At 66.0% G+C, this 57,671-nt stretch carries 55 protein-coding genes, 1 tRNA gene and 1 riboswitch (2 of these 57 cut by a window edge); of the genes, 40 read left to right on the plus strand and 16 right to left on the minus strand.

The features are described 5' to 3' along the window. The 9 genes from galE to EV641_RS08340 all read left to right on the plus strand — a co-directional run. A protein-coding gene (gene galE / locus EV641_RS08300) for a UDP-glucose 4-epimerase GalE (RefSeq protein ID WP_132471453.1) crosses the window boundary here: on the plus strand, positions 1-793 show its 3' portion. It extends 215 nt beyond the left edge of the window; only the last 793 of its 1,008 coding nucleotides appear in the window; its start codon lies beyond the left edge, outside the window; it ends in the stop codon at positions 791-793. A gap of 105 nt (positions 794-898) precedes the next feature. Further along, positions 899-1,660, plus strand: coding sequence for a lytic murein transglycosylase (locus EV641_RS08305; protein WP_241996965.1), 762 nt, complete (start codon positions 899-901; stop codon positions 1,658-1,660). A gap of 160 nt (positions 1,661-1,820) precedes the next feature. Further along, on the plus strand, positions 1,821-3,107 hold the full coding sequence (gene eno / locus EV641_RS08310) for a phosphopyruvate hydratase (protein ID WP_132471454.1): 1,287 nt from the start codon (positions 1,821-1,823) through the stop codon (positions 3,105-3,107). A gap of 8 nt (positions 3,108-3,115) precedes the next feature. Then, positions 3,116-3,817 carry a septum formation initiator family protein gene (locus tag EV641_RS08315; RefSeq protein WP_132471455.1) on the plus strand — a complete coding sequence of 234 codons (702 nt, stop codon included), beginning with the start codon at positions 3,116-3,118 and terminating at the stop codon, positions 3,815-3,817. Next, entirely contained in the window at positions 3,814-4,341 is a 528-nt protein-coding gene (locus EV641_RS08320; protein WP_132471456.1) for a DUF501 domain-containing protein, read from the plus strand. The genes EV641_RS08315 and EV641_RS08320 overlap by 4 nt, the downstream gene beginning before the upstream one ends. Further along, positions 4,338-5,291, plus strand: a complete 954-nt coding sequence (locus EV641_RS08325) for a Ppx/GppA phosphatase family protein (protein ID WP_132471457.1) — start codon at positions 4,338-4,340, stop codon at positions 5,289-5,291. Before EV641_RS08320 ends, EV641_RS08325 begins: the two co-directional genes overlap by 4 nt. A gap of 111 nt (positions 5,292-5,402) precedes the next feature. Next, positions 5,403-6,593 carry a lipase family protein gene (locus tag EV641_RS08330; protein WP_132471458.1) on the plus strand — a complete coding sequence of 397 codons (1,191 nt, stop codon included), beginning with the start codon at positions 5,403-5,405 and terminating at the stop codon, positions 6,591-6,593. A gap of 98 nt (positions 6,594-6,691) precedes the next feature. Beyond that, positions 6,692-6,768: transfer RNA gene (locus tag EV641_RS08335), tRNA-Leu, on the plus strand. A gap of 205 nt (positions 6,769-6,973) precedes the next feature. Further along, a complete protein-coding gene (locus EV641_RS08340) occupies positions 6,974-7,486 on the plus strand; it encodes a nitroreductase/quinone reductase family protein (RefSeq protein WP_054714202.1) in 513 nt (170 codons plus the stop codon). Positions 7,487-7,555: 69 nt separating this feature from the next. Here the strand turns inward: EV641_RS08340 and EV641_RS08345 are convergent, their stop codons facing one another. Continuing rightward, on the minus strand, positions 7,556-8,230 hold the full coding sequence (locus EV641_RS08345) for a TetR/AcrR family transcriptional regulator (RefSeq protein ID WP_132471459.1): 675 nt from the start codon (positions 8,228-8,230) through the stop codon (positions 7,556-7,558). A 212-nt stretch (positions 8,231-8,442) separates the two neighbouring features. On the opposite strand from EV641_RS08345, the gene EV641_RS08350 reads away from it, so the two are divergent. The 3 genes from EV641_RS08350 to EV641_RS08360 are packed head-to-tail and all read left to right on the plus strand — an operon-like array spanning position 8,443 to position 11,975. Then, positions 8,443-9,246, plus strand: a complete 804-nt coding sequence (locus EV641_RS08350) for an SDR family oxidoreductase (protein WP_054714211.1) — start codon at positions 8,443-8,445, stop codon at positions 9,244-9,246. Between the two features lie 10 nt (positions 9,247-9,256). Beyond that, positions 9,257-10,405 (plus strand): DUF5938 domain-containing protein, encoded by a 1,149-nt coding sequence (locus EV641_RS08355; RefSeq protein ID WP_241996966.1) that lies wholly within the window; start codon positions 9,257-9,259, stop codon positions 10,403-10,405. Between the two features lie 28 nt (positions 10,406-10,433). Next, positions 10,434-11,975: a long-chain fatty acid--CoA ligase gene (locus EV641_RS08360; protein WP_132471460.1), complete on the plus strand. Its 1,542-nt coding sequence runs from the start codon at positions 10,434-10,436 to the stop codon at positions 11,973-11,975. Positions 11,976-12,062: 87 nt separating this feature from the next. Here the strand turns inward: EV641_RS08360 and EV641_RS08365 are convergent, their stop codons facing one another. Next, positions 12,063-13,274: a lipase family protein gene (locus EV641_RS08365; RefSeq protein WP_241996967.1), complete on the minus strand. Its 1,212-nt coding sequence runs from the start codon at positions 13,272-13,274 to the stop codon at positions 12,063-12,065. Between the two features lie 234 nt (positions 13,275-13,508). Here EV641_RS08365 and EV641_RS08370 point away from each other — a divergent pair, with 234 nt between their 5' ends. Both EV641_RS08370 and EV641_RS08375 read left to right on the plus strand, forming a co-directional pair. Beyond that, positions 13,509-14,870 (plus strand): cytochrome P450, encoded by a 1,362-nt coding sequence (locus EV641_RS08370; protein WP_132471636.1) that lies wholly within the window; start codon positions 13,509-13,511, stop codon positions 14,868-14,870. Positions 14,871-15,057: 187 nt separating this feature from the next. Continuing rightward, on the plus strand, positions 15,058-15,531 hold the full coding sequence (locus tag EV641_RS08375) for a hypothetical protein (RefSeq protein WP_054714192.1): 474 nt from the start codon (positions 15,058-15,060) through the stop codon (positions 15,529-15,531). Between the two features lies 1 nt (position 15,532). Here EV641_RS08375 and EV641_RS08380 read toward each other — a convergent pair whose 3' ends face one another. Together EV641_RS08380 and EV641_RS08385 are read right to left on the minus strand one after the other, a co-directional pair. After that, complete coding sequence (locus tag EV641_RS08380) at positions 15,533-16,339, minus strand: replication protein (protein ID WP_132471462.1); 807 nt, start codon at positions 16,337-16,339, stop codon at positions 15,533-15,535. Positions 16,340-16,541: 202 nt separating this feature from the next. After that, positions 16,542-16,832 carry an antibiotic biosynthesis monooxygenase gene (locus EV641_RS08385; RefSeq protein ID WP_054714561.1) on the minus strand — a complete coding sequence of 97 codons (291 nt, stop codon included), beginning with the start codon at positions 16,830-16,832 and terminating at the stop codon, positions 16,542-16,544. Between the two features lie 222 nt (positions 16,833-17,054). Between EV641_RS08385 and EV641_RS08390 the strand changes: the two genes are divergently transcribed. Further along, entirely contained in the window at positions 17,055-18,758 is a 1,704-nt protein-coding gene (locus tag EV641_RS08390; RefSeq protein WP_241996968.1) for a hypothetical protein, read from the plus strand. Positions 18,759-18,763: 5 nt separating this feature from the next. Here EV641_RS08390 and EV641_RS29175 read toward each other — a convergent pair whose 3' ends face one another. Further along, the gene (locus EV641_RS29175) at positions 18,764-18,910 is read right to left on the minus strand and encodes a hypothetical protein (RefSeq protein WP_158289137.1); all 147 of its coding nucleotides are present in this window, start codon (positions 18,908-18,910) and stop codon (positions 18,764-18,766) included. A 214-nt stretch (positions 18,911-19,124) separates the two neighbouring features. On the opposite strand from EV641_RS29175, the gene EV641_RS08395 reads away from it, so the two are divergent. Together EV641_RS08395 and EV641_RS08400 are read left to right on the plus strand one after the other, a co-directional pair. Next, the gene (locus EV641_RS08395; RefSeq protein ID WP_054714557.1) at positions 19,125-20,585 is read left to right on the plus strand and encodes a SulP family inorganic anion transporter; all 1,461 of its coding nucleotides are present in this window, start codon (positions 19,125-19,127) and stop codon (positions 20,583-20,585) included. 50 nt (positions 20,586-20,635) lie between these two features. Further along, entirely contained in the window at positions 20,636-20,830 is a 195-nt protein-coding gene (locus EV641_RS08400) for a hypothetical protein (RefSeq protein WP_054714568.1), read from the plus strand. A 65-nt stretch (positions 20,831-20,895) separates the two neighbouring features. On the opposite strand, the gene EV641_RS08405 is transcribed toward EV641_RS08400, so the two are convergent. Next, a complete protein-coding gene (locus EV641_RS08405) occupies positions 20,896-21,093 on the minus strand; it encodes a CsbD family protein (RefSeq protein WP_054714554.1) in 198 nt (65 codons plus the stop codon). 131 nt (positions 21,094-21,224) lie between these two features. Between EV641_RS08405 and EV641_RS29420 the strand changes: the two genes are divergently transcribed. Continuing rightward, complete coding sequence (locus tag EV641_RS29420; RefSeq protein ID WP_199233185.1) at positions 21,225-21,386, plus strand: hypothetical protein; 162 nt, start codon at positions 21,225-21,227, stop codon at positions 21,384-21,386. A 14-nt stretch (positions 21,387-21,400) separates the two neighbouring features. Here the strand turns inward: EV641_RS29420 and EV641_RS08410 are convergent, their stop codons facing one another. Next, the gene (locus tag EV641_RS08410) at positions 21,401-22,411 is read right to left on the minus strand and encodes a magnesium transporter CorA family protein (protein WP_054714551.1); all 1,011 of its coding nucleotides are present in this window, start codon (positions 22,409-22,411) and stop codon (positions 21,401-21,403) included. Positions 22,412-22,429: 18 nt separating this feature from the next. Next, positions 22,430-25,927 carry a serine/threonine-protein kinase gene (locus EV641_RS08415; RefSeq protein ID WP_132471463.1) on the minus strand — a complete coding sequence of 1,166 codons (3,498 nt, stop codon included), beginning with the start codon at positions 25,925-25,927 and terminating at the stop codon, positions 22,430-22,432. A 160-nt stretch (positions 25,928-26,087) separates the two neighbouring features. Between EV641_RS08415 and EV641_RS08420 the strand changes: the two genes are divergently transcribed. The 12 genes from EV641_RS08420 to EV641_RS08475 all read left to right on the plus strand — a co-directional run bounded on the left by EV641_RS08420 (position 26,088) and on the right by EV641_RS08475 (position 40,037). Beyond that, positions 26,088-26,450, plus strand: a complete 363-nt coding sequence (locus EV641_RS08420; RefSeq protein WP_054714566.1) for a hypothetical protein — start codon at positions 26,088-26,090, stop codon at positions 26,448-26,450. Further along, positions 26,441-27,571 carry a methyltransferase gene (locus tag EV641_RS08425; RefSeq protein ID WP_132471464.1) on the plus strand — a complete coding sequence of 377 codons (1,131 nt, stop codon included), beginning with the start codon at positions 26,441-26,443 and terminating at the stop codon, positions 27,569-27,571. The genes EV641_RS08420 and EV641_RS08425 overlap by 10 nt, the downstream gene beginning before the upstream one ends. Positions 27,572-27,707: 136 nt before the next feature. Beyond that, complete coding sequence (locus EV641_RS08430; protein WP_054719427.1) at positions 27,708-28,559, plus strand: Bax inhibitor-1/YccA family protein; 852 nt, start codon at positions 27,708-27,710, stop codon at positions 28,557-28,559. Between the two features lie 130 nt (positions 28,560-28,689). Continuing rightward, positions 28,690-30,075 carry a cystathionine beta-synthase gene (locus tag EV641_RS08435; protein ID WP_132471465.1) on the plus strand — a complete coding sequence of 462 codons (1,386 nt, stop codon included), beginning with the start codon at positions 28,690-28,692 and terminating at the stop codon, positions 30,073-30,075. Between the two features lie 15 nt (positions 30,076-30,090). Continuing rightward, positions 30,091-31,242 carry a cystathionine gamma-synthase gene (locus EV641_RS08440; RefSeq protein ID WP_132471466.1) on the plus strand — a complete coding sequence of 384 codons (1,152 nt, stop codon included), beginning with the start codon at positions 30,091-30,093 and terminating at the stop codon, positions 31,240-31,242. A gap of 113 nt (positions 31,243-31,355) precedes the next feature. Further along, positions 31,356-31,479: riboswitch (cobalamin riboswitch) on the plus strand. 27 nt (positions 31,480-31,506) lie between these two features. Then, complete coding sequence (locus tag EV641_RS08445; protein ID WP_199233186.1) at positions 31,507-32,535, plus strand: ABC transporter substrate-binding protein; 1,029 nt, start codon at positions 31,507-31,509, stop codon at positions 32,533-32,535. Then, a complete protein-coding gene (locus tag EV641_RS08450) occupies positions 32,532-33,569 on the plus strand; it encodes an iron ABC transporter permease (protein ID WP_132471467.1) in 1,038 nt (345 codons plus the stop codon). The genes EV641_RS08445 and EV641_RS08450 overlap by 4 nt, the downstream gene beginning before the upstream one ends. A 7-nt stretch (positions 33,570-33,576) precedes the next feature. Beyond that, entirely contained in the window at positions 33,577-34,332 is a 756-nt protein-coding gene (locus tag EV641_RS08455; protein WP_132471468.1) for an ABC transporter ATP-binding protein, read from the plus strand. Between the two features lie 13 nt (positions 34,333-34,345). After that, the gene (locus EV641_RS08460) at positions 34,346-35,281 is read left to right on the plus strand and encodes an LLM class flavin-dependent oxidoreductase (RefSeq protein WP_132471469.1); all 936 of its coding nucleotides are present in this window, start codon (positions 34,346-34,348) and stop codon (positions 35,279-35,281) included. Positions 35,282-35,331: 50 nt separating this feature from the next. Continuing rightward, positions 35,332-36,555 carry a threonine ammonia-lyase gene (gene ilvA / locus EV641_RS08465; protein WP_132471470.1) on the plus strand — a complete coding sequence of 408 codons (1,224 nt, stop codon included), beginning with the start codon at positions 35,332-35,334 and terminating at the stop codon, positions 36,553-36,555. A gap of 69 nt (positions 36,556-36,624) precedes the next feature. Beyond that, positions 36,625-38,544: an SEC-C domain-containing protein gene (locus EV641_RS08470; protein ID WP_132471471.1), complete on the plus strand. Its 1,920-nt coding sequence runs from the start codon at positions 36,625-36,627 to the stop codon at positions 38,542-38,544. A gap of 149 nt (positions 38,545-38,693) precedes the next feature. After that, the gene (locus EV641_RS08475) at positions 38,694-40,037 is read left to right on the plus strand and encodes an NlpC/P60 family protein (RefSeq protein ID WP_132471638.1); all 1,344 of its coding nucleotides are present in this window, start codon (positions 38,694-38,696) and stop codon (positions 40,035-40,037) included. A gap of 66 nt (positions 40,038-40,103) precedes the next feature. Here EV641_RS08475 and greA read toward each other — a convergent pair whose 3' ends face one another. Together greA and EV641_RS08485 are read right to left on the minus strand one after the other, a co-directional pair. Further along, the gene (gene greA, locus EV641_RS08480) at positions 40,104-40,598 is read right to left on the minus strand and encodes a transcription elongation factor GreA (protein WP_132471639.1); all 495 of its coding nucleotides are present in this window, start codon (positions 40,596-40,598) and stop codon (positions 40,104-40,106) included. Between the two features lie 227 nt (positions 40,599-40,825). Next, the gene (locus EV641_RS08485; protein ID WP_054718681.1) at positions 40,826-41,254 is read right to left on the minus strand and encodes a DUF4307 domain-containing protein; all 429 of its coding nucleotides are present in this window, start codon (positions 41,252-41,254) and stop codon (positions 40,826-40,828) included. A gap of 160 nt (positions 41,255-41,414) precedes the next feature. On the opposite strand from EV641_RS08485, the gene mca reads away from it, so the two are divergent. From mca to EV641_RS08500, 3 genes are read left to right on the plus strand one after another with little or no spacing between them, the layout of a single operon-like run. Then, on the plus strand, positions 41,415-42,293 hold the full coding sequence (gene mca / locus EV641_RS08490) for a mycothiol conjugate amidase Mca (protein ID WP_132471472.1): 879 nt from the start codon (positions 41,415-41,417) through the stop codon (positions 42,291-42,293). Continuing rightward, entirely contained in the window at positions 42,290-42,607 is a 318-nt protein-coding gene (locus EV641_RS08495) for a hypothetical protein (RefSeq protein ID WP_241996969.1), read from the plus strand. Before mca ends, EV641_RS08495 begins: the two co-directional genes overlap by 4 nt. A gap of 19 nt (positions 42,608-42,626) precedes the next feature. Then, entirely contained in the window at positions 42,627-44,621 is a 1,995-nt protein-coding gene (locus EV641_RS08500) for a thioredoxin domain-containing protein (protein ID WP_132471473.1), read from the plus strand. 4 nt (positions 44,622-44,625) lie between these two features. Here the strand turns inward: EV641_RS08500 and EV641_RS08505 are convergent, their stop codons facing one another. Further along, a complete protein-coding gene (locus EV641_RS08505) occupies positions 44,626-45,288 on the minus strand; it encodes a TetR/AcrR family transcriptional regulator (protein ID WP_132471474.1) in 663 nt (220 codons plus the stop codon). A 142-nt stretch (positions 45,289-45,430) separates the two neighbouring features. Between EV641_RS08505 and EV641_RS08510 the strand changes: the two genes are divergently transcribed. Then, the gene (locus tag EV641_RS08510) at positions 45,431-47,539 is read left to right on the plus strand and encodes an ABC transporter permease (RefSeq protein WP_132471475.1); all 2,109 of its coding nucleotides are present in this window, start codon (positions 45,431-45,433) and stop codon (positions 47,537-47,539) included. Here EV641_RS08510 and EV641_RS08515 read toward each other — a convergent pair. Together EV641_RS08515 and EV641_RS08520 are read right to left on the minus strand one after the other, a co-directional pair. Continuing rightward, a complete protein-coding gene (locus EV641_RS08515) occupies positions 47,536-48,471 on the minus strand; it encodes a mechanosensitive ion channel domain-containing protein (protein WP_132471476.1) in 936 nt (311 codons plus the stop codon). The two genes, EV641_RS08510 and EV641_RS08515, sit on opposite strands and share 4 nt — an antisense overlap. A gap of 46 nt (positions 48,472-48,517) precedes the next feature. Beyond that, entirely contained in the window at positions 48,518-49,183 is a 666-nt protein-coding gene (locus EV641_RS08520) for a hemolysin III family protein (RefSeq protein ID WP_132471477.1), read from the minus strand. A 156-nt stretch (positions 49,184-49,339) separates the two neighbouring features. Here EV641_RS08520 and EV641_RS08525 point away from each other — a divergent pair, with 156 nt between their 5' ends. Then, the gene (locus EV641_RS08525) at positions 49,340-50,107 is read left to right on the plus strand and encodes an isoprenyl transferase (RefSeq protein WP_054713424.1); all 768 of its coding nucleotides are present in this window, start codon (positions 49,340-49,342) and stop codon (positions 50,105-50,107) included. 9 nt (positions 50,108-50,116) lie between these two features. Here EV641_RS08525 and coaA read toward each other — a convergent pair whose 3' ends face one another. Next, positions 50,117-51,049, minus strand: coding sequence for a type I pantothenate kinase (gene coaA / locus EV641_RS08530; RefSeq protein ID WP_132471478.1), 933 nt, complete (start codon positions 51,047-51,049; stop codon positions 50,117-50,119). A gap of 175 nt (positions 51,050-51,224) precedes the next feature. Here coaA and EV641_RS08535 point away from each other — a divergent pair, with 175 nt between their 5' ends. The 4 genes from EV641_RS08535 to EV641_RS08550 all read left to right on the plus strand — a co-directional run bounded on the left by EV641_RS08535 (position 51,225) and on the right by EV641_RS08550 (position 56,296). Further along, entirely contained in the window at positions 51,225-52,427 is a 1,203-nt protein-coding gene (locus EV641_RS08535) for a hypothetical protein (RefSeq protein WP_054713425.1), read from the plus strand. Positions 52,428-52,521: 94 nt separating this feature from the next. Beyond that, positions 52,522-53,817, plus strand: coding sequence for a serine hydroxymethyltransferase (glyA, locus tag EV641_RS08540; protein ID WP_132471479.1), 1,296 nt, complete (start codon positions 52,522-52,524; stop codon positions 53,815-53,817). A gap of 225 nt (positions 53,818-54,042) precedes the next feature. Continuing rightward, the gene (locus EV641_RS08545) at positions 54,043-54,726 is read left to right on the plus strand and encodes an isochorismatase family protein (RefSeq protein ID WP_054713426.1); all 684 of its coding nucleotides are present in this window, start codon (positions 54,043-54,045) and stop codon (positions 54,724-54,726) included. 250 nt (positions 54,727-54,976) lie between these two features. Beyond that, positions 54,977-56,296, plus strand: coding sequence for a PhoH family protein (locus EV641_RS08550; protein ID WP_132471480.1), 1,320 nt, complete (start codon positions 54,977-54,979; stop codon positions 56,294-56,296). Positions 56,297-56,368: 72 nt separating this feature from the next. Here the strand turns inward: EV641_RS08550 and EV641_RS08555 are convergent, their stop codons facing one another. Together EV641_RS08555 and EV641_RS08560 are read right to left on the minus strand one after the other, a co-directional pair. Continuing rightward, complete coding sequence (locus EV641_RS08555) at positions 56,369-56,779, minus strand: carboxymuconolactone decarboxylase family protein (RefSeq protein WP_132471481.1); 411 nt, start codon at positions 56,777-56,779, stop codon at positions 56,369-56,371. Between the two features lie 52 nt (positions 56,780-56,831). Beyond that, the gene (locus tag EV641_RS08560) at positions 56,832-57,266 is read right to left on the minus strand and encodes a limonene-1,2-epoxide hydrolase family protein (protein ID WP_241996970.1); all 435 of its coding nucleotides are present in this window, start codon (positions 57,264-57,266) and stop codon (positions 56,832-56,834) included. Positions 57,267-57,512: 246 nt separating this feature from the next. Here EV641_RS08560 and EV641_RS08565 point away from each other — a divergent pair, with 246 nt between their 5' ends. After that, on the plus strand, positions 57,513-57,671 hold the 5' end (the start) of the coding sequence (locus tag EV641_RS08565) for an esterase (RefSeq protein WP_054713428.1). It continues 441 nt past the right edge of the window; 159 of the gene's 600 nt are visible here — the first part of the coding sequence; the start codon lies at positions 57,513-57,515; its stop codon lies beyond the right edge, outside the window.

The raw sequence follows: 57,671 nt of genomic DNA on the forward strand, positions 1-57,671 counted from the left end.
GGCCGGCCGGAAAGCCGTCGACGAGTCGATCACTCGTCCCTCTTACTACTACCGGCAGAACGTTCACGGCATGCAGAGCGTCCTCGCCGCGATGGTGCGGTTGCAGGTACGCAGGATCGTGTTCTCGTCGAGTGCCGCGGTGTACGGCGCCGTGGGCGCCGGCACGGTCACGGAAGAGGCTCCGACGATTCCTCAATCACCCTACGGCAGAAGCAAACTCATGTGCGAATGGTTGCTTCGCGATATCGCCGCCGCAGAAGGGCTGAGCTGGTCTGCGCTCCGCTACTTCAACGTGGCCGGTGCCGGCGACAAGGACCTCGCGGACCGGGGGGTCCACAACCTCGTACCGCGCGTGTTCCAGGCCATCGACCGTGGCGAGCCGCCCTCGGTGTTCGGCGACACCTACGACACCCCCGACGGCACCTGCATCCGCGACTACATTCACGTCACCGACCTCGCCGACGCGCACGCCACTGTCGTCGACACCATGGACACTGCTCCTATGGCAGCCGTCTACAACGTCGGGTGCGGGAGCGGCGCCAGCGTGCTCGACGTGATGCGAGCGGCGCGCCAGGCGAGTGGCGTGCCGTTCGACTGGCGGATCGAAGACCCCCGGCCCGGCGACCCTGCCAGCGTGGTCGCCGATGCCGACAGGATCCGCACCCAACTCGGGTGGCACGCCCGCCACGACCTCGACGACATCGTCGGCAGCGCGTGGGAAGCGTGGTCGGTGTCGAGGGCAACCATGAAGACTGCGTCCGGACACGACGCTGCGCTCGCGGTGGGAGCCTGATAACCCCTCGGGGTTTCCACCGTCCGAGTCTGCGCGGGTGATCTTCGTGATCGCCCGCGCAGGCGCATTCACCTGCGGTTGTGCGCGTGTGTGGAAGATGGAGATGTGTATCCCGCTCCACGACGTCGTCGCTCCGCTTGGCCGCTGCTCCTCTTCAGCGCGCTGATAGTGGTGGTGATCATCGCGGTGGGTTCCAATCTTCGCTTGCCGCAGCTACCGCGAATCGAGATTCCCGACGGTGTTCCGCCGGGCCCTGGCGTGCCCGTGCCGCCGATCGATTTCGAGGGTCCGGGCCGCACCTCTGCCCTCCTGCGCGACTGGGCCGAACCTCAGGCCGACACCCTCGGCATCCCGGTCGTCGCGCTCGAGGGATACGGGTACGCCGCGGCCGTCCTCGCCGCCACGAATCCTGGCTGCGGATTGGCGTGGACCACCCTCGCGGGTATCGGAAGCGTCGAGAGCAATCACGGGCGGCACGGGGGAGCGAGCATCGACCAGGACGGGACCGCGAGACCCGAGATTCGTGGAGTCCCGCTCGACGGCGGGCCCGGGCTCGCGGAGATCCGCGACACCGACGGGGGAGAACTCGACGGCGACCCGATGCTGGACCGGGCGATGGGGCCCATGCAGTTCATTCCCGAGACCTGGAAACGCTGGGGTGTCGATGCGAACGGCGACGGTGTCGCAGATCCCGACAACATCGACGACGCGGCCCTCACCGCGGGGCGCTACCTGTGCGATCGCGGCGGCGACCTCACTACTCCGGAAGGCTGGACGAGGGCCCTGATGGCCTACAACCTCTCGGGTGAGTATCTCGCCCTGGTGCGCGACCGCGCCGCCGCATACGGCGTGGGTGTGCGGCCGTGACGCCGACCTTCCGGCCGAGTCGACGCTCCCGCACTGCTCCGGGCGGCGCGCCGTACTGTCCTGGGCGGCGCGCCCGTGCTTCACTGCCTGGTCGTGGCGGTTAGGCTGTCCCCAGCGTGCAGACCCCGCAGCGTGAAGTCCATCGAAGGAGAATCAGCCAGTGGCCATCATTGAGCAGGTAGGAGCCCGCGAGATCCTCGACTCCCGTGGCAACCCCACAGTCGAGGTCGAGGTGCTGCTCGAGGACGGAAGTTTCGCTCGCGCTGCCGTGCCGTCCGGTGCCTCCACCGGCGAGCACGAGGCCGTCGAGCTGCGTGACGGCGGCGACCGCTACAACGGCAAGGGCGTCGAGAAGGCCGTCGAGGCCGTCCTCGACGAGATCGCCCCGGCCATCATCGGCATCGACGCCACCGAACAGCGCACCGTCGACCAGGCACTGCTCGACGCCGACGGCACCCCCGACAAGGGCCGCCTCGGCGCGAACGCCCTCCTCGGTGCGTCCCTCGCGGTCGCGAAGGCCGGTGCAGAGACCTCCGGTCTGGAGCTGTACCGCTACCTGGGCGGCCCGAACGCCCACATCCTGCCCGTGCCGATGATGAACATCCTCAACGGTGGTGCTCACGCCGACACCGGCGTCGACGTCCAGGAGTTCATGGTTGCCCCGATCGGTGCCGCCACCTTCAAGGAGTCCCTGCGCTGGGGCACCGAGGTGTACCACGCACTCAAGTCGGTGCTCAAGAGCAAGGGCCTGGCCACCGGCCTCGGCGACGAGGGCGGATTCGCGCCGGATGTTGCGGGCACCAAGGAAGCACTCGACCTGATCAGCGAGGCCGTTGCGAAGACCGGTCTGAAGCTCGGTAGCGATGTCGCGCTCGCACTGGACGTTGCCGCCACCGAGTTCTTCACCGAGGGCACCGGCTACGCGTTCGAGGGCAAGAACCGCACCGCCGACGAGCTCGCGGACTTCTACGACGAGTTGCTCTCGGCGTACCCGCTGGTCTCGATCGAGGATCCGCTGTCGGAGGACGACTGGGATGGCTGGGTTGCGCTGACCGAAAAGATCGGCAACAAGATCCAGCTCGTCGGCGACGACCTGTTCGTCACCAACCCGGAGCGCCTCGAGGACGGCATCGTCAAGGGCGCGGCGAATGCGTTGCTGGTGAAGGTCAACCAGATCGGCACTCTGACGGAGACCCTCGACGCCGTCGACCTCGCGCACCGCAACGGTTACAAGACGATGATGAGCCACCGGTCGGGTGAGACCGAGGACACCACCATCGCCGACCTCGCCGTGGCCGTGGGCAGCGGGCAGATCAAGACCGGTGCCCCGGCGCGCAGCGAGCGTGTGGCGAAGTACAACCAGCTTCTGCGCATCGAGGAGTCACTCGGCGACGCTGCCCGCTACGCCGGCGAGCTCGCGTTCCCGCGCTTCAACATCGAGGGCTGAAGTCAGGTATGAGCCAGCGCGGTAGATCCCGACCCGGCGCCCGCCGCAGCCGCACCGAGGGTGCGGTGGGGGCCCGTCGTCCCAGTCGGACCCGCCCGTCGGGGTCTACCGCACCGGCCGATCTCGGTCCCGAGACCGCGGGCGCACGTCCCGCAGGTCGAGAGGACCCCGCTCACTCGTCCCGTCGTGGACGTGGCAGCGCGGGCCGTGCGCGGCCCACCCGCGTCGGAGCTCCCCGCGACGGACGCAACCCCCGCGCCGAACGCACCATCCTCGGACTGTCCACCGGACGTGCCGTGATCCTCGCGCTCGTCGTGTGCGGACTCGCATTGACGCTGGCGGTGCCGCTGCGCACCTACGTCAGTCAACGCTCGGAAGCCGATCAGATCGCGCAGGAACGTGAGCAGCTCGAACGCGAGATCGCTGCGCTCGAAGAGCAGAAGACGCACATGGAAGATCCCGCCTGGATTCGTGCGGAAGCACGCGAGCGACTGCGTTTCGTGATGCCCGGCGACATCCCCTACCAGGTCCAGCTGCCCGGCGACGTGACTCTCGTCGACGAGGAGAAAGAACCCGAAACACCGTCCACCGGCGCCTGGTACAGCGACCTGTGGCTTTCGGTGGTCGAACCGCCACCCGAACCCGACACCGACCCGGTGCCGCAGCGCATGCCCGTGGCACCCCCAGAACCAGGAGATATCCCCGGGTGACCGCTCCCGTTCCGCAGGAAGACCTCGACGCCGTCGCCGCCCAGCTCGGGCGTGAACCACGAGGTGTCCTCGCCATCGCCTACCGCAGCCCCGACGGTGCACCCGGGGTGGTCAAGACCGCACCGAAATTGCCCGACGGCACCCCGTTCCCCACGCTCTACTACCTGACCGACCCCCGGCTCACCGCCGAGGCGAGTCGTCAGGAATCGGCCGGGGTGATGCGGGAGATGACGGAGCGGCTCGGCACCGACACCGACCTGGCCGCCGCGTATCGGCGGGCCCACGAGTCGTACCTCGACGAACGCAACGCCATCGAATCCCTCGGCACAGATTTCACCGGCGGCGGCATGCCCGACCGCGTCAAGTGCCTGCACGTGCTCATCGCGCATTCGCTTGCGAAGGGACCGGGTCTCAATCCGCTCGGCGACGAATCGGTGGCGCTCGCCGCCGACGCCGGGCTGCGCGGTACCGCGATACCCGCCGACTGGCCGACCTACGCCGAGCTGCGCGGAGAGTCCCAGTGAGCACTGTTCGTGTCGCCGGTGTCGACTGCGGCACCAACTCGATCCGCCTGCTGATCGCCGACATCGCCGACGACGGGACCCTCACCGACGTCACCCGGCTCATGAAGGTCGTGCGACTCGGGCAGGGTGTCGACGCGACGGGTCGACTCGCACCCGAAGCGATCGAACGCACCCGCGTCGCACTCGTCGAATACGCCGACCTCATCCGCGAGACCGGTGCCACCGCCGTGCGGATGGTCGCGACGTCCGCGACCCGGGACGCCCAGAATCGTGAAGACTTCTTCTCGATGACCCGCCAGGTACTCGGCGCGGTCATCCCCGGTGCCGAAGCCGAAGTCATCACGGGCGACGAAGAAGCACGCCTGTCGTTCACCGGCGCGGTGGGTGAACTCGACCCGGCCAGGGGTCCGTTCGTCGTCGTCGACCTCGGTGGCGGCTCCACAGAAGTGGTGCTGGGCGACGAGAACGGTGTTCATGCGGCATATTCCACCGACATCGGCTGCGTGCGCCTGACCGAGCGGTGCCTCCACGACGACCCACCCACCGCCGACCAGGTTGCGGCTGCGCGCGTGGTCGCGGGGGAGAGGATCGCCGAAGCGCTCGAACACGTTCCCGTCGAGGAAGCACATACCTGGGTGGGTGTCGCGGGGACGATGACCACATTGGCCGCGCTCGCTCACGACCTCGACGTGTACGACCCCGCGAAGATTCACCTGTCGTCGGTCCCGTTCGACCGGTTGAAGGAAGTGTGCGACGGGCTCGTCGCCGCGACCCGCGCCGAGCGTGCGGCACTCGGGCCCATGCATGAAGGCCGCGTCGACGTTATCGGTGGTGGTTCGATCGTGACCACGGTGCTCGCCGAGGAACTCGGTCGACGTGCCGGGATCGCCGAACTAGTTGTGAGCGAGCACGACATCCTCGACGGAATTGCACTTTCCCTCGTGCGGTAGACGAAATTCCGTCGCGATACCGAGAGGACTGAGACCATTCGGTAACGATCGGCCGGGGCGTGAGTATAGAGCGGTTGGCCGCTGATCCTGCGGTAATCGAGAGGGATACTCATGCGACAAAGGTTCGGCGTGGTTATGGCAGCGGTCCTCGGGGCCATTCTCGTGGGGATGAGTGTGCCGCCTGTCGCGGCGGCCGATCCGATGTACCCGGACCCTGATCCTGATCCGTTCTATCTCGCGCCTGCCGACCTCGACACCAAGGCGCCCGGTGATGTCGTCCGCACGCGCCGTATCGATACCTGGATGTACCCGAACTCGGACGGCTGGCAGGTTGCGTTCCGCTCGACCAACTCGTTGGGCAACCCGATCCTCGGGGTCACCACGGTGTTGCTGCCCCGTGGTGTCGAGAACCCGCCGTTGGTGTCGTATCAGGCGATCATCAACTCGCTGGGCACCAAGTGTGCGCCCTCGCGCTCGCTGTTCAATATGGAGCTGCAGGAATCACCCGGAATGATGTTGGGCCTCGAACGTGGCTGGGCCGTGTCCGTACCCGACCATCTCGGCCCCACCGGTGCCTACGGCGCAGCGAAGCTGGGCGGCATGATCACTCTGGACAGCGTGCGCGCGGTACAACATGTCGCCGAGCTGGGCCTGGAGGAGAGCCCGGTCGCGTTGGCCGGATATTCGGGAGGTGGCATGGCAAGCGCGTGGGCTGCGGCGCTTGCACCGACGTACGCGCCGGAGCTGGACTTGGCCGCGGTGGTGGCGGGTGGCATTCCCGCCGACCTCGAGCAGATGGCCGACGGCCTCGGCCTCGAACCGCATCCCGGTTTCGGCTTGGCCTTCGCAGCTGCGATCGGACTCGAGCGTGAGTACCAGGAACGTCTGCCGATCTCGAATCAGCTCAACGAGACGGGCATGTGGTTGCGTGACTGGACGGGCAACGAGTGCCGACGTTTCCTGCTCTTCCACGGAGCCTTCCGCAGTGCCGCTGAGGTAGCAGTGAGCACCAGTCTGTTGGGCAGCCCGGAAGTGCGTCAGATCTTGCGGGAGAACAGCCTGCGTCATTTCGACGGTGTGCCCACCGCGCCTGTCTACCTGTGGCAGGGAACGCTGGACGGCCTCACACCTTTCGACTCGGTCGAAGAGGTAGCAGGACGTTACTGCGCGGAGGGCGCACCACTGACCTTCGTGCCGTACGAAATCGCCGAGCACATGACGACGGCCGTCGTCGGCTTCCCGGACGCCTACGAGTACATCGATGCCCGGTTCCGTGGGGAGCCGGCGCCGATCAGCTGCTGACTGCATTCGATACCGACATATGTCTGCTCGGAGCGAGGCCGTGAACCCACGGCCTCGCTCCGAGCGGACGTCTGCCACCCGCTAGGGTGATCCAGTCGGCCCCCATAGCCCAATTGGCAGAGGCAGCGGACTTAAAATCCGCACAGTGTCGGTTCGAGTCCGACTGGGGGCACCATCGCACCGCCGAACGTCCACGGGCTGCGGGATCAAGGTATGCCATCCGTGCAGAGCAATGACGTTGTCCGCCAATGCCTTCAAGAAGATACGAGATTTGAATTGCGCCGCTGCGTCATCGGGGAGCAAGCGCGTGTCGACACCACAGCGAACACCGTCTCGTTTTAGGACGATAGTTGTCCTATATTCGCGACACACTCAGAATCATGAACGAAACACACTCGACTGCAGGACAGCCGGATCAGACCGACATCACCGACTACGACGATCCGAACGCGCCGTGGAACCAGGCTTGGGACCAGGAAAGCAGCATCGCCAACTGGAACGATGACGTGATCAAGGAGTTCCGGGAGAACTCGGGCAAGGTGGGCGGTGCTTACGCGGGCGGGGACCTCATCCTGCTCACTACCACGGGAGCCAAGAGCGGCAAGCGGCACACGACTCCGCTGGGGCCTCTGTATCGGGGCGACACCATGTACGTGAGCTCGTTCATCGAGGACAAGTACCCGGCTTGGTGGTACAACATCAAGGTGAATCCGCAGGTCACTATCGAGCTCCGCGACAAGACCTACCAGGCGACCGGCAAGGTGCTCGAAGGTGCGGACTACGACGAGTTCGCGACCTGGGTGCTGGCCGAAAATCCCCTGCTGGCGGACTTCCAGTCCAAGATCGATCGGCCCATGCCGCTTGTCGTGCTGACTCTCGACAGCGACGTCTGAGCGCTCCCCGAGACCTCCGGTCACACCCCGCGCCCTGGCAGGCACTCGCCAAACCGGCGACCCGGCCTGTCAGGGCGCGGCGACGAGGTCCGGCAGAAGTGTGAACGCTTTGTCTCGCAACCGGTCCGAGGCCCCCGTCGCGGACGCATCATCGGTTTCACCGGCTTCCGTTCGAGCGTCGCGCTCGATGAGGTGCTCGAGCAGGGCAGCGAGGAATATGCCGTCGAGCATCGAGTACGCGACGTTGCGGTCGTACCGTGGTGCCGCGTCCGACAGTTCGGCGTAGCGAGTGAGGACGCGGTCGATCATGTCGCACAGTCCGTTGTCGATCGCGGATACGTCTTCGCGCAGCTCGGGGTCGAACATGGCCTGGTTGCGCAGGTCGTACCAGAGGCGGTGCATCGGAGCTTCGGTGCGCAAGGTCTCGAGGAGCTTGTCTGCGAATCCGCGGCGCAGTTCGTCTGCGGTCGAGGCGCTGTCGACGATCTCGTCGTATCTCGTCATGCATCGGGACTTGTAGTAGCGGACGCAGTGCAGGATCAGCTCGGTCTTGTTCTTGAAGTAGTAGTGCACCACTCCGTGTGAGAACGGGGAGTTCTGCGCGATCTCGCGCAGGGATGTGCGGGCATAGCCCAGCTCGCCGAGGGTCGCCAGAGCGGACTCGGCCAGTTGCACACGACGTTCGTCGTACTTGTCCTGCCGGTTGCGAAACGACCGCTCGGCGGGCGCTGCCAGGGGGTTCATCGCTGCCAGTGTAGGTGACCGGACGAGTTCGTGACACTTGGCAAGAAAGATCAGTCCACTTGACCAGAAAAGCCTTGACAGTCGTCAAGACTTGAGCAACCCTGTGACTCACACCACTTTCTCGCTCGCATTCGATGAGGCGACCCGGCCGCATCGCGGCCTGGCATTCCCTGAACGGCCCGTCGGAACTACAGACACCGGAGGAGACATCGATGACCGTGTTCGATCTGACCTGGCGCAGTGCCCTGGTCACCGGCGGGGCCCAGGGCCTCGGTGAAGGAATGGCCCGCGCGCTCGCGTCGGCAGGTGCAAGTGTCGTGATTGCCGACATTCAGGAAAGCGGAGAGCACACCGCAGCCGATCTCCCCTCGGAGGGGCAGCAGAAGCACGCGTTCACCCGTCTCGACGTCACCGAGGAAACGGACTGGGAAAGGGCGATCACGGCGACGATCGACACCGTCGGCGGTCTGGATATCCTGGTGAACAACGCGGGCATCGAGATCTCGAGCTTGCTCACCGAGGTCGCCGCCGGCGACATCCGTCGCATGCTCGAAGTCAACGTCCTCGGTACCACACTCGGGCTCAAACACGGTTTGCGTGCAATGCGACCGGGTGGGCCCGCCGGAAACGGCGGCGTGATCGTCAACGTTGCCTCTGTGGCAGCGACGATCGCGTTCCCTGGGATCTCGGTGTACTCGGCAACCAAATCCGCCGTCGACCGGCTGACGCGTGTGGCGGCGATGGAGAGCGGCAAGCTCGGCTACCGCGTCCGAGTCAACTGTGTCTATCCCGGTCTTGTGCCGACCGCGATGGGTGCAGGACTCGCGAACGATATGGCGACACTCGGGTTGTTCGGCTCGGCGGAGGAAGCGGTGGGCGCCGTGGTCGATCTGACTCCGTCCGGGCGTCTGGGAACTGTCGAGGACATGGCGGACGCCGTCGTGTTCCTCGCGTCCGACGCAGCGCGATTCGTCAACGGCGCCGGCCTTCCGGTCGACGGCGGAATGGGAATGTGAGGAGAGATCTGTGAGTGCACCGACACCGAAACCACTGCGCCGCGTCGTCGTCTACGGCGCCTCCGGGTACACCGGCCGACTCGTCTGTGAATTCCTGCGCGAGTTCCGCATTCCGTTCGTGGCAGCCGGTCGCGACAAGGGCAAGATCGACGCGTCGATGAGGACGAACGTCCCCGGGATCGAGACAGCAGACTTCGAGGTTGCGCAGGTCGAGCACACCGTGGAGGCGTTGACCGACCTGTTTCGCGATGCCGACGTCGTCCTCAACACCGTCGGACCGTTTTCCGATCTCGGCCCCGAGGTGGTGCAGGCATGCCTGGCCGCAGGCGCGCACTATACCGATACGACCGGTGAGCAGGACTGGCTCATCACCTGTGAGAAACAGTACGGAGCGGACTTCGCGGCGGCCGGACTGCTGCTCGCCCCGGGGATCGCGCAGATGTACACCATCGGGGAGATTGCGGCCCAGTTGTGTCTCGAGACACCGGGACTCGACACCCTCGACATCGCGGTGTTCTGGGGTGGCAGCCCGACCATCGCGTCGACCCGCACGATCCTGGTCAACGCCGCGACATCGGCCGCGCACTACCTCGAGCAGAACGAATACGTGCCGTTCGATCCGGGACAGGGTCTTGTGCCGCTCGTCGTTCCCGGTCAGCACGAACTCGCCCAGTCCTTGCCGTGGGGCGGGACGTCGCACCCGGTGTGGTTCCGTCGTGACCCGCGTGTCGCGAACGTCAAGGCGCAGGGTGGAGTCTTCAATGCCGCACTGATGCACGGGGTTCCGCAGATCGTCGCGCAGGCCCTCGAGGCAACCAAAGACATGTCACCGGAGGACCGCGACGCAGCCCTGACGGCAACTGCACGCCAGGTCATGGATGTCATGCCGCCCCGCGAGAACCCTCGCGTCAACAAATCCCTCGACTCGGTGCACGCGTCGGGCCCGCTCGGGCGGGCCCACTGCGTGATCCACGGCAACAGCAACTACAAGCAGACCGGACTCCTGCAGGCGTTCGCCGCGAACTGGCTGGTGCAACAGCCGCCGAAGCGGGTGGGATTCGCCAGCGGCTGTCAGGCGTTCGACCACCACGAACTGCTCGGAGTGCTGCGCAGCTTCGGTCTGGTCGCGAAACCTGTTCTCACCGTGCAGGACTACTGAACACCGATCCGATCAGACGGAGAACTCGATGCGGATAGTCGACTACCTCGACAAGGGTGCCTCGCTCGGGCCGGATCGGGCGTGCTTCACGACCGACGGCGACACCTGGACGTACGCCACCGTCCAGGGTCTCGCCGACGATGTTGCCAGCGCGTTGGTTGCCCGCGGCGTGCAGCCCGGAAGCAAGGTCGCCGTGCTGTCCGGCAACGATCCGCTCGCGTTCGCCTGTGTCTTCGGGATCAGCAGAGCCGGGGGAGTGTGGTGCCCGATCAATCCGCGCAACGAGGCGGCCGAGAACCGGGAGATTCTCGACCGCTTCGACTGCGAGGTGTTGTTGTACGCATCGGCCTATCGCGAGCTCGTCGACAAGATCCGAGCGGATCTTCCCGGGATCCACACGTGGGTGCAGCTCGATGGCGAATCCGACGGGAACACACTGGGTTGGGACGATTTCAGTGCTTCGTGTGGCGGCTCCCACGACGCTCCCGATAGGTTTGCGCCCGACGACCTCGCGATGATCGTCGGTACGGGCGGTACGACCGGAAAACCGAAAGGGGTGCTGCTGACCGGCGCAAATCTCGAGACGATGACGGCGCTTACGCTCATGAGCTATCCGTTCCCGACTCACGGTGCCCGTCCGGTCTACCTCGCGCTCGCCCCGCTCACCCACGCGGCCGGGGTGTTGTGCTTCCCCGTCCTGGCCGGCGGCGGTGAGATCGTCATCATGCGCAGCCCCGACGTCGGTCGGTTCCTCGAACTCGTGCCGGCGCACAGGGTCACCCATACGTTCCTCCCCCCGACCCTGATCTATATGGTCCTCGCCCACCCTGATCTGGATACGACGGACCTGTCGAGCCTGCAGTGCTTCTGGTACGGAGCGGCGCCGATGAGCCCGACTCGGCTCGCCGAGGCGCTCGGACGGATAGGTCCGATGGCGCAACTCTTCGGGCAGACCGAGGCGCCGATGATGATCTCGGTGTTGCCGCCGGACGAACACCGCCGGTCCGACGGATCGATCGCCACCGAGGTTCTGTCGTCGGCCGGTCGTCCGTCCCCACTCGTGACCGTCGCGGTGATGGCCAAGGACGGAACGTTGCTTCCGTCCGGTGAGCGTGGAGAAATCGTGGTGCGCTCCTCGCTCGTGATGGCCGGCTACTACAAGAATCCCGAGGCGACAGAGGAAGCAAGTAGGTTCGGTTGGCACCACACCGGCGACATCGGCTATCTGGACGAGTCCGGTCTGCTGTTCATCGTCGATCGCGCCAAGGACATGATCATCACCGGTGGCTTCAACGTGTATTCCACGGAGGTGGAGCAGGCGATCCTCGCGCATCACGCGATCCAGGACTGCGCGGTGATCGGCCTGCCCGACGAGAAGTGGGGTGAACGCGTCGTCGCGGTCGTGCAACCGCACTCCGGCGAGCACGTCGATCCCGCAGAGCTCACTGCGTTCGTCAAGGAACGCATCGGATCGGTCAAGGCGCCCAAGCAGATCGAGGTGTGGCCGGATCTTCCTCGCTCGAAGGTCGGCAAGGTGCTGAAGACCGACATCAAGGCGAGTTTCACCTGAACCTTCGCTCAGCGAGCAAGAACGTCACGACCCCCGGACGGCGGACGCGTACGGCGAGCTGTGAAAGGCGGACGACGTCGTCGCCCTTCAACAGTTCGACGTGGGCTCGACGCCCGCGAATCGTCCGTCGAAGAAGTCGAGGGCGCCGGGAAGTCCGATCACGGCAGCGGTGATGTGGTCGGGGCTCGGCACGTGTTCGGAGCGAACCGGCACCCCGGCGTCGCAGTACCTGCGCAGAGTGGTGGTGATCGAGTCCAAGGGAATCAGGACATCCGTGGGTGAATGCCACTCGTATACCGGAGCGTTCGGCACTGCCTGGACCTGCTCGACGCTGTTCTCGATCAGCACTTCTCGTACGGACGGACTTTCCAGCAGTGACATGCCGACTGCAGGGTCGGCGACGTCGGCGATACTCAGGCCTGCGCCGGAGGCCAGGATCTCATTGGTGCACGCGTTGGCGATCCGGTCGCGCAGCACTTGCCCGGGCTCGTTGAGTTGCGCGGTGATCGGCATCCGGTCCGGATACTCGCGTTCGAGTCCGAGCGCGGCTGCCATCGCAAGACCGAAAGCCGGGTGGGCGGATTCGCCGAGTCCCTTCGCCATCTCGCCGATGTCCAAGGGTGCCCCGCCGAAGGCGCTGCCGACGAGGTCGAGCTCCGGTGCGTACGTCGGGGCCAGCACCGCTGCCATCGCGGTGGTCATGCCACCACCGGAGTAACCTGCGAGCCCGACGGGACTGTCGGCGAGCCGGAGTGGAGAGTGCTGTTGGACGGCGCGGATTCCGTCGAGGGTGATCTGCGCGCCGACCTTCGCTGCGCCGTACGCGCTGTTCGGTCCGAGGTGGTCGGGTATGGCGAGTGACCATCCGCGCTGAATCGCAAGGAACAGTCCGGGAGCCTCACGGATCCCCCGCAACGGATTCGCGGCATACAGCGCGGTGGACGGAGCGCACTCGAGGCCGAGGGCATTGATGATGGCCTGATAGGAGAGGAGCGGACGGCCCGGTGCAGCGCCGTGCGGCGACAGCACCGTCGTCACCGCAGAGATCGGCTCACCGTGGGAATTCGTCGAGCGGAATTTGAGCTGCACCGCATCGGTGCCGGGGAACCCGAGCGGCGGCGGTACGGCGCGCACGGCGAGTACGTCGCCGGGCTGCCGATCGGCGATGTCGGCCGGGGTGCTGAAGAATGCGTCGTCGAGCGTGGCGGGGTAGACGATGGTGTCGGCCCCCGCGGGGGTTGCGGCAGTGAGTGCTGCGGTCGCAGCGATGATGATGGCGGTGCCGATTCGTCGAGTCATGGATCCTGCGGTCAGGCGCATGTCTGGGCTTCCTCGTGGGCGGGTGGTTGTCCGTTTTGGCACGGTTCCTCGCTGGATGGTCGCCTCTGGTGTGTCACGCGTTACACGGGTAGCACGGTTCACCTCCGCAACTACGGGGCTTGCGGAAGCTTTCGCGCGGTCGGGCACACTGTCCGGGTGACTTCATTGGACGGACGATCGGGTAGGGCCGCATCGGCCGGTGCGACGCGCACGATTCCACGCCCGGCATGGAGACTGCCGGTACTCGGTGACGTGCTGCGCCTCGACCCGAAGCGGCCGGTGCAGCGCGAAGCCCGGTTCGTACGCGAGCTCGGCGACGTCTTCGAGATCGACATCGTCGGCAAGAAGCTGGTCGTCGTCGGAGGCGGCGACGCGGCGGCGGAGGTGTTCGACGAGGCGCGGTTCGCGAAAGCGGTCGTCCCACCGGTCAGCAATCTGAGGGACCTCGCCGGCGACGGGTTGTTCACGGCGTACAACAGTGAACCTGCATGGGCACAGGCCCACAACGTCCTGATGCCGGCTTTCAGCCAGTCTTCGATGCGCAACTACCACGACATCATGGCCGACTGCGTCGACGGCCTCTGCAGGTACTGGGAGGAGCGGGCATCCAGCGGCCCGGTGGACATCACGTCGGACACGAACCGGCTGACGTTGGAAGTCATCGGACGTACGGGGTTCGGTTACAGTTTCGATTCTTTTGCAGCCGAGCGGCATCCGTTCGTGGAGTCGATGACGCGAGCGTTGTCGTTCGCATCGCAGGCGGCGAACGATCTGCCGGTCGTCCGGGAGATCCTCGGATGGAGAGCGATACGCCAAAATCCGAAGGACATCGAGTTGATGACGCGCACGGTGGACGAGGTCATCGCTGCGCGTCGCAGCGGCGTGTCACCCAGGCGAGACGATCTCCTGCAGAAGATGCTGGAGAACCCTGATCCCGAATCCGGTGAACTGTTGTCCGACGAGAGTATCCGCAATCAGGTCCTGACATTCCTGGTGGCCGGTCACGAGACGACGGCCGGACTGCTCTCGTTCGCGCTCCACTACCTGTCGCGCAATCCCGAGATGGTCGAACGCGCGCGGGAAGAGATCGGCCGGGTGTGTGGCGAAGAGCCGATCCGGTTCGAACAGGTTCCCAAACTCCGGTACGTGCGGCGCATCGTCGACGAGACGTTGCGGTTGTGGCCGTCCGGTCCGGCCTTCTTCCGCAAGGCGCGCACCGACACGACGCTGGACGGGTACCGGATTTCCAAGGGGCAGCCGATTCTCGTGGTCCTACTCGCTCTGCACCGCGACCCGGCGCTGTGGGGTGAGGACACCGAAACGTTCGATCCGGATCGATTCCTGCCTGCAGCTGTGCGCGCGCGTCCGGCGCACGCCTACAAGCCGTTCGGTGTGGGTGCCAGGGCCTGTATCGGGCGACAGTTCGCGCTCCACGAGGCGGTATTGGCGCTCGCGGGCATCCTCACCCGGTTCGACATTGTGCCGATTCCCGGTTACGAGTTGTCTGTGGCAGAACTTCTGACGATCAGACCGGAGAATCTGGAGCTGGAGCTCCGGCCGCGGAACCGACGCTGAAACAGGGTCGAGACCTGCGAACAACATGTCGTGACAACCACAACGCCAGTGGACAAAAACATCCTTCCCGAACTGTTGTTTCTGTCCGCGTACCGCGTTTTATCGCTGCGTCCGCGGTTGAAACCACCAAAAGTGTTCGTATTCATGGTGAACTGGCCGGACTGTCTCCGATAAGAAAGGTGCAAGTATGTCTTCACGAGCCCTTCGCCGCGCCGGCGCCGCCACGATCGCTGCCGCCGGGATGCTCACAGGACTCGCGGTAGGAACCGGTACGGCCGCGGCCGACACGGTCGAGGTACCGATGGATCGGTGCTGGGGGGTGAGCCCGTACATCCTCGACCAGCCCTACGCGCCGGCGCGCCTGTTCAGCTGGCAGACCGAGCCTGGCCGAACACAACTCCAGATGCCCGATGTGGCGAGCCTGTGGTTCTTCACCGGCGGTTATCAGACCGACGTGAAGCTCGACTGGCACAACGTCGACACCGGCGAGCGTGGCACGCTCTACGACACCGCGACCGTGTCGAATCCTGGCAATGACGTGGTGACATTCGACCTGAATTCGGGTCCCGGCGCCGTCGAGTTCACGGTGAGTGCCGTCAACAGCCTTCCGCTGTGGAGCATCCCGACGACGTCGTGCGGTGGTGTCGTCGACGTGGCGTGAGTCAGGCGGCCACCGGCACGCGACAACCGCACCGCACGGCGCGTCCGTGTTCGTCGTCGTCGAGCCAGCCGTATTCGTCGCACTGCCCGCACCTGGGAGGCAGAGGCATCCGGGGTGCGGGCAGTGCGCGCCACAGGCGCAGCCAACCGTGCACGTGCATCGTCGGGTTCGCCGGCCGGTGCGAGAGTTTCGCGGCCGACGCGAGGGCGTCGACGCCGTGTAGCGCGGCCAGCGCGAGGATCTCGCACTTCTGAGCTGGCTTGATGCGTCGGAACGACGCCACCAGACCTGCGGCCGTGGTTGCGGCTTCGAGAGAACCCAGGACGCGGTCGTCGTCTGTTCCAGGACGAGTCGACGACGCCACGACGTCGTTGTTCGTTTCAGTTCTTGGTTTCCGAGTACTTGTAAGAGGGACGGGCTTTCCGATGTCGGCGGCTCCGGCGGGTGGTTTCCCAGGCCTCGGCGGAACAGGGGTTTCACCACGCGGTTCTTCGTAGATGGTCTGAATCGTGATCCACCGTCCGCGTTCGTCCTGGAACTTCTCGACCACCAGATAACCGACTTCGGCGAGTTCGCGCATCGCGGCGCGGATGGCGTCGCGGCCTTCCTTGGGGGAGTGGCGTGCTATCCATTCGGAGCGGATGTGCCAATCGTCGGGCTTGCTGAGCAACATGATGAGCAGGCCTTTGGCGCGAAAACTCAGCCGGTCGTCGTTGATGACGGCGTTGGAGATGACGGTGAAGTTGTCGGCCAGGCGTGGGCCGCGTCTGATTCCGCCCTGTAATCGGGCATGGGTATGCTGTGCCACGTTCGACTCCTCGATAGTCGGACGACGCCCGTCGCGAGGGTCCAAGCTCGCGGCGGGCACCTTTTTCTTTTGTGGCGATGATCTTGGCACAGCGTTGTACGCGATGTCTACGGAAGTCGCAGAGTGCGTGGATTCGTTCACGTTCGACGACGATCTGGGTGGGTCTGACGTGCGTATGGCGAGGTCAGAATCACCAAAATCGCTACTTGATCCGCTCGTAGTGTTCGACGGTCGGGAAGGGGTCGTAGAAGTGATGCAGCAGCCGGCGCCACTCCTGGTATTCGGGTGAGCCGCGAAACCCCTCGGTGTGGTCTTCGAGGGTGTCCCACTCGACGAGAAGTAGGTAGGCGTCGGGCCGTTCGATGCAGCGGGACAGGCTGATTGTCCGGAAGCCAGGCATGCGCGAGATGATCTGCTCGGCCTTCGCGAACGCGCTTTCGAATTCGGAAGCGCGACCGGGTTCCACCTGCAGCGGCGCATGTTCGAGGATCACCGCGATAGCCTAGACCGACCTCGACGACTGTGCCGCACAACCACAACACCGGCGGACAGAAGCGGCCTCCCCGAGCTGTTGTTTCTGTCCGCGGAGCGTGTTTTTCATCGCCGAGTTTCCCCGAACTGTTGTTTCCGTCCGCAGACCGTGTTTCATCGCTGTGTCTCCGCTACTGTTGCTGAATCCTGACGTGGGGGTCGGGCAGAAGCACTGGGGGATCGGATGGGGAGCACTGCGATACGGGTCGCGTTGGCGACAGCAACGGCATTCGCTGTCGGCGTCGTCGCCGCTCCACAAGCCTCCGCTCAGGACGACAGAACCGAGACGACGTACACCTCCACAGCACCGCTCGCCGATGAAGTGATCGGATCCGTGGTCTCGATCGCTGTCCCGCTGCCGGAGAACGTCGGTCCGCGACCCGAACAATGCGACCGGCTGTCCTACCTGCGGTGGCGTTCAGCGGAGGGGCCCGCCGAGTCGGCGGCTGCCGACCGCATCTTCGTCGCACAGCCCGGAATCTTCGAGGGTGCAGGCGCATTCGAAAGCGTCGCCCGCAATACCGTCGTCGCCGCGGATAAGCGGGGCGCGCACGTCGAGTTCTGGGCTCTGGACCGCCGCTCGAACTGCCTCGAAGACCACGCCGGTGTTCAGGCGGCACTCGCGACCGGCGACCTCGACACTGCCACCGACTACTACTTCCACGACGCCGAGATCGACGGAGCACGCTTCGCCGGTTACGCGACGGGCATCGACGTCGCGTGGCTCGCGCACGTCGGACTCGAACAGACCCTGCGCGACCAGTACGACCTCCTGCGACACGAACTTCCCGACCCACAACTCCGCAGGGAGAAGGTGCTGTGCGGTGGGCATTCGCTGGGCGGGTTCATCACCGGGTTCTTCGCCGAATGGGACTTCGACGGTAACCCGCACACCCTCGACGACGCCGGATTCAACCAGTGCTCGGGGTATTTCGCACTCGACACCGCGATCGTCGCGAAGTCTCCCGCACCGGTGGGTGGAGCGTTCCCGCAGATTCCCGACATCGTGAAAGCTCCGGTCGACGCAGCGACGGGAGCGATCACCGGGGCCATGCCGGTACTGGCACTTCCGGCGGTGATCAACCCGGAGACGACGAACCTGCTCGCTCTCGCAGGTCTCGCAGCACGTCTCGACCCGGAGGGCGCCAACGATCTCGTCGAGCGGTTGCCGCACAACCCCAACGTCGACTGGACGTTGCGGGCTCTGCTCGCGAAGGACGCTGCGATGTTCGCGACCGGGAATCCGGATGTACGCACACTGAATGCCACCAACGAGGCGGTGCTCGGAGCGATCCTCGACGACAACTCGCAGCCGTTCGGTTTCTTGCAGGCCAGCGTCGGTTTCATCACGGGATCCCCTGTGCAGGACAAGCTGTTTCCGGTCCCGAGCACACCCGAGATAGTGGGGACGGGATTGTTCGGCGACGCACCGAAAGCGTCACCGTCGGTGTACGGCAGGCAGGAGACGCTCTACCGGTGGCTCGACTACGACGAGGTGGGATCCGAAGAGTCACTTCCGGACGAGGCGCGCTACACGACTCCGGCGAGTGAGGTCACGTCGATCGCTGAACTGGCGCGCAATCTGTCGGAGCCCCCACTCGATTTCACCGAGTGGTACTTCCCGAGTCGGCTGCCGTCGGATCTGGCGCTGGGATCGGCCGGGTCGTTCGCGACGCATCACATCCACAGGGGCGGGGTCGCGCGGCATCCGATCCTCACGCTGCAGGGCACCGGAGGTATCGCACTGCCGGAATCAGAACATCCGGACGACGTGCCGGTCGTGTTGCCGGGCTACAACCACATCGACGTGCTCACTGCAGCCGGCGAGCGGAACGACGGGCGCCTCGAACCGGTTTCGGAGGCACTCGCCGAGTTCGCGAGGAGATAGATGGTTCAGGCTCCGCGCGACGAGAAGATCGACGTGTAGTCGAACGGCTCGGGTGAGCTCTGGTGCTCGGCTTCCACCACTTCGGGCTCGGGCTGGTTCGGGTTGACCGGCTGAAGGAACAGCGGGCCGGTGTCTTCGGTGTACTGGCTCATAAGAGTCCTTTCGGGTACTGCGATCACTTCATGTGTTGACGAGGAACACGCGGGTGCGGGGTACGCAAAACCAGGAGCGTGCAGCTCGGGGGATGATCATCGAGGTCCGTATCGGGGAAGATGTCCGGATGTAGCGAACCGGTCGATGGTCCAACTCTACACCCGGCACCGCGGTGACGCGCGACGCCACGGCGGGCGTGCCTAGACTTCAGCGGTGAATACCGTCCTTTCGACTCTCCGCTCGCCTCGGAGATTGACCACCGAAATCCTCGCGGGGCTGGTCACTTCTCTGGCCCTGATTCCCGAGGTCGTCTCGTTCGCGGTGATCGCGGGCGTCGACCCGAAGGTGGCGCTGTACACGTCGTGCGTCATGGCCATCACGATCGCGTTCGTGGGTGGACGCCCGGCGATGGTGTCGGCGGCTGCGGGCGCGACCGCCCTGGTCATCGCGCCACTGGTGGCGTCGCACGGGCTCGACTACCTGATCGCTGCGGTCTGGCTGGCAGGGGCGTTGCAGATCGTGCTGGCACTGGTCGGTGTTGCGCGACTGATGCGTTTCATTCCGCGTTCGGTGATGATCGGATTCGTCAACGCGCTGGCGATCCTCATCTTCAGTGCCCAGCTCGGGCACCTTTTCGACGTGCCGTGGCTCGTCTACCCGCTGGTCGCGTTCGGCATCGCGATGGTGGTGTTCATCCCGAAACTCACCACCGCCGTCCCGGCCGCACTGATCGCGATCATCGTGCTGACCGGCATCGTCGTGCTGTTCGGCGTGGATGTTCCGGACGTCGCCGACCAGGGCGAGCTGCCCGGCGGCTTCCCCGCGTGGATGATCCCGGATGTGCCGTTCACAGTCGAGACCCTCGGGATCATCGCGCCTTACGCAGTCGGCCTGGCGCTGGTGGGATTGATGGAGTCGCTGATGACGGCGAAGCTTGTCGACGACATCACCGACACCCATTCCGACAAGACCCGTGAGGCGTGGGGCCAGGGCGTCGCGAACGGTGCCGCAGCCCTGTTCGGCGGTATGGGTGGCTGCGCGATGATCGGCCAGACCATGATCAACGTCAAGGAAGGACGCGCCCGCACCCGCATCTCGACGTTCTGTGCGGGCCTGTTCCTGCTTCTGCTGTGCGTCACGGTGGGCGATGTGGTCGGTGCGATCCCGATGGCAGCGCTCGTTGCGGTGATGATCGTGATCGCCGTGTCCACGTTCGATTGGCACAGCATCACCCCGCGCACCCTGAAGCTGATGCCGATCAGCGAAACACTGGTCATGCTCGTGACGGTGATCGGAACCCTGGCCACCGACAACCTCGCCGTCGGTGTCGTCGCGGGCGTGCTCACCGCGATGGTGGCGTTTGCGCGCCGGGTCGCGCACATGACGCGGGTGGAGGCGGTCGACGACGCCGACGGTGTGCGCACCTACACGGTGTCGGGTGAGCTGTTCTGGGCGTCGAGCAACGACCTTGTCTACCAGTTCGATTACGCCCACGACCCGGACCGCGTCGTCATCGACCTCACTGCTGCCGAAGTGTGGGACGCGTCGACGGTCGCGACCTTCGACTCGGTGCTCCAGAAGTACGCAGAGAAGGGGAAGACCGCGCAGATCGTCGGTCTCGACGGGGCAAGCCTGCACCGCGTGGAGTTGCTCTCCGGGCGCCTCGGCACCTGACCCGGGCAGCACAAGGTTTGAGCGGTGCCCGCGCCGGGAAGCCCGACGACATGGCAACGTACAGAGTGATCGATCCCCATGGTGACGTAGTGGACACGAAGGACATCGCGAGCGCCGACGACGCGCACGCGTGGTTCGTGGACGTGCGGGCCGACAACACCGAGCTCGGCTGGCGAATGGAAGCACAGCACGAGAACGACGGCACCTGGCACTTCTTCGACAGCACCGAGGGCACTTCGGAATAGGCGGCCGACACGACGGTAGGTGCCGGGGGATTCCCTGGCACCTACCGTCGTATGGGGGACTCTCGCTACTTCTTGAACGCGTTCTTCACGTCGTCCACAGCGTCGGAGACCTTGTCGCCGGCCTGCTTGAGGCCGCTCGACGCCTGATCGCCCTTGCCTTCGGCCTCGAGATCGCGGTCGTCGGTGGCCTTGCCGGTCTTTTCCTTGGCCTTGCCGGTGGCTTCTTCTACCTTGTGCTTGGCCTTGTCGATGAAGTCGGCCATCGATCCTCCTCGTGATTGCCGATGGAATCTTCGTGCCGTCTCCGCATACCCGAACAGCCGGAGCGCAAACATCCACCCGTCAGGCGCGCGCGTGCGAGACTGCGTGAGTACCCACGGATACAGGAGGTGACATGGCTCAACCGCACGATGACGATCCGATCGGTGGCGCACCCGACGCGGACCCCGAACTCGTCGGTAGTGATTCCGGCGCTCGCCGAAACTCCGTGACATGGGTGATCGCAGTGCTCATCGTGGTGGTGCTGATCGTCGTGTTGATCCTCGCGCTCATCTGAACACACCGCACTGGTCAGAGCCAGTCACGTCGCTTGAACAGGAGATACAGCAGCCCCGCCGACCCTACGATTATGCAGGCGCTGACGAGCACGCCCCAGGGCTCATCGAAGCCCGGATAGGGCACGTTCATGCCGTACCACCCGGTGACCGCAGTGGGGACCGCGATGATGGCGGCCCAACCGGTGAGTTTCTTCATGACCGTGTTCAGGCGGGCATCCTGCAGCGACAAGTTGGTCTCGAACAGAGTGGTCACCATGTCGCGTAGTGATTCGGTCCATTCCGTCGCGCGGATCACGTGGTCGTAGAGATCGGTGTACCAACCGTCGAGTTCGGCATGGTTACCGTTCTCGGCGCGGTGCCGCATCACCGCGCTCACGACCTCGCGCATCGGAAGTACGACGCGTCTGAGTTGGACGATTTCCTTGCGGAGACGATAGATCCGGTGCTGTGTTTCCCGGCTCATCGGTGTGGCGCCGAAGAGGCTGTCCTCGATGTCCTCGATTGCATCGTCGAGGGCCTGGATGGTCTCGAATTGGCCGTCCACGATCACATCGAGCAACCCGTGGAGGAGTGCACCGGTTCCGAACCGCATGAGGTCGGCGTGATCGGCCCATCGTCTCGTGACCTCGTCGATGTCGAACGGCCCGCGGCGACGTACCGTCACGATTCCCCGCGGCAGTATGAACGCCGACACACGGGTGGTGTTCAGGCGGGATTCGACTGTGTCCCGACCGGACTGTCGCTGGAGGTGGGTCGCGTACACCGTGACGAAGGTATGGGTGGGGTAGCGGGTCGCCTTGGTGCGCTCGCTGCGCGCCACCGCGTCTTCGACGGCGTGGGGGTCGAACTCCAGCTCGGCGGCGAGTGCGCTCAGCTGGGCGTGTCCAGGTTCGTGGAGGTCCACCCACACCAGCGCGCGCTCGTCCGCTAGATGCTCGGCGATGTCGTCGAGCGGGAGCCCGTCCGCGACGAGCACACCATCGCGCCACAATCGGGTTCGCACACCTCCGGGAAGACTGGCCATGCTCGAAGTGTGCCGTATTCAGAGCTCAGTGCTGGTTTCTCCGGTTTCGGTGAGTCGCAGCATCTCGTCGAGGAACGCCGCGTCGACGACGGGCCAGTCCTTGGGCCATCGATCCTCACGCAACCTGTCGCGGAGCGAGGCGAGTACGTCGACGACGTGCGCTCCGCCGTCGACGAGGTACCGCAGCATGCCGCGGTCGCCGCAGATCTCGACGGCCGGTGCGAGGATCTGCTCTGCCTCCTCGAAGCTTCCCTCTGCGTGCAGGCATGCGGTGAGGAGCCGGGCGGCCTGCAGGTGTGCACGGCGTCGTCCGTTGATTGCGGTGCGCCGGTGCCACAGCCGAGCCCACTCGACGGCCTGCGCAATGGAATCGGGGTCTCCGCTGCTGTACAACAGGCGGATCGCCGTGGCGTCCTCCACCTGTTCGATGACCTCCACGACGCCGTCCGGGTCGGGCTCGACGGACTCCGGCATCGACCGCGGATGTCTCGAGATGACGGGAAGTCCGAGCCGGGCGCGTTCGTTCTCGACGCGCGCCCGTAGTCTGGGTAGCCCGAAATCCGTGGCTGCGCGGAGGCCGTCGTTCAAGAGTGTCGTGGCCTCGTCGCGGCGGCCTCGCAGCATTTTCAGACGCGCACCGATCACGAACCTTGCGATCATGAAATCGGGTACCCCGCCCTGCATACCGAGCTTCTGGCTTTCGTCGAGCAAGGTTTCGGCCTCGGTGATCCGACCGGATTCGTACAGCAACTCCCCGAGTAGCGCCGCTGCGAGACGAGCTGCGTGCGAGTGGATCCCACCGTTGCGACGAGCCAGCTTCAGGGCCTTGCGGAAGTGGGACTCGGCGTCATGGATGTCGAGGAGTTCGCTCGCGGCGATGCCGGACAGGCATTCGCCGTAGACGGCTGTGAATGCGCCACGGGTGCGTGCGTGGAATTGCTCGGCCCAACTCTGGCGCGCGCGGGCGCTGTCGAACTCGAACCGGTAGATGTCGGCGAAGGTGGCCACGTTCGCTGCGGCGGAGACAACCCAGGGCGACAGCCTGTCGGCAGCGTCGAGAGCGGGGGCGACGAGCCTGTGGACGCCGACGATGCGGTCGGCGTAGATCGCCATGGCCCCGTCGATGACGTCGGCTTCGATCAGCATTGCCTCGATCTCGTCCTCTGCGAGATCGGAGTGCCCGACAAGGCTCCGTGCAGCGTCGAGGGCCTTCTCGGCCTCGGCCTCCCGATTGAGCGTGACCAGCGCCCACGCCGAGACCAGTTGCAGGCGGGCGCTTGTCGCTACCGCGTGCGGCGGCAGTTTGGCCATCAGCACGAGTAACGTCGCCATGCGCGAGTGTTCCATCAAATACATGCCGTCGGCGGCTACGATGTCCACCGCGTGCGGCTCGTCGCCTGCCGAGAGTGCGTGGTCGACGGCCTCGCTGAGCATGTGGTGTCGCTCGAACCACGCGGCAGCCTTACGGTGCAGGTCCGAGATCACCTCCGGGTGGTCGCGCTCGAGACCTCGGCGGAGGAAATCGACGAAGAGGTGGTGGTATCGGAACCACACTCGTTCGTCGTCGATGTGCCGAAGGAACAGGTCGCGCTGTTCGATCTCCTCGAGCATTGCCTGCGCTCGTGGATTCCCGGTGAGGGTTGCAGCAAGGCTGCCGCTGATGGATTCGGTGATCGACGTGGACAACAGGAACTCGTAGACCTCGGGCTCGAGTGTGGAAAGGACGTTGTCGGCGAGGAATTCGCCGATCGCGTGGTGTCGTCCGGTGATGTTCCCGATCATTCCCGTCGGATCCTCGCTGTCGCGCAACGACAACGACGCGAGCTGCAGTGCTGCCGCCCATCCTTCGGTGGATTTGTTCAGATCCTGCACGTCTTCGCGATCGAGGTGTAGCCCACCGATCTCGCGGAGGAACGAATCGGACTCGTCCATGTCGAAACGCAGGATGCTCGAATCGAGTTCGACGAGTTCGTCGCGCATCCGCATGCGACTCAGCGGCAGTCCCGCCTGTGTGCGGCTGGTGACGACGATCTGGAGGTGGTGACATCCGCGTTCGAGAAGAAAGTCGAGTGCGGCGATCGTCTCGGACGAGGTCACGCGATGCCAGTCGTCGATCATCAGGGTCATGTGGACACCGGCGCGGTGCAGATCATCGATCAAGGTGCTCAGGACGTAGCGTTCGGCGTCGTCGCCGCGTGATTCCAGGATCTGCGCGAGTTGGCGGCCGAGCTGCGGCCGGACCTGTTTGACGGCTTCGACGAGGTGGGTGAGGAACCACAGGACGTTGTTGTCGTCGCTGTCCACGGCGAGCCACGCGACCTCCACGCCGTCGTCCGCGAGCACGTCGCGCCACTGTGCGGCGAGGGTCGATTTACCGAAACCGGTGGGTGCGTGGATCGCGGTGAGCCGGCGCCGCTGGCCTGCCCGCAGCAGATCGATCAGCCGGCTGCGGTCGATGAGTGGTCGGTTCGCGGCCGGGGGTCGGAAGCGAGTTGCGGGGGAAGTCGACGGCGACGTGAACGACGTCGACGGTAGACCTCCTGAAGCGGTCGTCGAGGCGGTCGAGGACAGCGACTCGTGGGCCGAGCGACGCGGAGCGTCCTCGGGTAATGCCATGTCGTCGACGGGCAAACCGAAGCTGCGTTCGAGTTGCCGGAGCTCCTCCCCGAATTCCATGGCTGACCGGGGACGTGCCGCCGGATCGGTCGACATGGCGCGTTCGAGCACTTCACACAGGGAGTCGGGGAGCCCCCCACCCCGGAGATCCGGGATGGGCTCCGACGTGATCCGAAGGAATTGGGCAACGACCTTCTCACCCTCCCGACGCTCGTAGGCGGCGTGGCCGGTGATCGTGCAGAACAGGGTCGCCGCGAGCCCGTACACATCGGCCGCGGCGGCGGGGGTGTCGCCACGCAGGATCTCGGGGGCGGTGAACGCCGGCGATCCGGTGATGGCTCCGGAGGACGTGCGAAACCCTCCACCGACCCGTGCGATGCCGAAATCGGTGAGTTGCGGCTCGCCGTACTCGGTGATGAGGATGTTGCCGGGTTTCACATCGCGGTGCAGTACGTCATTGCGGTGCGCGGTTTCGAGCGCTCCCGCGACCTTGATCCCGATGCCGATCGCCTCGGGCCACTCCAGCGGACCGTGCCGGCGGATCCGTGCGTCGAGCGAATCGTGCGGGTGGTAGTGCATCACCAGGTACGGCAGTCCCGTGTCGCCGGTGCCGGCCTGTAGCACGGTGACGATGTGCGGATGACCGGACAACCGGCCCATCGCGCGTTGCTCGCGCAGGAACCGATCGAGGTTGTCGGGGTCGAAGGTGGTGCTGAGAACCTTCACCGCGACCGTCCGGTCGAGCGACTCCTGACGGCATCGGTAGACCACGCCGAAACCGCCTCGCCCGATCTCCTCCCGGTCGGTGAATCCGGCAGCAGTCAGCGCCCGAACGGTGTCGGCCTCGTTCGCGGTGAGGACCGGCGCGGCTCGGGTGGCGAGTGGGTCGTTTTCGGTCATCGGGATGCCTCGTTCAGGTGTTTCTCCAGGATAGTCCCGCTGGGTGCACGCCCGGCGCCGATCGCTCCACCGGCCTCGATTACCTTTGTGCCGCCGGGGCGCGTCGACGAAGCCGACGACCCGGACGAAAACGACACTGCGACGAGAAGTGGACACACACATGAAGAAGACTCTCGCGGCGCTGCTCGGTGCGGGCGTGGTCCTGCTGGCGGCGGCGTGCGGATCCTCGGAAGAGTCATCCGACTCGACCGAGGACACCACCACCACGAGCACCTCCGCATCGGCCGAGTCCGGCACTCCGAGTAGCCCCGCGGTGAACCTCGGCGACAGCTACGAGGACAACTGCGCGGCCATGCTCCCGTACCTCGACGAGCTCGAGGAATGGGGCCAGGATCGCACCGCGGCCGCGGCCGCAGTCGCCGAAGCTCAGCAGCAGCTCCCGGAATGGGAGAACCTGAGTGAGGAAGAACAGGCCGACACACTCCAGGCCATCGAGGACGCCGGTAAGGGGCAGTGCTCATAAACAGCGAGTTGTTCGACAGGTTGCGGCGCTTCCCCGATGTGGAAGCGCCCAATCTGCTTGCCGTGGACGCGGCGGACCGCTTGATTCTCGACGAGGCGGACGCCGCGCTCGTGGCCGCGCCCGACGGATCAGTCGTCGTGATCGACGACCACTTCGGTGCGCTCACCCTCGGCACCGCCGCGCGACACGATGCGTCCGGACTGCGCGTTCATCAGGATTCGATCGTCGCCGAACGCGCACTGGCTGCGAACGCCGACCGGGAAGGACTGTCGGATCGCTTCATCTCCCACGGCCTCGACGCGGAGCTCCTCGCCGGGGCTCAGGTGGTGCTCATGCAGTTGCCACGCTCGCTGAGCGCTCTCACCGAGATCGCGGAGGCCGTCGCCCGGCACGCGTCCCCCGACGTCACCGTGTTCGCGGGTGGCCGGGACAAGCACATCACTCCGGCCATGAACGACGTCCTCGGGCGTTCGTTCGGTGAGGTCCATGCGTCACGAGGTCGACAGAAGTCGAGGGTGCTCACGGCCCGAGAGCCGATTCCCGGTGATCCGAGCTATCCGGTCACCGAAACGTTGGCCGACCTCGACCTGACAGTGGTCGCGCACGGGGCCGTCTTCGCCGGTCCGCGCCTCGACATCGGAACTCGATACCTCCTCGATTTCCTACGCCAGACGCCGCGGGACATCGGTGTCGCGGTGGACCTCGGATGCGGCTCCGGAATCCTCGCCGCAGAACTGGCCCGACACCGCCCCTCGGCGCGGGTCATCGCAACCGACCACTCTGCCGCGGCGGTTGCGTCGGCCTCCGCGACCGCGGCCGCCAACGGTCTGGCCGACCGCATCGAGACATTGCGCGACGACGTCGCCGGTTCACTTCCCGAGGCCTCGGTCGACGTCGTGGTGTGCAATCCGCCGTTCCATGTCGGTGCTGCGGTGCACACCGGGGTGGCGGTCAAGATGTTCGAGGCGGCAGCGCGCGTCCTCCGGGACGGCGGCGAACTGTGGACCGTGCACAACTCCAATCTCGGCTACCACCGCAACCTGCAGCAACTGGTCGGCAGGACCACAGTTGCAGGTCGCAACCGTAAGTTCACCGTGACCCGATCGGTCCGCACCCGGTAGAGTCCGGTTTGTCCGAGGTCCGCTCGGCGGCTCGAAGACGGTCCGCTCCGCGACGGGAACTATCGCCGCGGCTGCCTCGTTCAACGGACAACCAGGTTCAACGGACAGAAGCGAACCATCAGAAGGGAAGTGCACGGTGCGCACCACCAGTAATCCGGTGTTCCGCAACCTGCCCAAGCAAGAGGGCGGCGGATACGCCTCATTCGGCACTGCGACAGCGGGCGCCGCTCAGGCCACCCAGCAATTCGGGCAGCCTCAGCATGCGCCTGCCGATCCGTGGGCGCGCCCCACCGATCAGCGGTCCATGACGATCGACGATGTCGTCACCAAGACCGGCATCACGCTCGGCGTGCTCGCCGTCACAGCGCTGATCTCATACGTCCTCGTCAACTCCAATACCGGCTTGGCGCTGCCCTTCGTGATCGGTGGCGGCCTGATCGGGCTCGCCCTCGTCCTCGTCGCGACGTTCGGCCGCAAGATGGACAACCCGGCCATCGTGCTGGCCTACGCCGTCGCGGAAGGCTTCTTCCTCGGCGCGCTGTCGTTCATGTTCACCGACATCACGTTCGGCGGTGCCGGCGGCTCGACGCTGATCGCACAGGCGGTCCTCGGCACCTTCGGTGTGTTCTTCGGCATGCTCATCGTCTACCGCACGGGCGCGATCCGCGTCACCCCGCGGCTGACCCGCATGATCGTCGGCGCTCTTGTCGGTGTCCTGATTCTCGCGCTCGGCAACCTGGTCGCGGGCTTCTTCATCGACGGCGGACTCGGCCTGCGCGACGGTGGCGCTCTCGCCATAATCTTCAGCCTCGTGTGCATCGGCATCGCCGCGTTCAGCTTCCTGCTGGACTTCGACGCCGCCGATCAGCTGATCCGCGCCCAGGCGCCGGAGAAGGCCGCGTGGGGCGTGGCGTTCGGTCTCACCGTCACCCTGGTCTGGCTGTACGTCGAGATCCTTCGACTGCTCAGCTACTTCCAGAGCGACTAGTTCTCAGCACACACGGCCGGACCATCCTCAGGGTGGTCCGGCCGTTGTCGTCTCCGGCCCGGCCGGTCGTTTCGCCCGATGCGGGACGGGTACCACGCCCCGAGCAACCGCGGTCTGAGAACATGGTGGTATGCGCATCGCGGATTCTGTCGTCGACCTCATCGGCAATACCCCCCTGGTCAAACTCAACTCGGTGGTCAAACCCGGATCGGCGCTGGTGGCAGCGAAGATCGAGTACCTCAACCCCGGCGGTAGCTCGAAAGACCGCATCGCCGTCAAGATGATCGACGCGGCCGAGGCCTCGGGCGAACTGAAGCCCGGCGGCACGATCGTCGAGCCGACCTCCGGGAACACCGGCATCGGCCTGGCCCTCGTCGCCCAGCAGCGCGGATACAAATGCGTGTTCGTCTGCCCCGACAAGGTCAGCGAAGACAAGCGCAACGTGCTCAAGGCCTACGGCGCCGAAGTGGTCGTGTGCCCGACCGCGGTGCCGCCGGAGCACCCCGACAGCTACTACAGCGTCTCCGACCGGCTCGCCCGCGAGACCCCCGGTGGCTGGAAGCCGAACCAGTACTCCAACCCCGGCGGTCCCGAGAGCCACTACGAGACCACCGGCCCCGAGATCTGGAACGACACCGACGGCAAGATCACACACTTCGTCGCAGGCGTCGGTACCGGCGGCACCATCAGCGGTACCGGCCGCTATCTCAAGGAGGTGTCGGGCGGCAAGGTCAAGGTCGTCGGCGCCGACCCGGAAGGTTCCGTGTACTCCGGCGGTACCGGCCGCCCGTACCTCGTCGAAGGTGTCGGCGAGGACTTCTGGCCGGCCGCATACGACCCCGCCATCCCCGACGAGATCATCGCCGTCTCCGATGCCGATTCGTTCGAGATGACCCGTCGCCTCGCCCGCGAGGAAGGCCTGCTCGTCGGTGGGTCGTGCGGGATGGCCATGGTTGCGGCTCTCGAGGTCGCCGAGCGTGAAGGCCCCGACGCCGTCGTCGTGGTGCTGCTGCCCGACGGTGGTCGCGGGTACCTGTCGAAGATCTTCAACGACAAGTGGATGGCATCGTACGGATTCCTGCGCGCTCCGCTCGACGGCAAGCCCGACGAATCCGTGGTCGGCGACGTGCTGCGCGGCAAGACCGGCGACCTCCCGGCGCTCGTGCACACCCACCCGTCGGAAACCGTGCGCGACGCGATCGAGATCCTTCGCGAATACAGCGTCTCGCAGATGCCGGTCGTCGGCGCCGAGCCGCCCGTCACCGCAGGTGAGGTCGCCGGTTCGGTCAGCGAACGTGAACTGCTCAGCGCCGTCTTCGAAGGACGCGCCAACCTCGCCGATTCCGTCGAACAACACATGAGCCCGCCGCTGCCCAACATCGGTGTCGGCGAATCGATCTCCTCCGCAACGAAGGCGTTCGGCGACACCGACGCGCTCATGGTGATCGACGACGGCAAGCCCGTCGGCGTCATCACCCGCCACGATCTGCTTGGTTTCATCTCCGAAGGCCGATAGGACACCGATTTCACCATGACGGACAACACCCAGCACGGCTTCGCCACACGCGCCATCCACGCCGGCTTCGAGCCCGACCCTCAGACCGGCGCGGTCAACGTACCGATCTACGCGTCGTCGACGTTCGCCCAGGACGGCGTCGGTGAGATGCGCGACGGCTTCGAGTACGCGCGCACGGGCAACCCCACCCGACGCCCCCTCGAAGCGAATCTCGCTGCGCTCGAAGGCGGCACCTACGGTCGCGCGTTCGGTTCGGGTATGGCCGCGACCGACTGCCTGCTGCGCTCGGCGCTGCGGCCCGGCGACCACCTCGTGATCCCCAACGATGCCTACGGCGGCACGTTCCGACTCATCGACAAGGTCTTCACGCAGTGGGGCATCGAGTACACGCCCGCCGCGGTCAACGACCTCGACGAGGTGCGCGCGGCCCTGCGTCCGAACACCAAGCTCGTGTGGATCGAGACCCCCACCAACCCGCTGCTCAACATCGGCGACATCGCTGCACTCGCCGACATCGCGCACACCGGTGACGCGAAGCTCGTCGTCGACAACACGTTCGCGTCGCCGTACCTGCAGCAGCCGTTGTCGCTCGGCGCCGACGTCGTGCTGCACTCGACCACCAAGTACATCGGCGGTCACTCCGACGTCGTCGGTGGCGCACTGGTAACCGACGAGGAAGCACTCGACACCGCGTTCGCGTTCCTGCAGAACGGTGCAGGCGCGGTCCCCGGCCCGTTCGACGCCTTCCTCACCCTGCGGGGCATCAAGACCCTCGCGGTGCGCATGGAACGGCACAGCGACAACGCCGAGAAGATCGTCGACGCGCTCTCCGGGCACAAGGCGGTCACCCAGGTGCTGTACCCCGGTCTCGACTCGCACCCGGGCCACGAGGCCGCCGCGAAGCAGATGCGCCGGTTCGGCGGCATGATCTCGGTGCGCCTCGCCGGTGGGCGCCAGGCCGCGCTCGACTTCTGCAAGCGCACGGAGATCTTCACCCTCGCCGAGTCGCTCGGTGGCGTCGAGTCGCTGATCGAGCACCCCGGCGCCATGACCCACGCGTCGACGGCGGGCTCGGCCCTCGAGGTGCCCGATGATCTCGTGCGGCTGTCCGTCGGCATCGAGGATGCCGCCGACCTCCTCGCCGACATCGAGCAGGCACTGCGGTAGTCCCACCCGTCGAATACAGCCGTGGCTCCCGGAAGAACTCCGGGAGCCACGCGCATGAGTGGAGCCGGACCGACCGGTTCCGGGCGGTGCCAGGTGAGTTAGGCTGCCGAGGTACCAAGCCGAAACGGACAGCGTTACGGGGGAAGCCGGTGTGAACCCGGCGCGGTCCCGCCACTGTGATCGGCAGAGCACATTCTGCCGAAAGCCAGAGCACCCAGCTGTCCGTTCCTGATTTCGAGGCGCGTGACCTCGGAAAGGATCGACGTGCACATATCTCTGGGGTACCGGCGCGCCCGCATGCGCCGGGTGATGGCCTCCGCAATGGCTGTGGGAGTCGTTCTCGTGGTGTCCGCGTGCGGTCAGGCTGTCGAGGACACCGGCAGCGCGCAGGAAGCGGGGGAGCTGTACGTCGATCTCGACAACTGCGGCATCACCACTGAGTACACCGCGGCGCCGGAACACGCGGTCACGCTGACCTCCAATGCCACCGAGACCATGCTCGAGCTGGGACTCGAAGACCGCATGGTCGGCACCGCGTACATGCGGGGACGCGAGATCGCGCCGGAGTACACCGACGCATACGAGCAGGTGCCGATCCTCTCGTCCGAGCAGCCCACCATGGAACAGCTCATCGACGCAGACCCGGATTTCGTCTATTCGGGTTACCCCGACGGTTTCAGTGAGAAGACGGGTCATACCCGCGAACAACTCGGCGATGTCGGCATCGACACTCACCTGAACCCAGAAGGCTGCGCCACCGGTCCGGTGGACATCGACGATATCTTCGCCGAAATCACCACCATCGGTGAGATATTCCGCGTCCCCGATCGTGCGGAAGACTCGGTTGCCGAACTCCGTGCCCGACTCGACGACGTGCGGTCGCGGGTGGGCGATGAGGAACCGGTGACAGTGTTCCTGTACGCGTCCGGCACCGACACGGCCTCGACGACGGGTGCGAACAGCATGGCCACCGCGTTGATGGAAGCCGCGGGCGGCGTCAACATCTTCGGAGACGTCCCCGAGCGATGGATGAGCGTGTCGTGGGAGCAGGTCGCGGAACGGAATCCCGACGTGATCCTGGTACGTGAAGAAGGCACCACACCGCAGTACCAGTCGCCGTCGGTGACGACGAAGATCGCGGACCTGAAGGCGGTACCGGCAATTTCGGCCACCACAGCCATCCGCAACGAGGCATTCCCGACGATCACGCTGTCGCAACTCCAGCCGGGCCCGTATTCCATCGACGGCGTCGAGCATCTCGCACGCCAGTTCCACCCTGCCTCGTTCGGGTGATCGGGCAGGCTCAGCGCGCCCGCTTCCGGGTAGTGCTCGCCGTATCGCTCGTCGTCCTGCTCGTTGTGGCCACCGTAGGTGTACTTGCGGGGTCGGTCGGAGTGGATGCGGCGACGGCGTGGCGCATCATCGGACATCGGATCTTCGGCCCCTCCGTGATCACCCCCGATTGGACCAGATCCCAGGATCTGATCATCGCCGATACCCGCCTGCCCCGAGTTCTGCTTGCAGGCTGCGTCGGCGCAGGTCTCGCGCTCGTCGGTGCGACGATCCAGGCGGTCGTCCGTAACCCGCTGGCAGGACCCGGCATTCTCGGTGTATCGGCGGGTGCGGCTGTCGGAGCTGTGGCGGTCCTGAGGTTCGGATTGGGCGGCCGGGCCGTGCTGCTTCCGATCGCGGCGTTTCTCGGGGCGCTCGCTGCGATGGTGATCGTGCTCCTGGTGGCGCGGGGACGCGGACCGCTCGATCCCGTCCGTCTGGTCCTTGCCGGTGTCGCCGTATCCTCCGTGTTGAGCGCACTGACATCGCTGATGGTGCTGACCTCGCCCGATCAGAGTCTTGCCGGGCAGGTCCTGCAGTGGACACTCGGCGGGTTCGGTGCTGCCCGCTGGGATACGTTGGCCCTTCCCGTCGTCGGGGTGGCTCTCGCTTGCCTGGCCCTGATGCCGCTCAGCCGAAGCCTCAATGTGCTGCTCACCGGAGACGAGAGCGCGACCGCGCTCGGCGTCGATGTGGGGCGAATGAGATTCGGGCTGATCGTGCTGTCGACGCTGCTGACCGGGATCCTGGTCGCGGTGAGCGGAGTGGTCGGTTTCGTGGGCCTGATGATTCCGCACATCGCGCGCATCCTGGTCGGTTCGGATCACCGGCGGATGCTGCCCGTCGCGCTCGTGGTCGGAGCCGCGTTCGCGATCGGTGCCGACCTGGTGGCCCGGACCGTGATGATTCCGCGGGAGCTTCCTGTCGGCATCATCACGGCGCTCGTGGGCGGACCGTACTTCGTCTGGCTGTTGCGCCGCACATCACGGCGGTGAGGAATCGATGCTGAGATTCGAGAACATCACCGTACGCGCGGGCGGGCGAGTGTTGGTCGACGACGTGAGTTTCGAGGTCGCTCCGGGTGAGGTCGTTGCCCTGGTGGGTCCTAACGGCAGCGGAAAATCGACGCTGCTGCGTACCGCGTATCGCGCTCTTCGTCCCGCGTCGGGCTCGGTCCACCTCGATGGTCGCGATGTGTGGCGGAGTCCGGTGCGATTCGTCGGTCGCACAGCAGGGGTCGTCGCGCAGACCACTCCGTCCGACTTCCCGCTCACGGTCGCAGATGTCGTCCTTCTGGGCCGAGCGGCGCACAAGGGAATGTTCGATGCGGACAACGAGACCGACGCGATGCTTGTGATCGCGGCGCTCGACGCTGTCGACATGAGTTATCACGCCGACCGGGATTTTGCTCGGCTGTCGGGTGGGGAGCGGCAACGTGTCCTGGTTGCGCAGGCGCTCGCAGGGGAGCCGTCCGTGCTGTTGTTCGACGAACCGACCAACCATCTCGATCTGCGCCACCGGCTCGCCTTGATGCGGGTGATCCGGGATCGGGCACAGACCGCGCTCGTCGCGCTGCACGATCTCGATCTTGCCGCCCGATTCTGTGATCGCATCGCGGTGATGAGCGCGGGGAGGCTGTGGGGCATCGGTACACCCGAGGAGATCGTGACATCGGCGCTGTTGTCCGAGATCTACGGCGTGGACGCCGAGATCCTGCGGCATCCGCGCGACGACAGCCCGATGGTGGTGCCGCTGTGAGAGAGGTGTCGCCATGACGCAATGGGGAGTGCTCGCGCACGTCGACACGGATGTGTCTCCGTCCCGGAGTATCGACGACGCGATCCGGTTGGCACGCCTCGCAGAGGAGTTGGGGTTCGAGTCGTTCTGGGTCGCGCAGCACCGTTTCGGTGACCAGGGCGGGGTGGTCCCCAGCCCGCTCGTACTGCTCGCAGCAATCGCCCGGGAGACCACGACGATCGCGATCGGAACGGCCTCGATCGCCGCAGGATTCGAAGATCCCCGACGGCTGCTCGAAGATGCCGCCATCGTCGATGCGTTGTCCGGGGGAAGGCTGCAGTTGGGATTGGGCAGCGGGTCGTCGCCGACAGCATCACAGGTATGGGGCATCGATCACGACACCCGCCACGACCGGTACTGGAATGCGGTCGACGCTGTACTGCACGGCGCCACCTCGGGTCTCGGTTCTCAGGAGGTGAGGCGTGCGGTGGTTCCCGAGACCACCGGTCTCGCCGAGCGGCTCTGGGTGACCACGGGCAGCGAAGCGGGTATCGACCACACCGCACGTCGCGGGCTCGGGCTCGTCGCCGGTCGCCGTAATGTCGACGAGCGCGGTGTCGGCTTCGAGGATGCGCGCGTCGCGGGGCTCATCGCACGTTACCGAGACGCGTCGGGAGATTCCGGGCGCGTGGCATTGTCTCGTCCGTGCGTCGTCGCTCCCGACGATGCGCGAGTGGAACAGCTGCGGGCGCTCGAACAGCAGGCGCGTTCGGCGGCGGGACGGCCATACGATCCTCGAGCCTCCGTGGTGGGCACTGCCGAGTCCTTCATCGCGATGTTCTCGGACGATCCCGGCCTACCACTCGCCGACCACGTGCTGATCCACACTCGCCCACTGGCGTTGCCGTATCAGGTGCAGGTCGCCGGTCTCGAACTGTTTGCCGATGCGGTGCGGCCACACGTGTCCTGAGGCGGGTGCGCTATCGCGACTTCGCGTAGCGCGTCCCTTACCCTGAGGCGATGGGTGCATTCGATCAGGTGCGCATAGGAGAACCGGAGATTCGTGCGGCCGCGGAAGTGCTTGCGCCCGTCATGCGGAGAACACCGGTGTTGCCGTCGCGTGTGCACTCCGAACGCACCGGCGTCCCGGTGTGGTTCAAATGCGAGAACCTCCAGCACACCGGCTCGTTCAAACCGCGGGGTGCGTACAACCGGATCGCGAGACTTGCAGTCGACGAACGTGCGCGCGGGGTCGTTGCGGCGAGCGCGGGGAATCACGCGCAAGGAGTCGCGTGGGCGGCGACCGGACTCGGCATCGCCTCGACGGTGTTCATGCCCGTCGGCGCTGCTCTGCCGAAGGTCGCCGCGACCCGTGCCTACGGCGCCGACGTCCACTTCGCCGGCCAGACGATCGACGACGCGCTGGTGGCGGCCCAGGAGTTCGCGGCCGACACGGGTGCAGTGTTCATCCACCCCTACGACCACGAGGATGTCGTCGCTGGACAGGGCACTGTCGGGCTCGAGATCGCCGAACAACTCCCAGACGTGAGCGCCGTCGTTGTCCCGACCGGCGGCGGCGGTCTGCTGGCCGGAGTGGCAGCGGCGCTCGCTGTCGTCCGGCCGGGGGTCCGCGTGATCGGTGTGCAGGCCGAGGGTGCGGCCGCATGGCCCGGGTCGTTGCAGGCAGGCCACCCCGAACGAGCGCGGAACATGTCGACCGTCGCCGACGGTATTGCTGTGGGAATGCCTGGGTCCGTGCCGTTTCCGCTGGTGCAGGACCACGTCGACAGCGTCGTCACCGTCAGTGATGATGCCCTTGCCCGGGCGTTGGTGCTGTGCATGGAACGATCCAAGCTCATCGTCGAGCCTGCGGGTGCTGCTGCGGTGGCCGCGCTGTCCACCGCGGGGCTGGAGTTCGACGGTCCGGTCGCCGCGATCCTCTCCGGCGGCAACATCGACCCCTTGGTTCTGACTCATGTGATCGGACATGGGCTACGAGCAGGAGGTCGATACCTCGCTGTGCGCGTGTCGATTCCGGATCGACCCGGTGCTCTGGTCGGATTGTTGAGCGTGGTGGGGGACTCCGATGCCAGTGTCGTCGACGTCGTGCATTCGCGTACGGCGGGGCAGCTTGCGCTCGACGAGGTGCAGGTTGCGTTGACGATGGAAACCCGTGGTGCGCAACACCGCAGTGAAGTGCTCGAAGCATTGCGCGGTGCCGGTTACGTGGTGGAGATCGAATAGCGAGACATTCGCGCGGCGAAGTCGTCTGCCACGACCTGCGCGTCGCGCCCGCCCCGTACGATCACGCATGTGGACTTCGACTACGACCTCGCCGCCGATGATGCACTGATCGCCGCCGTGCTTCCCCTGCTTCGGGAGCACGGCCCGCTCACGCTCGACGAGATCAGGGAGCGGCTCGTATCGGGTGACGACGCCGACGATCTGATCCTGCCCGTCGATGAGCTGCCCGACCATCCGATGCTGGTCTACCTGAGCGACGGCCGATACGCCGCATTCGACGCGCTCCTCGGAGGCCGTGTCCTGACGCATCGGCTCACCGATGCCGAGGTGGCGTCCGCTGTGCTCCCCGTCGACGAGATCTACCCGCTGCTCGTGTTCGTGACCGGCGACGAGGACTACGACCTCGTCGAGATCGACCAAGAACCCGACCGGCTCGAGGATCGCGGCATCGCCGACCTCGCACCGTTCGGCAACGAGGCGCTCGTGTTTCCCCGTGGTGCCTTCGCCGAATTGTCGTCCGGCGACCTCGTGGCCGCGACCGTGACAGAGACGGGATTGGTGATCGCACCGGCGACTGCCGAGACCGACACCGTTCCCGAGTTGGCCGCGGTGCTGGGGGAGACGCTCGCGTCGGGCGACCCGGCGTACCTCGAGTCGTCGGTGTTCTCAGTGATGTTCGAGGCGCCCACTTCGTTCACCGTTCCGTCCCTGCCGTTGTCGGAACAGATCGAGAGGGAAGGGCTCGAGGTGTCCGGCGGCCTCGTGGCACCGCCCGGGTTCGATTTCGCGGGATATCTCGCGCGGAGCGCAGTCGATTCCTACGCCGAGCAGGTCGGTGTCCCGGTCGAGGCAGTGCCGGGGGTCGTGTTGTTCGCGTCGCTGGTCGATGCGATCAGTGACGGGGACGACAGCGATCTCGAGTCGCGGTTCGCGGAGGGCAAGTCCGGACTCTTCGCAGCGTTGGCCGACCCCGATGTGGCGATGACGGTCGTCGACGAACTCCTCGAGCAGGCGATCGCTTCGGAGTCGATCGAACGGGCCGCAGTGTGGATGAAGGACCACGGCCCGCGGAAGGTTGACGCGGCGGCGTTCTGGATCGCGGGCAAAGCCGCGGAGACCGCTGCTCGCGTCGACGATGCGGCGCGTTACTTCGAGCGTTCCACAGACCTGGATTCGGAGTTCTATCCGGCGCTCGAGGATCTCGCCCGGTATGTCTCCGACAGTGGGGACGCGGTCCGTGCGCTGTCATTGCTGGGCCGGTCCCTCGACGGTCCGGATCACCCACTGTATTCGGTGCTGGAGACCTTCCAGCCCGTCGAGCGCCCCGATCTGGGCCGCAACGATCGGTGCTGGTGTGGGTCGGGTCGTAAGTACAAGGCGTGCCATCTCGGCAAGGCCGAGTACTCGCTGGAGGATCGCGCGCCCTGGCTGTACTTCAAGGCCTGCATGCAGATGTCGGAGGTCTCGTGGCGGGACCATCGCTTCGCTCTTGCAGAGGCGCGCAGCGGCTACAGCGACAGCGACGACGACCTGTTCGAGGCTCTGTCCGATCCGTTGCTCGACGACGTGATGCTCGGTGAAGGCGGTGGGCTGGCCGAGTTCGCGGAGGTGCGTGGGCACCTGCTGCCCGACGACGAACGCGATCTTCTTGCGCGGTGGCTGCCGGTGGAGCGGTCGGTGCACGAGGTCGAGGCTGTCCGGGTGGGGGAGGGGCTGACGCTGCGCGACGTACGAACGGGCGAGCGGCGGAATCTGACCGCGCCCGAGGTGGGCGAGGACGTCCCCGTGGGTGGCCTGTTGTGCGCACGGGTCGTTCCGGTCGCAGACACCTGGCGGATTCTGGGGGCTGCCACGCCGGTCACTCAGGAGCAGAGCGACGCGATCCTCCGGCTGTTCGGTGACAGCGAGCAAGCCGACGTGTACGCCGGCGTCGCGCTTGTGGAGTTGCTGACCGATTTGTCCATGTCTACGCAGGCAACGGACGGATAACGGGGAGCACCTCCAGCCTCACTGATCCCACAAGACTCACAACTAGAACGTGTTCCTAAATATATGTGATATCAAGTAGCGGAAGCGGTGCCCGTGATCGGTATCACAAGTACGGTTGGGGTCGTTCCAGAGGGATGTGGGGGTTGCGTATGTCGGTAGACCCGTCTGCGGTCATCGTGGCAGTGGCCACGGCAGCGAGTGCGCTCGTGCAGGGAGCGGACATACCAGCAGAGATACAAGATCAGGTGGCGTCCGCGATCGAGTCGTTCGAGGCGGGAGCCCCGGGCACCGACCAGCAGGTCGAGGATTTCGTGGCGTCGCTGCCGGAGCAGGTGCAGGACCAGGCCAAGCAGGTCGTGGCCGACACCACCGACTCGGTCGCAGCGGCAATCGAGCCTCATCTGCCCGAGGAGGCGCTCGAAGCGCTCCATCCGCCGGAGCCCGGACCGGACTCTGCGATCGCGCCGGCAGCACCGCAGTCGAGGCCGAACGCGTTCGGCCTCTCACCGGTACCCCAGGCGCCGGTGCTCGGCCCGCAGCCCACCGCCACGATCGGTGGCGTCACACTCCCGTCGATTCCGGCGATCCTGCCCGGCACGGGCCTCGCACCCATCGGCGCGATCGCGGTGTTCGCTCCGTGGCTGCGCAAGGCCGGTGAAATCTGCGACGGAGTCACTGCACCCGTCCTCGCGGCCCTGTACTCGGCCGAGAACGGCTTCCGTTTCGGAGCCACGGCACCCGTGTCGCCGGTCGGCGCAAAGGGGCCGGGGCAGTTCATGCCCGGCACGTGGCGCGAGTACGGCAAGGACGCCGACGGCGACGGCAAGATCGACATCCTCGGCATCGCCGACCCAGTCATGGCGTCCGGCAACCTGCTGTGCGACAACTACAAGCAGATCGACGACTGGAAGAAGCGTGGCCTCGTCCAGGGCGACACATTGGACCTGACGATCGCGGCGTACAACGCCGGTGCGGGTGCCGTCCGCCGGTCCGGGGGTATGCCGTCCGGGTCACCCGACTACGAGAACCAGACCAAGCCGTACGTCGCAAAGATCCGGGCTACCGAGGCAGCGTTCTCCCGACTGCTGTCGCCCTTCTTCGGCCTCGGTCTCGGTGGTGCGAGCGACGTCGGCAACCGCGTCGTCGACCTCGCATTCAAGTTCCTGGGTCTTCCGTACGTCTGGGGCGGCGGCAACATCAACGGGCCGTCCGGCGGTGGTTTCGACTGCTCGGGTCTGACGTCGTACGCGGTGCACGCGGCGACCGGGATCACCCTGCCCCGCACCTCGGAAACCCAGTGGCATGTGGGCACCGAGATTCCGCTCGAGCACGCCCGGCCGGGCGACCTCCTGTTCGGCAATTGGCAGGCCGGCGGACCCGGACACGTCGCGATCTACATCGGCGGCGGCCAGATGGTGCATGCACCGACCACCGGTGATGTAGTGCGCGTCGGCACGGTCTTCCCCGATATGAAGGCGCGTCGGATCATCTGACGAGTGAGAACGCAGCGAGGTCCGGCCGGAAAATTCCGGCCGGACCTCGCTGCGCATACGTCGGGATCAGCCGTGGTACGGCTCTGCCGAAACCAGCGTCACCTTCATCGTCTTACCGTTCGGCAGCGCGTACTCGCGTGTCTCGCCGACCTTGGCCTCGATGAGGGCCTTGCCGAGCGGGGAGCTGGGCGAATAGGTCTCGAGTTCGCTGTTGCGCGCGCCTTCTTCGCGGGTCGCGATGAGGAACGTTTCCTTGTCGGATTCGTCGCCGTCGTAGTACACCGTGACGACCGAGCCGGGCAGCGCGACACCGGACTGCGTGGGTGCGACGCCGACCTTCGCGGCGCTCAGCAGCTCTTGCAGCTGACGGATGCGTGCTTCCTGCTGACCCTGTTCTTCGCGGGCGGCGTGGTAACCGCCGTTTTCCTTGAGGTCACCTTCTTCACGCCGCTCGTTGATCTCGGCCGCGATGACGGGACGATTGGCGATGAGCTGGTCCAGTTCCGCCTTGAGACGGTCGTGGGACTCCTGTGTCAGCCAGGTCACCTGGGTCTCGGTCATCATCGATCACTTCCTTCGGGTTGGAGCCCCCGGCTCCGTGGACAAGTCGTGCATACGCAACGACCGCAACAGCACGACCCTCGTCGTTCCCCCCTGGAATGCGGCGAACGGGGTCGTACTGTCTCTTATGCAGCAATACACGGCCCCAATGGGTGGAACCGTGTATCCGCATATTCTAGCACCAGATCCGGGTTACACGCGGAAATCGCAGCGTAACGGCATTGTGATCAGGGTGCGCGCAAGTAATCCGGAACGTTGAAGCTGCAGCCGTACCCGTCGCCCATGCCGGGCCGCTGTGACGTCTTGACCGTCGAATCCAGAACCACCGTCGATGCGTCCGACGCCGGCACGAGGATTTCACGCCGGCCGGTTTCGCTGCCGTCCCGCGATCGCGCACGGACGATGCACACAGCTTCCTGTGACGGGTCCTGGCGCGTGACCGACAGCTTGATGTCGAGGGTGTCGTCGTCGACGACCTCGAACGCCACCACTTCGTACTCGATCTCAGCGGGCCCGAACTGCTGGAACATCACGACCCCGAGGACGATTCCCGCGATGACGCCGAGGGCGGTGAACCCCCACTTCTTGCCGCGAGCCGTCCGTGCCTTCGACGGATATCTCGCGCTGCGGCGGGGTTGTTCTGCGGTGTCGGTCATCGTTTTCTTTCGTGCCCAGGCCGAAGTTCGGGTGCTCCCGTGGGGCCACGGCTGACGGAGGAGTTGTCAGGTGGAACTATAGGGGAGGGATCCGAACGGCCCGCACCGGCGGTAGCTGTCCGGTCCCGAGATGTATACGACGGTGAGGTGGAGGAAACACGTGAGCGGACTACGGCTCATGGCCGTGCATGCCCATCCCGATGACGAGTCGAGCAAGGGTGCCGCCACTACGGCCCGCTACGCGGCGGAGGGGCACGACGTGCTCGTCGTGACACTCACGGGTGGCGAACGAGGAGACATCCTCAATCCTGCGATGGATGTGCCCGGAATCCGGGATCGCATGCCCGAGGTTCGTCGCGAGGAGATGGCGGCGGCGGCGCGTCACCTCGGCGTGCAGCATCGCTGGCTCGGTTTCATCGACTCCGGGCTTCCGGAGGGCGACCCCAAGCCGCCGCTGCCCGAAGGATGCTTCGCGGTGGTGCCGCTCGACGAGCCCACACGCAAGCTCGTCGAGGTCATCCGGGAGTTCCGTCCCCACGTCATGACCACGTACGACGAGAACGGCGGCTACCCGCACCCTGATCACATCCGTTGCCACGAGGTGTCGATGGCGGCGTACGAGGCGGCAGCCGATCCGAACTATCATCCCGAGCTCGGCGAGCCGTGGGAAGTGCGGAAGGTCTACTACTCGCACGGCTTCATCCGGAAGCGCATCGAATTGTTCCGGGACGAGTACGAACGCCGCGGCGAACCGTTCCCGATGGAGGAGTGGCTCAGCCGCTGGCGCACCGAGCAGGGCGATCTCATGGCACGGGTCACCACCCAGATAACCTGTGGTGACTACTTCCCGAACCGCGACGACGCGCTTCGGGCACATGCCACTCAGATCGATCCGAACGGGTCGTTCTTCGCGGTGCCGCTGGACATCCAGCAGAAGGTGTGGCCAACCGAGGAGTTCGAGTTGGCAAAGACCCGCGTCACCACGAAGATCCCCGAGTCGGATCTGTTCGCGGGTATCGAGGACGGACAGGTGAGATGACGTTAGGCACGCTGGCAGTCGAGGTTCTTGCGCAGGAACCCGCCGGCCCCGAGTTCGGCAAGGCGTCGCCGGTCGGGCTGGCCATTGTGCTGGTGCTCCTCGCCGCCATTGCTCTGCTCATCTGGAATATGAACAAGCGCCTGAGCAATCTCCCCGAGACCTTCGATACGAACAGTCCCGAGGCCGACCAGGCGGTAGACGAAGGCACCGATCGCGGCGCCACCACGGTGGACATCACAAAGACGGACGAGACTTCTGCAGAGACCGACGAGGTGGAGAAGAACGGGCGTCGCAGCACCCCCGGAAAGAACTGACCGCACGTAACGTGGGGGAATGGCGAACAGGCTTGCCGAATCCCTCAGCCCGTACCTGCGTCAGCACGCCGACAACCCCGTGCACTGGCAGGAATGGGGCGATGACGCGCTCGCCGAGGCTCGTGACCGGGACGTGCCGATCCTCCTGTCCGTCGGCTACGCCGCGTGCCACTGGTGTCATGTCATGGCCCACGAGTCGTTCGAGGATGATGCCACCGCGGCGGTGATGAACGCGGATTTCGTGTGCATCAAGGTCGATCGGGAGGAACGCCCCGACATCGACGCGGTGTACATGAATGCGACGGTCGCGATGACGGGGCAGGGCGGATGGCCCATGACCTGTTTCCTCACACCAGACGGGCGGCCGTTCTACTGCGGGACCTACTACCCGAGTGTGCCGCGCGGCGGAATGCCGTCGTTCACCCAGTTACTCGGTGCGATCACCGACACATGGCGCAACCGCCGCGACGACGTCGCCAAGGCGGCGGCCGCGATCGTCGCCGAACTCGAGCGCAGCAGCGGCGGGCTTCCCCCGGGCACCCGCGCGGTCGACCCGGAGCTTCTCGATTCGGCGGCATCAACGGCCGCGGACGACGAGGACAAGGTTCACGGCGGTTTCGGCGGCGCACCGAAGTTCCCGGCGTCGAACCTGCTCGAGGGTCTGCTCCGCGGGTACGAACGTACGGGGGCAGCAGAGACGCTGGGGCTCGCCGAACGCACCGCAGCGGCCATGGCGCGCGGCGGCATCCACGACCAACTCGGCGGGGGATTCGCCCGCTACAGTGTCGATTCGGGCTGGGTCGTGCCCCATTTCGAGAAGATGCTCTACGACAACGCGCTGCTCCTGCGCGCGTACGCGCACCTCGCCCGGATCACCGACGAGCCCCTGCCGCGTCGCGTGACGGAAGGCATCGTCGAATTCCTGCTCCGCGATCTGCGCACCGACGAAGGGTGTTTCGCGTCGGCGCTCGATGCCGACACCGACGGAGTCGAAGGGCTGACCTACGCGTGGACGCCGCAGCAACTCGTCGATGTTCTCGGCGACGAGGACGGTGCGTGGGCTGCGGAGCTGTTCGCCGTCACCGACGCCGGGACGTTCGAGGCCGGTGCTTCCGTCCTGCAGTTGCCCACCGATCCGGACGATCAGGTTCGTTCCGATTCGGTTCGTGTGCGGCTGTTCGCGGCACGGCTGGCCAGGCCGCAGCCGGGTCGCGACGACAAGGTCGTCACCGCATGGAACGCACTGGCGATCACCGGTCTCGTCGAGGCCGGTCTCACGTCGGGACGGCCGGACTGGGTCGATGCCGCCGCGGCGTGCGCTCGCGCGCTGTTGAGTTCGCACCTGGTGGACGGCCGACTGCGGCGCGCGTCTCTCGGTGGATCGGTGGGTGCGCCCGCCGGTGTGCTCGAGGACCACGGCGCCCTGATCACCGCTCTTCTCGCGCTGTACCAGGCCACCGGCGACGCGCGGTGGCTCGACCCTGCCAGACAGTTGGCCGACACCGCGCTGACCCACTTCGCCGATCCGGACAGGCCGGGAAGCTGGTTCGATACCGCTCACGACGCCCAACAACTCGTGGCGCGGCCGCGCGACCCTGTCGATGGCGCGACTCCGTCCGGTGCGGCATTGATCACCGAAGCGATGCTCACGTTGGCCGCGGCGGTCGACGACGGGGCCCGCTACGCGGAGGCCGCCCACGCCGCGTTGAGCGCTGCGTCGCTCCTGCTCGAGCGGGCCCCGCGCGCGTCGGGGCACTGGCTCACCGTCGCCGAGGCCGCTGTGCGCGGGCCGCTCCAGGTGGTCGTCGTGGGCGGGGGAGAGTTGCTCGAAGTGGCGCGACGTGAGGCGCCGGGCGGATCGCTCGTCGTCGGCGGTGCGCCGGAGTCGTCTGCGCTCTTCATCGACCGGCCTCTGGTCGACGGAGCGCCCGCCGCCTATGTCTGCCGTGGGTTCGTGTGCGATCGGCCGGTGACGTCGGCGCGGGATCTGAGTGAGGCGCTGGCCGCAACCTGAGTCGTCAGGCCCAGGTCTGCGTGGCGCGGGCTCCGAGGAAGTCGCCGTCGCTGGTCACCGGCGCCGAGAGCAGTCCCGCAGCCGCGTCGATGAGAAAATTCGAGAAGCCCGTCCAGTTGGGTTCGTCGCCGATGTGGTCGAGCCGCTCCTCGTAGTCGGCGCAGCTGTCGGTGACGATCCGACCCAGAATCCAGGACCGCCCGGTGAGCACCGAAGGTGGGCACTCGGTGAGCAGCGCGCGGGTACGGAGGATGAGGTCCTCCACAGTGGGATCGGACGTGATGGTCGCTGCGACTGCTTCGGTCATCGATGGAACGGCCCGCATCTGCCTCAGGAAGCGTGCGCGCCAGCTCGGGACGGGCATCGACGCCAGTTGGTCGGTGAAGGGGACGATCAGGCAGCTCAGCAGGTCGCGCAGCCCGGGCTCAGGGCCGAGCATCGCGACGAGTTCCTGCCGACGCGCGTGGGTGTCCTCGCTGAAGCGCAGCATCATGGCGCGGATGAGCTCGTCACGGCTGCCGAAATGGTAGTTCACAGCGGAGTGGTTGGAGTTGCCGGCGTGCTCCGCGATGCGCCGGTTCGATACCGCGTCGATGCCGTGTTGCGCGAAGAGTTCTTCCGCGGAGTCGAGTAGCGACTGCCGAACCCGATCGCCGTAATTGCCCATGCCTGTTTCCGTCGCTTCCTTGTGGCCCAATGTCCTCCGGCGCTGTGGGACGAACGTCACCAGTCTTGCAGCTTGGCGGATTTAAGACACGCAGCGTACCGTTTTTAAGTCAAGCAACGTAATTATTCGAGGAGTACTGCCGATGTCCACCACCACCCTCGAGCAACCCACAGGCGGACCGCCGGGCGACGGCGAGCCGACCGAAGCCGACCTCGCTCGTGCCCGCAAGGAAGAAATCGGCCGGTACGTCGCGGTCTTCGTCATGCCCTTCCTGATGGTCGGGATGATGATCACCGGGTACCTCGCCGCGATGCACGCTCCGGCGCCGAACAACATGCCGATCGCCGTGGCCGGGTCGACCGAGCAGGCCGTCCAGTTCGCTCGCACGCTCGAGGACGCCGATCCCGATGCCGTCGACATCCGGGTCGTATCCACGGCCGACGAAGCGCGCGACCTCGTCTTCGCCCGTGAGGTTGCGGGCGCGGTGTCGCTGTCGGATACCGGGACCGCCACGGTCTACACCGCGGGTGCCGCGGGTGCCTCTCAATCGTCCACCGTCACCGGCCTGCTGGCGCCACAGGTGATCGGTCAAGGGCTCGATCTGGTCGCCGAAGATCTGGCACCGCTGCCCGCCAACGACACCGCAGGCCTTGCCGCGATGTTCATGGCCACAGGTCTGATGCTTGCGGGCTACATGCCGTGGAGCATCACGTTGTCGAACTCACCCGAGTTGCTTCGCACACGCCGTGCGATTCCGCTTCTCGCCGGTTGGTCCGCGCTGATCTCCGCGCTCGTGTGGTTCGTCGCCGGCCCGGTGCTCGGCGCCATCGAAGGGCATACCGCTACGATCCTGGGCATCTCCTGGCTCGCGGTATTCGCCGTGGGATCGGTGCAGCTGTTCCTCACCAAGATCTTCGGTCCGATGGCCGTGCTGGTCGGCATGCTCTTCATCATGGTGCTCGGCGTTCCCGCGTCCAACATGGGCATGTCGATCTACACGTTGCCCTCGCTCTACCCGACGTTGCATGCCTTCCTGCCGACGGCGGCGGCCGGTGAGGCGCTCCGCTCGGTCCTGTACTTCGATGGTGACGGACTCGGTTCGTATGTTCTCGTCCTGGTGATCGGTGCGGTGCTCGCGCTCGCCGCGACCCTCGGTGTCGATGCGATCAAGCGCAAGCGCAACCCCGACGGGGGCGACCCGGAGATCACGGTGGCCTCACTCACCGCAGGCCCGCGCCCCGAGCGCAATTGGGTCCGCTACCTCACTCTCGGATTCTTCCCGCTCGCGATGGTCGTCATGATGTTCTCGATCATGCTCGGCGCGATGTACCAGCCTGCGCCGCGTGAGATGCCCGTCACCGTGGTGGCGGCGACGATGGAGCAGGCCGAACAGACCGTGGCCGGACTCGAACAGAACATGACCGGACTGTTCGAGTTGACCGCGTCCGATTCCGTCGACGAAGCGAGCGCCGCCGTTGCGGACCGCAGCGTTGTCGCCGCGTACGTGCTGCCTTCGGTCGAGTCGCCGACTGCGACGCTGATCACCAGTCAGGCCGCCGGTATGAGCCAACAGCAGGTGGTGGCGATGACGTTCGAGCAGGTCTCTGCTGGGATGCAGGTGCCGCTCGCCACGGAGGATCTTGCGCCGCTCCCGGATTCCGACACCATGGGCACGGTCACGATGTATGTCGCGATGGGCTGGATCATGTCCGGGTTCATGCTCGCCGTGGTGGGCAACAGCGCCGCTCCGGCGGCCATGCGCCTGAAGAAGTTGCTCCCGATCGCAGCCGGTTTCTCGGTGTTCATGTCGCTTGTCGTATGGGTGATCGCCGATCCGATCACCGGTGCCGTCGACGGCCATTTCCTGCAGCTGTTCGGTACCGGAATCGTCGCGATCTTCTGCACAGCAATGTTCTCCACGTTGCTCACCAGGCTGTTCGGGATGCTCGCGGTCATTCCTGCCGTCGCGATCCTGATGTTCCTGGGTGTACCTGCGTCGAACGGTGCGATGTCGGTCTACATGAGCCCCGAGATCTTCCGCGTGCTGCACGACATTCTGCCGATGCCCGCGGCCGTCGAGTCGATCCGATCGATCGTGTACTTCGGTGCGGACTCCGTGGGCACCCATCTGGTGACGTTCGCGATCTGGGGCATCGTCTCGCTCCTGTGTGTGATCGCGCTCGACACCCTGCGTGGCCGCAAGAAGGCGGAGGACTCGGTGACCGCGGGGGAATCGGTCGACGCCCCCTAGGCGCCGGCGACCGGAGCGAGCATCAGTGACGGCGACTCGATGCCACTGGAATCGAACGCCTCGAGTACCGCGCCGGTGAGCGCGCGCCGGACCGCCCACTGCTTGCCGGCCCGCACCCGTACGGTGAGGCGCAGGGTGACCGCACCTGCCGTCACCGAGTTCACTCCGAGGAGTTCCGGCTTCTCGAGAACGAACGCGGCGAGGTCGTCACGTTCGACCGTGTCCAGCACCGCCCTGAAGGCGACCTGCTGGGCACGGTCGACGTTTGCGGTGGGGGCGACGGGAACGTCGACGACTGCGACCGCGTGGCCCTGGCTCATATTGCCGACGCGCAGTATTTCCCCGTTGCGGCAGTACCAGAGGGTGCCGTCGATGTCGCGAATGGTGGTCACGCGGAGCCCGACGGATTCGACCGTGCCGATCGCGTCGCCCACGTCGACCACATCACCTACGCCGTATTGGTCCTCGAGCAGCATGAACATGCCGGAGATGAAATCCCGGACGAGGTTCTGCGCGCCGAAACCGAGCGCGACACCCGCGATGCCGGCCGACGCGATGAACGGTGCGACGTTGAACCCGAGCGTGGCGAGGGTCTGCAACACGACCCAGGCGAGCACCACGATCGAGACACCCGACTTGAACACCGAACCGATGGTCTGCGCCCGTTGGATGCGACGTTCGCGCACGGCCGGGTCGCCGATACCGACACCGTTCCTGGCCGCACGTTCTTGGAGCGGTCGCAGGATCGATCGTTTGGTGCTGGTGTCCTCGTCGACCGTAGGTCGCGGCTTGGTCATGCGATCGATCACCTTGTGCAGCACATAGCGCAGAAGCACCGCCACGACGATGTAACTCAGGATCGTCAGTGGACGGTCGATCAACCAGTCGCGGTGGGTATCGGTCAGTTCGAAGGACAGGAGCGAGATAGACATTGCCTCGATGTTATCAATCCGTGACCATTGCTGCGAGGAGCGACGCTCACGCGAAGACGACGAGCCACACCGCCACCGCATGACACAGTGCCGCGATCACGGTCGCCGCGTGGAAGAACTCGTGGTGCCCGAACGTCGAGGGCCATGGGTTCGGCCACTTCGTCGCGTAGAGGATCGCTCCGCCGCTGTAGAACAACCCGCCCACGAGGAGCAGGACCATCGGGGCGACTCCCGCTTCGGACACGAGGTCGCCGGCCACGGGAACGATCGCCCAACCGAGCAGAAGGTAGAGGGGCACCCCCATCCATCGCGGAGCGGTCGGCCACAGCATCTTCAGCGCGACACCGGCCGCTGCTCCGGTCCACACGATCGCCAGGAGGGTGCGTCCGGTCTCGGGCGGCAGTGCGAGCGTCGCGAACGGCGTGTAGCTGCCCGCGATGAACACGAAGATCATCGAATGATCGGCGCGTTTCATCCACATCCGATGTCGGGGATCCGACCAATGTACGCGGTGGTAGAGGGCGCTGACGCCGAAGACGCCGCACACCGTGATGCTGTAGATCGTGGTCGGCCACGTTGCAGCGGGATTCGTCACCGCGGCGACGCTCACCAGGACGATTCCCGCGACCACTGCGGCCCCGAATGCCCAGAGGTGGATCCACCCCCGCATGCGGGGCTTGACGGGCAGTTCGTCGATTCCGAAGACCGTCATTCCTGCGGATCCTTCCCGACCGGTCAGTAACCTACGGCTGCGTAGGTTTGTTGGATTCACGCTACCGGGATGTGTGCGGAGCGCGCGAGTGGTGTTGCCCACCGCCGCAACCGCGGCAACTCGTGGGCGTAATGTGACTCACGTGGTGATGACGCGGTGAGACTCAGCGGCGTGCTGTACGGGCTCTACGAACGGCGGTTGCTCAGGGAGCTCGAAGGTGCTCGACATCCGCGACACGTCGCGGTGATGTGCGACGGAAATCGCCGATGGGCGCGAGAGAACGGGTTCACGGACGTCGCTCACGGACATCGCATGGGTGCCCGCAAGATCGCCGAATTGCTGAGCTGGTGCGACGCCGCAGGCATCGAGACCGCGACGATCTATCTGCTCTCCACCGAGAATCTCCGTCGCGACCCGGAGGAGCTCGACGCGCTCCTCGAGATCATCGCCGACGTCGTCGAAGAGATCTCGGCGCCGGATCAGAACTGGAGCGTGAAGATCGTCGGCACTCCCGAACTGCTGCCGGACGATCACGCAACCCGGTTGCGTGCGGCCGCAGCCGGGACCGCGGGTCGTACCGGCACGCACGTCAACGTCGCTGTCGGATACGGCGGTCGGCAGGAGATCGTCGACGCGGTGCAGGCACTGCTGCGGAAGAAGCAGGCCGACGGACTGTCGGGCGACGACCTGATCGACGCGGTCACCGTAGACGGCGTCGACAGCCATCTCTACACCTCGGGGCAGCCCGACCCGGATCTCGTCATCCGCACCTCCGGTGAGCAGCGCCTCTCGGGTTTTCTGCTGTGGCAGAGCGCGTACTCGGAGATCTGGTTCACCGAGGCGTACTGGCCCGAGTTCCGGCGGGTCGACTTCCTGCGCGCCCTCCGCGACTTCGCGGCGCGGCACCGCCGATTCGGCGTCTGACCGGGTCGGTCAGATCTTACGGAGCCGCAACCTGTTGATGGAGTGGTTGGCGTCTTTGCGCAGCACGAGTGTCGCGCGCGGCCGGGTCGGCAGGATGTTCTCCACCAGGTTCGGCAGGTTGATCGAGTGCCACAGCTCTTTCGCGGCGCTCACCGCGTCGCGATCGGACAGTCCCGCGTAGTGATGGAAATGTGCGTCGGGGTTGGAGAACGACGTCTTCCGCAGGGCGAGAAACCTGTCGACGTACCACTTCTCGATGTCCTCGATGCGGGCGTCGACGTAGATCGAGAAGTCGAAGAGATCGGACACCATCAGGCGGGGGCCGGTCTGCAGGACGTTGAGGCCCTCGATGATGAGGATATCCGGCTGCCGCACCACGTGGTACTGGCCGGGGATGACGTCGTACGAGATGTGTGAATAGAGCGGGGCCGCAACCTCTTCGGCACCCGACTTCACCTCTGTGACGAAACGCAGCAGTTTGCGCCGGTCGTAGCTTTCCGGGAAGCCCTTCCGGTGCATGATGTTCCGGCGGATCAGTTCCTTCGACGGATACAGGAATCCGTCGGTGGTCACCAGATCGACGCGGGGATGATGCTCCCATCGCGCCAGCAGCGCTTGAAGCACGCGCGCGGTGGTGGATTTGCCCACGGCGACCGAACCCGCGACGCCGATGACGAACGGCACTTGGCGGTCGGGGTGTTTCTCCCCGAGGAAGGTCGCGGTCGCTGCGAACAGGCGCTGCCGCGCCGCGACCTGAAGGTGGATCAGACGAGCGAGAGGTAGGTACACCTCGGCGACTTCGGCGAGGTCGATCTGCTCACCGAGCCCGCGTAGCCCCACGAGTTCGTCCTCGGTGAGGACGAGCGGTGTGGACTTGCGCAGCGTCCGCCACTGCTTGCGGTCGAACTCGACGTACGGGCTGGGTTCGCTCAGACGCGCCATCGGCACGTCCCTCCGACGACGCCCATTCCGTCGATGCGGCCCCTGCGTGGGTCGTGGCGCTGCGTGTCCATGCAGGGGATTGTGCTCGCTGACACAGGATGATGCGTCGCCGGGGTCCCCGCACGCAGCGGAACCGCGCGTCGTCCAGGCGGGGGAGCGACTAGGGTTGCCGGGTATGGGATCGGACGCATTCGTACGGGAATACCTGCTGCTGGGGCTGGCTTTCGACCGCCTCGAAGAAGGATTCGTCGACGCTTATACCGGCGACCCGGAGTTGCGTCGTCGAACAGAGAACGCTCCCGCACCGGTTCCTCGTGATTTATCCCACACGGCGAAGCGGCTCCGCGAAGAACTTCCGGCTGCGGGACTCTCGGACGAGCGGACCCGGTTTCTCGATGCCCACCTGCGGGCACTGGACTGTTCCGCCCGCAAGTTCGCAGGCGACGACATCGGATTCGTCGACGAGGTCGAGGCCTATTTCGATGTGCACATCGAGCCCGGAAACGAGGACGACTACCGCGACGCGCATCGTCGCCTCGACGCGCTCCTGCCGCCGGGAGGGGGCAGTGGAGTGTCGCTCGCCGAGCGGCTGCAGACTCATCGCAAAACCGAGGTGATCCCCGCCGACCGGCTCGCAGAATGCGTCGAGGCGTTCTCGAGCGCGCTCCGCGACAAGGTCCGCGCGGTGTACCCGCTGCCGGAGACCGAACGCGTCGAATACGAGGTGGTCGGCGACAAGCCGTGGTCCGGGTTCAACTACTACCTCGGCGACTACCGGTCGCGGGTCGCGATCAACTCCGACCTCGAGCAGCAGATGTCGAATCTGCCGCGGCTGATCGCGCACGAGGCCTACCCCGGGCATCACACCGAACACTGCCGGAAGGAGGCGGGCCTCGTCGCCGCCGGGCAGGGTGAGCAGACGTTGTTCCTCGTCAACACCCCGCAGTGCCTCATGGCCGAGGGGCTGGCGGACCTCGCGCTCGAGGCGATCGTCGGGCCGGGGTGGGGACTCTGGGCGCAGGAGATCTACGCGGATCTCGGTCTGCGCTTCGACGGGGAACTGGCCGAGCAACTGGGGGCGGCGTCCGCCGGGCTGCTGTCGGTGCGTCAGGACGCCGCGCTGCTCCTGCACGACCGCGGGCGCAGCCACGACGACGTCGCCGAGTTCCTGCAGCGCTGGTCGCTGTCGAGCCCGGAACGCGCGCGGCAATCGTTGCGGTTCCTGTCGTCACCGCTGTGGCGCGCTTACATCAGCACCTACGTCGAGGGCTACCGGCTGCTCGGTGGGTGGCTTGCTCAGGCCCCGGTCGGTGTCGAGCGGTCCGAACGCTTCCTCCGCCTGCTCGACGAGCCGCTCGTGCCGAGTTCGCTGCGGTGACCCCGGTCACCTGCGGGGACCGGGTTCCTCGAATGGAGGTGTGGTTCGTAGACTGGAAGCCGTATCCTGCCGCCCTCAGCTTGGAGAATCCTCGATGACAACTGTGCCCGGCACTGACGTCAACACCGCCTCACTCGCCGATCTCGACCCGGAGGTCGCGCAGGCGATGGCCGGCGAGTTGTCTCGTCAGCGCGACACCCTCGAGATGATCGCGTCGGAGAACTTCGTGCCGCGCGCGGTCCTGCAGGCTCAGGGCAGCGTCCTGACCAACAAGTACGCCGAGGGCTACCCCGGTCGCCGCTACTACGGCGGCTGCGAGCATGTCGACGTCGTCGAGGATCTTGCCCGCAACCGTGCGAAGGAACTGTTCGGCGCCGAGTTCGCCAACGTTCAGCCGCACTCGGGCGCGCAGGCCAACGCAGCAGTGCTGATGGCGCTCATGACGCCGGGGGAGAAGCTCCTCGGTCTCGACCTCGCGCACGGCGGTCACCTCACGCACGGCATGAAGCTCAACTTCTCCGGCAAGTTGTACGACGTCGCGTCCTACGGGGTCAGCAAGGACGATCACCGCATCGACATGGACGAGGTCCGCGATATCGCGCTTCGTGAGAAGCCGAAGGTCATCGTCGCGGGCTGGTCGGCGTACCCGCGGCAGCAGGATTTCGCGGCCTTCCGGTCGATCGCCGACGAGGTCGGTGCCTACCTGTGGGTCGACATGGCGCACTTCGCGGGTCTGGTCGCTGCGGGTCTGCATCCGTCGCCCGTTCCGTACGCCGACGTCGTGTCCACCACGGTGCACAAGACTCTCGGTGGTCCCCGGTCCGGCCTGATTCTCGCCAAGAAGGAGTGGGCCAAGAAGCTCAACTCCGCGGTGTTCCCCGGCCAGCAGGGCGGTCCGCTGATGCATGCGATCGCTGCGAAGGCCGTCGCTCTGAAGATCGCTGCGGGCGAGGAGTTCAAGGACCGCCAGCAGCGCACGCTGTCGGGCGCCCGCATCCTGGCCGAGCGGCTGTCGCAGGCCGATGTGGCGGACAAGGGCATCTCGGTTCTGACCGGCGGCACCGATGTCCACCTGGTTCTCGTCGATCTGCGCAACTCGCAGCTCGACGGACAGCAGGGTGAGGACGCGTTGCACGAGGTCGGCATCACGGTCAACCGCAATGCGGTGCCGTTCGACCCGCGCCCGCCGATGACCACCTCGGGCCTGCGCATCGGTACTCCGGCGCTCGCGACCCGCGGCTTCGGCGACGAGCAGTTCACCGAGGTCGCCGACATCATCGCGCAGACCCTCGTCGGTGGCGCCGATCTCGACACGCTGCGTGCCCGCGTGAGCAAGCTGGCGCAGGACATCCCGCTGTACGAGGGCTTGGAGGACTGGCCCCTGATCTGAGTCGCGTAGACCGGGTTTCCGGTCTCGACCAGCTCTTCGTGTGAGCCCGGCCCGTACCGACATCGGTGCGGGCCGGGCTCACGTCCTTTGTCGTTCGGTTTCGGGCGTGTCCGCCACCCACCCCGAACAGTGGATTAGGGTAGCCTATGCTCCGTTGCGGCTGTGTCGATGGCTGCACATGTTCGAGACCACCTTTGTGCCCCGAGACCAGAAGGACGACGCCGCATGGCCATTCCCGCCATCTCCCCGTACTCGATGCCCACCCGTGACGAACTCCCGGACGCCAGAGTGGAGTGGGCCCTCGATGCTTCGCGTTCGGTCCTGCTGATCCACGACATGCAGAAGTACTTCATCGACGCCTACCAGCCGGACGTCGAACCGCTGTCCGTTGTGGTCCCCAACATCGTTCGAATCCGTGAGGCCTGCAAGGCAGCGGGAGTGCCCGTCGTCTACACGATGCAGCCGGGCGACCAGCACCCCTCCCGCCGCGGCATCCTCGCCGACTTCTGGGGCACTGGCCTGACCACGGGCCGCGACACCGAAGTGATCGACGAACTGACCCCAGACCTCTCCGACATCCAGGTCACCAAGTGGCGCTACTCGGCATTCCAGCGCACCGACTTCCGGCAGCTGCTCGCACACTACGGCCGTGATCAGCTGATCGTCACCGGTGTGTACGCGCACATGGGCTGCATGCTCAGCGCGGCCGACGCGTTCATGAGCGACGTCGCGCCCTTCATGGTCGTCGACGGCACCGCAGATTTCTCCCGCGACGAGCACGTCATGGCACTCGACTACGTCGCCAAGCGCGTCGGCCGAGTCGAGACGACCGGCGCGGTGATCGAGGCGCTCGAAGCGACGGCCCACCGCAATGCTCCGCACGACGAGCAGCTGGCCGTGACCCGGTGAGCCGACGCGACGACTGCGGTTAACTCAAACTTCACCGACACGCCTCACCGCTAACGAGCGGGCGGAGCGCGTCGGGGTTAGCGTCGGTGGTGTAGGCGGCGCAGTGCCGACTACACGGGAGGTCCCTGATCGTGCGGCAGAACAGTCCGAGCGAGGGGCCGGCACCCGGCCCTCGTGTCCGTGAGGACCGCCAGGGAACGACCGGCCACCGAACAATCTGCGCGGTGTCGCGCAGGTCGAGGAGCCTCACGTGAATGCAACACGCTCCGTCCCAGTCGTACGCACCTACGTACTGGACACTTCCGTATTGCTCTCCGACCCGTGGGCGGTCACGAGATTCGCCGAACACGAGGTCGTGCTGCCCTTGGTGGTGATCGGCGAGCTCGAAGGTAAACGTCACCACCACGAACTCGGGTGGTTCGCGCGTGAGTCACTGCGGTTGCTCGACGACCTGCGGCAGCGCCACGGTCGGCTCGACCGCCCCATTCCTGTCGGCGACGCGGGCGGAATGCTGCACGTGGAGCTCAACCACACCGACCCGATGGTCCTGCCCTCCGGCTTCCGCACCGATTCGAACGACTCGCGGATCCTCGCGTGCGCGATGAATCTCGCCGCGGAGGGACGCGACGTCGTCCTCGTCAGCAAGGACACGCCGCTACGGGTCAAGGCCGGTGCAGTGGGCCTGACCGCCGACGAATACCACGCTCAGGACGTGATCACGTCCGGCTGGAGCGGCATGACCGAACTCGAGGTCGGCAAGACGCAGATCGACGAGTTGTTCGCCGAGGGGGTCCTCGACCTCGAAACGGCTCGGGACCTTCCGTGCCACACCGGTATCCGGCTGCTCGGGGGATCATCGAGCGCGCTCGGTCGCGTCACCGCCGACAAACAGGTGCAGCTGGTGCGCGGAGACCGCGAGGCATTCGGTCTGCACGGTCGCTCTGCCGAGCAGCGGGTCGCGCTGGATCTGTTGCTCGACGAATCCGTCGGCATCGTGTCGCTGGGTGGCAAGGCGGGCACCGGGAAGTCGGCACTTGCTCTGACAGCAGGCCTGGAGGCGGTGCTCGAGAAGCGGTCCCACCGCAAGGTCGTGGTGTTCCGGCCCCTCTACGCCGTCGGAGGTCAGGAACTGGGCTACCTCCCGGGGACCGAAGCCGAGAAGATGAACCCGTGGGGCCAGGCCGTGTTCGACACCCTCGAAGGGCTCGCGAGCCCGCAGGTGATGGAGGAGGTCATTGCCAGAGGAATGTTGGAGGTGCTGCCGCTCACCCACATCCGTGGTCGGTCGCTGCACGACTCGTTCGTGATCGTCGACGAGGCGCAGTCTCTCGAACGCAATGTGCTGCTGACGGTGCTGTCGCGGCTCGGTACCGGGTCGCGGGTCGTGCTCACCCACGATGTCGCGCAGCGCGACAACCTGCGTGTCGGACGATACGACGGTGTGGCAGCGGTGATCGAGAAGTTGAAGGGACACCCGCTGTTCGCACACATCACGCTGACACGGAGCGAGCGTTCGCCGATTGCGGCGCTCGTCACCGAGATGCTCGAAGAGTTCGCGCCGGGCGCGTAGCACGTCGACCGAATGTCACCTTCGGCACGCTGAGATAGCCGAAGGTGACATTCGGCCATGCGCCGCGGGCTGCTACTCGGAGTCGGGGAGCGGGCCGAGTTCGGTCTCGAGTACTTCCTGAACGACACGCATCGCGGCGAGCGCCGCCGGGGCGCCGCAGTATGCGCTGCAATGGATCACGGATTCGACGATCTCGGTGCGGGTCAAGCCGTTCCGCACGGCGCCGCGCACGTGGCCGCGTAGCTCGTTCTCTGCGCGCAGTGCGATGAGCATGCCGAGGTTGAGTAGGCTGCGACTCCGACGATCGAGTCCGGGACGCGACCACACTGCACCCCAGGCATGTTCGGTGACGAACTCTTGAAGTTCTTCCGAGTCGGTGCCCCGTGCGCGGTCGAAGGCTCGGTCGACGAAGTCGTCTCCCATCACTTCGCGCCGGATCTCGAGTCCCGCTGCAAATCTCGGGCTGTGCTCGGCGTCGGACATGTCGCTGCTCCCTGTTCGATGGCCACCGAACCGTTCGGTCGCCGCAGAGAGTTTACGGCCGACGGAATACGGCGCGGACGAGGCCGAGCGCAGCTGCGCCGAGAAAGCCCAGGACGTCGAAGTGGTCGCGCCAGGCCAGGATGAATCCGTCGCGCAGTTCGAACGTGCCGCACACCGGGAACACAACTTCGATGCGGCCGAAGCGGAGCACGTCGGTGCGTTCGGTGAGGACGACCTCGGCGCTTTCGGCGGCAATATGGTGTACGACGACGTCGAAACCGATCGACGGCTTCTCGAGGCCCGCGAGGATCGTGCTGACCCGGCGGGCGCCCCGCAGGGTGGGGAGCGACGTGTTGTGCCACGAGATGTCGGGGTCCATGAGTGGCCTCGTATCTCGAGGTCGGCTCTCGGCCAGTGCTTCGAGGAACTCCCTGACCGTGGTGATGGCGGTGTCGGGCGTGGTCGGTGTTGTCTCGATGCCGGTCATCGGATCCCCCATGTGTCGACTCCGGGCATGGTACGACCTCGTTCGTGTCGTGTCGACGCGAACCGCCCCACTCGGAACCGAATCGAGGCCTGCGTGTGCCGCATGAAAAGTGCACTTCACAGAAAGTGGACTCATACGGGCCGAACGGCAGCGAACATCGCTCACTCGCGGTTACGTTCGGGACGTCCGCTTGTCCTCTCCCGTGCGCGACGACCGGTGCGGGTGGCCCGACAGGAGTAGATATCCATGAATCGAATCAACCGTCGAATGGCAGCCGCTGTTGCTGCGCTCGCTGCGGTCGGCCTGGTCGCTTCGGCGTGCGGCGACGACAACTCCGCCGAGGACGTGGTGGGTAGTGCCACCAGCGCCGTGGAGTCCGTGGCCGAGAGCGTCGCGTCCGAGGCC

This window comes from Rhodococcus sp. SMB37, assembly GCF_004345605.1.
GTDB lineage: Bacteria > Actinomycetota > Actinomycetes > Mycobacteriales > Mycobacteriaceae > Rhodococcus.

Coding starts and splice junctions, on each gene's coding strand:
- EV641_RS08315 (WP_132471455.1), top strand. CDS start 3,116: ATGAGCCAGCGCGGTAGATCCCGACCCGGCGCCCGCCGCAGCCGCACC.
- EV641_RS08330 (WP_132471458.1), top strand. CDS start 5,403: ATGCGACAAAGGTTCGGCGTGGTTATGGCAGCGGTCCTCGGGGCCATT.
- EV641_RS08340 (WP_054714202.1), top strand. CDS start 6,974: ATGAACGAAACACACTCGACTGCAGGACAGCCGGATCAGACCGACATC.
- EV641_RS08345 (WP_132471459.1), bottom strand. CDS start 8,230: ATGAACCCCCTGGCAGCGCCCGCCGAGCGGTCGTTTCGCAACCGGCAG.
- EV641_RS08350 (WP_054714211.1), top strand. CDS start 8,443: ATGACCGTGTTCGATCTGACCTGGCGCAGTGCCCTGGTCACCGGCGGG.
- EV641_RS08360 (WP_132471460.1), top strand. CDS start 10,434: ATGCGGATAGTCGACTACCTCGACAAGGGTGCCTCGCTCGGGCCGGAT.
- EV641_RS08365 (WP_241996967.1), bottom strand. CDS start 13,274: ATGACTCGACGAATCGGCACCGCCATCATCATCGCTGCGACCGCAGCA.
- EV641_RS08375 (WP_054714192.1), top strand. CDS start 15,058: ATGTCTTCACGAGCCCTTCGCCGCGCCGGCGCCGCCACGATCGCTGCC.
- EV641_RS08390 (WP_241996968.1), top strand. CDS start 17,055: ATGGGGAGCACTGCGATACGGGTCGCGTTGGCGACAGCAACGGCATTC.
- EV641_RS29175 (WP_158289137.1), bottom strand. CDS start 18,910: ATGAGCCAGTACACCGAAGACACCGGCCCGCTGTTCCTTCAGCCGGTC.
- EV641_RS08400 (WP_054714568.1), top strand. CDS start 20,636: ATGGCAACGTACAGAGTGATCGATCCCCATGGTGACGTAGTGGACACG.
- EV641_RS08405 (WP_054714554.1), bottom strand. CDS start 21,093: ATGGCCGACTTCATCGACAAGGCCAAGCACAAGGTAGAAGAAGCCACC.
- EV641_RS29420 (WP_199233185.1), top strand. CDS start 21,225: ATGGCTCAACCGCACGATGACGATCCGATCGGTGGCGCACCCGACGCG.
- EV641_RS08410 (WP_054714551.1), bottom strand. CDS start 22,411: ATGGCCAGTCTTCCCGGAGGTGTGCGAACCCGATTGTGGCGCGATGGT.
- EV641_RS08415 (WP_132471463.1), bottom strand. CDS start 25,927: ATGACCGAAAACGACCCACTCGCCACCCGAGCCGCGCCGGTCCTCACC.
- EV641_RS08420 (WP_054714566.1), top strand. CDS start 26,088: ATGAAGAAGACTCTCGCGGCGCTGCTCGGTGCGGGCGTGGTCCTGCTG.
- EV641_RS08435 (WP_132471465.1), top strand. CDS start 28,690: ATGCGCATCGCGGATTCTGTCGTCGACCTCATCGGCAATACCCCCCTG.
- EV641_RS08440 (WP_132471466.1), top strand. CDS start 30,091: ATGACGGACAACACCCAGCACGGCTTCGCCACACGCGCCATCCACGCC.
- EV641_RS08455 (WP_132471468.1), top strand. CDS start 33,577: ATGCTGAGATTCGAGAACATCACCGTACGCGCGGGCGGGCGAGTGTTG.
- EV641_RS08460 (WP_132471469.1), top strand. CDS start 34,346: ATGACGCAATGGGGAGTGCTCGCGCACGTCGACACGGATGTGTCTCCG.
- ilvA (WP_132471470.1), top strand. CDS start 35,332: ATGGGTGCATTCGATCAGGTGCGCATAGGAGAACCGGAGATTCGTGCG.
- EV641_RS08475 (WP_132471638.1), top strand. CDS start 38,694: ATGTCGGTAGACCCGTCTGCGGTCATCGTGGCAGTGGCCACGGCAGCG.
- greA (WP_132471639.1), bottom strand. CDS start 40,598: ATGACCGAGACCCAGGTGACCTGGCTGACACAGGAGTCCCACGACCGT.
- EV641_RS08485 (WP_054718681.1), bottom strand. CDS start 41,254: ATGACCGACACCGCAGAACAACCCCGCCGCAGCGCGAGATATCCGTCG.
- EV641_RS08495 (WP_241996969.1), top strand. CDS start 42,290: ATGACGTTAGGCACGCTGGCAGTCGAGGTTCTTGCGCAGGAACCCGCC.
- EV641_RS08500 (WP_132471473.1), top strand. CDS start 42,627: ATGGCGAACAGGCTTGCCGAATCCCTCAGCCCGTACCTGCGTCAGCAC.
- EV641_RS08505 (WP_132471474.1), bottom strand. CDS start 45,288: ATGGGCAATTACGGCGATCGGGTTCGGCAGTCGCTACTCGACTCCGCG.
- EV641_RS08510 (WP_132471475.1), top strand. CDS start 45,431: ATGTCCACCACCACCCTCGAGCAACCCACAGGCGGACCGCCGGGCGAC.
- EV641_RS08515 (WP_132471476.1), bottom strand. CDS start 48,471: ATGTCTATCTCGCTCCTGTCCTTCGAACTGACCGATACCCACCGCGAC.
- EV641_RS08520 (WP_132471477.1), bottom strand. CDS start 49,183: ATGACGGTCTTCGGAATCGACGAACTGCCCGTCAAGCCCCGCATGCGG.
- coaA (WP_132471478.1), bottom strand. CDS start 51,049: ATGGCGCGTCTGAGCGAACCCAGCCCGTACGTCGAGTTCGACCGCAAG.
- EV641_RS08535 (WP_054713425.1), top strand. CDS start 51,225: ATGGGATCGGACGCATTCGTACGGGAATACCTGCTGCTGGGGCTGGCT.
- glyA (WP_132471479.1), top strand. CDS start 52,522: ATGACAACTGTGCCCGGCACTGACGTCAACACCGCCTCACTCGCCGAT.
- EV641_RS08545 (WP_054713426.1), top strand. CDS start 54,043: ATGGCCATTCCCGCCATCTCCCCGTACTCGATGCCCACCCGTGACGAA.
- EV641_RS08555 (WP_132471481.1), bottom strand. CDS start 56,779: ATGTCCGACGCCGAGCACAGCCCGAGATTTGCAGCGGGACTCGAGATC.
- EV641_RS08560 (WP_241996970.1), bottom strand. CDS start 57,266: ATGACCGGCATCGAGACAACACCGACCACGCCCGACACCGCCATCACC.